General features: G+C 30.2%; 63 protein-coding genes and 1 pseudogene (1 of these 64 running past the window's edge). 39 read left to right on the forward strand and 25 right to left on the reverse strand.

The genetic code is table 11. From position 1 onward, the window contains the following. Positions 1 to 78 precede the first annotated feature (78 nt). The 7 genes from OCU55_RS04275 to OCU55_RS04305 all read left to right on the forward strand — a co-directional run bounded on the left by OCU55_RS04275 (position 79) and on the right by OCU55_RS04305 (position 5,709). The gene (locus OCU55_RS04275) at positions 79 to 258 is read left to right on the forward strand and encodes a DUF4177 domain-containing protein (RefSeq protein WP_261851062.1); all 180 of its coding nucleotides are present in this window, start codon (positions 79 to 81) and stop codon (positions 256 to 258) included. 42 nt (positions 259 to 300) lie between these two features. Next, positions 301 to 471: a hypothetical protein gene (locus OCU55_RS04280; protein WP_261851063.1), complete on the forward strand. Its 171-nt coding sequence runs from the start codon at positions 301 to 303 to the stop codon at positions 469 to 471. A gap of 80 nt (positions 472 to 551) precedes the next feature. Beyond that, a complete protein-coding gene (locus tag OCU55_RS04285) occupies positions 552 to 1,559 on the forward strand; it encodes a sulfide/dihydroorotate dehydrogenase-like FAD/NAD-binding protein (protein WP_261851064.1) in 1,008 nt (335 codons plus the stop codon). Next, entirely contained in the window at positions 1,556 to 2,833 is a 1,278-nt protein-coding gene (locus OCU55_RS04290; protein WP_261851065.1) for an FAD-dependent oxidoreductase, read from the forward strand. The genes OCU55_RS04285 and OCU55_RS04290 overlap by 4 nt, the downstream gene beginning before the upstream one ends. A 517-nt stretch (positions 2,834 to 3,350) precedes the next feature. Then, complete coding sequence (locus OCU55_RS04295; RefSeq protein WP_261851066.1) at positions 3,351 to 3,758, forward strand: hypothetical protein; 408 nt, start codon at positions 3,351 to 3,353, stop codon at positions 3,756 to 3,758. An 852-nt stretch (positions 3,759 to 4,610) separates the two neighbouring features. Continuing rightward, positions 4,611 to 5,144 carry a hypothetical protein gene (locus OCU55_RS04300; RefSeq protein ID WP_261851067.1) on the forward strand — a complete coding sequence of 178 codons (534 nt, stop codon included), beginning with the start codon at positions 4,611 to 4,613 and terminating at the stop codon, positions 5,142 to 5,144. Positions 5,145 to 5,199: 55 nt separating this feature from the next. Further along, positions 5,200 to 5,709, forward strand: a complete 510-nt coding sequence (locus OCU55_RS04305) for a hypothetical protein (protein WP_261851068.1) — start codon at positions 5,200 to 5,202, stop codon at positions 5,707 to 5,709. A 109-nt stretch (positions 5,710 to 5,818) separates the two neighbouring features. Here OCU55_RS04305 and OCU55_RS04310 read toward each other — a convergent pair whose 3' ends face one another. Further along, positions 5,819 to 6,040: a helix-turn-helix domain-containing protein gene (locus tag OCU55_RS04310; RefSeq protein ID WP_261851069.1), complete on the reverse strand. Its 222-nt coding sequence runs from the start codon at positions 6,038 to 6,040 to the stop codon at positions 5,819 to 5,821. Positions 6,041 to 6,373: 333 nt separating this feature from the next. Here OCU55_RS04310 and OCU55_RS04315 point away from each other — a divergent pair, with 333 nt between their 5' ends. Together OCU55_RS04315 and OCU55_RS04320 are read left to right on the forward strand one after the other, a co-directional pair. Then, the gene (locus OCU55_RS04315; protein ID WP_261851070.1) at positions 6,374 to 6,646 is read left to right on the forward strand and encodes a hypothetical protein; all 273 of its coding nucleotides are present in this window, start codon (positions 6,374 to 6,376) and stop codon (positions 6,644 to 6,646) included. Between the two features lie 294 nt (positions 6,647 to 6,940). Continuing rightward, positions 6,941 to 7,129 (forward strand): hypothetical protein, encoded by a 189-nt coding sequence (locus OCU55_RS04320; protein WP_261851071.1) that lies wholly within the window; start codon positions 6,941 to 6,943, stop codon positions 7,127 to 7,129. Between the two features lie 313 nt (positions 7,130 to 7,442). Here the strand turns inward: OCU55_RS04320 and OCU55_RS04325 are convergent, their stop codons facing one another. Next, positions 7,443 to 7,910 (reverse strand): helix-turn-helix domain-containing protein, encoded by a 468-nt coding sequence (locus tag OCU55_RS04325; RefSeq protein ID WP_261851072.1) that lies wholly within the window; start codon positions 7,908 to 7,910, stop codon positions 7,443 to 7,445. 129 nt (positions 7,911 to 8,039) lie between these two features. Between OCU55_RS04325 and OCU55_RS04330 the strand changes: the two genes are divergently transcribed. From OCU55_RS04330 to OCU55_RS04345, 4 genes are all read left to right on the forward strand, one after another. Beyond that, positions 8,040 to 8,228: a helix-turn-helix transcriptional regulator gene (locus OCU55_RS04330; RefSeq protein WP_261851073.1), complete on the forward strand. Its 189-nt coding sequence runs from the start codon at positions 8,040 to 8,042 to the stop codon at positions 8,226 to 8,228. Between the two features lie 243 nt (positions 8,229 to 8,471). Continuing rightward, a complete protein-coding gene (locus tag OCU55_RS04335) occupies positions 8,472 to 9,221 on the forward strand; it encodes an ORF6C domain-containing protein (RefSeq protein ID WP_261851074.1) in 750 nt (249 codons plus the stop codon). A 502-nt stretch (positions 9,222 to 9,723) separates the two neighbouring features. Continuing rightward, positions 9,724 to 10,851 (forward strand): DnaD domain protein, encoded by a 1,128-nt coding sequence (locus OCU55_RS04340; protein WP_261851075.1) that lies wholly within the window; start codon positions 9,724 to 9,726, stop codon positions 10,849 to 10,851. Continuing rightward, positions 10,844 to 11,050, forward strand: coding sequence for a hypothetical protein (locus OCU55_RS04345; protein ID WP_261851076.1), 207 nt, complete (start codon positions 10,844 to 10,846; stop codon positions 11,048 to 11,050). Before OCU55_RS04340 ends, OCU55_RS04345 begins: the two co-directional genes overlap by 8 nt. 156 nt (positions 11,051 to 11,206) lie before the next feature. On the opposite strand, the gene OCU55_RS04350 is transcribed toward OCU55_RS04345, so the two are convergent. The 4 genes from OCU55_RS04350 to OCU55_RS04365 all read right to left on the reverse strand — a co-directional run bounded on the left by OCU55_RS04350 (position 11,207) and on the right by OCU55_RS04365 (position 12,574). Then, entirely contained in the window at positions 11,207 to 11,422 is a 216-nt protein-coding gene (locus OCU55_RS04350) for a DUF2922 domain-containing protein (RefSeq protein WP_261851077.1), read from the reverse strand. Positions 11,423 to 11,468: 46 nt separating this feature from the next. Then, on the reverse strand, positions 11,469 to 11,693 hold the full coding sequence (locus OCU55_RS04355) for a DUF1659 domain-containing protein (RefSeq protein ID WP_261851078.1): 225 nt from the start codon (positions 11,691 to 11,693) through the stop codon (positions 11,469 to 11,471). A 147-nt stretch (positions 11,694 to 11,840) separates the two neighbouring features. After that, positions 11,841 to 12,029 carry a YvrJ family protein gene (locus OCU55_RS04360; RefSeq protein ID WP_261851079.1) on the reverse strand — a complete coding sequence of 63 codons (189 nt, stop codon included), beginning with the start codon at positions 12,027 to 12,029 and terminating at the stop codon, positions 11,841 to 11,843. Between the two features lie 47 nt (positions 12,030 to 12,076). Next, entirely contained in the window at positions 12,077 to 12,574 is a 498-nt protein-coding gene (locus OCU55_RS04365) for a hypothetical protein (RefSeq protein WP_261851080.1), read from the reverse strand. A 549-nt stretch (positions 12,575 to 13,123) separates the two neighbouring features. Between OCU55_RS04365 and OCU55_RS04370 the strand changes: the two genes are divergently transcribed. The 3 genes from OCU55_RS04370 to OCU55_RS04380 all read left to right on the forward strand — a co-directional run bounded on the left by OCU55_RS04370 (position 13,124) and on the right by OCU55_RS04380 (position 14,048). After that, a complete protein-coding gene (locus OCU55_RS04370) occupies positions 13,124 to 13,369 on the forward strand; it encodes a hypothetical protein (protein ID WP_261851081.1) in 246 nt (81 codons plus the stop codon). Between the two features lie 93 nt (positions 13,370 to 13,462). Beyond that, positions 13,463 to 13,684 (forward strand): DUF1659 domain-containing protein, encoded by a 222-nt coding sequence (locus OCU55_RS04375; protein WP_261851082.1) that lies wholly within the window; start codon positions 13,463 to 13,465, stop codon positions 13,682 to 13,684. 142 nt (positions 13,685 to 13,826) lie between these two features. Then, complete coding sequence (locus OCU55_RS04380) at positions 13,827 to 14,048, forward strand: DUF2922 domain-containing protein (protein WP_261851083.1); 222 nt, start codon at positions 13,827 to 13,829, stop codon at positions 14,046 to 14,048. A 233-nt stretch (positions 14,049 to 14,281) separates the two neighbouring features. On the opposite strand, the gene OCU55_RS04385 is transcribed toward OCU55_RS04380, so the two are convergent. From OCU55_RS04385 to OCU55_RS04395, 3 genes are all read right to left on the reverse strand, one after another. Continuing rightward, positions 14,282 to 14,887 carry a C39 family peptidase gene (locus OCU55_RS04385; protein WP_261851084.1) on the reverse strand — a complete coding sequence of 202 codons (606 nt, stop codon included), beginning with the start codon at positions 14,885 to 14,887 and terminating at the stop codon, positions 14,282 to 14,284. A gap of 305 nt (positions 14,888 to 15,192) precedes the next feature. Next, on the reverse strand, positions 15,193 to 15,612 hold the full coding sequence (locus tag OCU55_RS04390; protein WP_261851085.1) for a hypothetical protein: 420 nt from the start codon (positions 15,610 to 15,612) through the stop codon (positions 15,193 to 15,195). A gap of 678 nt (positions 15,613 to 16,290) precedes the next feature. Beyond that, positions 16,291 to 17,274, reverse strand: coding sequence for an aldo/keto reductase (locus tag OCU55_RS04395; protein WP_261851086.1), 984 nt, complete (start codon positions 17,272 to 17,274; stop codon positions 16,291 to 16,293). Between the two features lie 152 nt (positions 17,275 to 17,426). Here OCU55_RS04395 and OCU55_RS04400 point away from each other — a divergent pair, with 152 nt between their 5' ends. Further along, the gene (locus OCU55_RS04400) at positions 17,427 to 18,014 is read left to right on the forward strand and encodes a TetR/AcrR family transcriptional regulator (protein WP_261851087.1); all 588 of its coding nucleotides are present in this window, start codon (positions 17,427 to 17,429) and stop codon (positions 18,012 to 18,014) included. 693 nt (positions 18,015 to 18,707) lie between these two features. Continuing rightward, a complete protein-coding gene (locus OCU55_RS04405; RefSeq protein WP_261851088.1) occupies positions 18,708 to 19,163 on the forward strand; it encodes a hypothetical protein in 456 nt (151 codons plus the stop codon). 177 nt (positions 19,164 to 19,340) lie between these two features. Here the strand turns inward: OCU55_RS04405 and OCU55_RS24025 are convergent. Beyond that, a pseudogene (locus tag OCU55_RS24025) lies at positions 19,341 to 19,658 on the reverse strand (transposase); the annotation flags it as partial. A gap of 278 nt (positions 19,659 to 19,936) precedes the next feature. Between OCU55_RS24025 and OCU55_RS04415 the strand changes: the two are divergent. The 4 genes from OCU55_RS04415 to OCU55_RS04430 all read left to right on the forward strand — a co-directional run bounded on the left by OCU55_RS04415 (position 19,937) and on the right by OCU55_RS04430 (position 26,959). Continuing rightward, positions 19,937 to 20,944, forward strand: coding sequence for a hypothetical protein (locus OCU55_RS04415; RefSeq protein WP_261851089.1), 1,008 nt, complete (start codon positions 19,937 to 19,939; stop codon positions 20,942 to 20,944). Then, complete coding sequence (locus tag OCU55_RS04420; protein WP_261851090.1) at positions 20,941 to 22,395, forward strand: AAA family ATPase; 1,455 nt, start codon at positions 20,941 to 20,943, stop codon at positions 22,393 to 22,395. The genes OCU55_RS04415 and OCU55_RS04420 overlap by 4 nt, the downstream gene beginning before the upstream one ends. Continuing rightward, entirely contained in the window at positions 22,388 to 24,079 is a 1,692-nt protein-coding gene (locus tag OCU55_RS04425; protein WP_261851091.1) for a DUF262 domain-containing protein, read from the forward strand. The genes OCU55_RS04420 and OCU55_RS04425 overlap by 8 nt, the downstream gene beginning before the upstream one ends. Positions 24,080 to 24,274: 195 nt before the next feature. Next, the gene (locus OCU55_RS04430; protein WP_261851092.1) at positions 24,275 to 26,959 is read left to right on the forward strand and encodes a DUF4116 domain-containing protein; all 2,685 of its coding nucleotides are present in this window, start codon (positions 24,275 to 24,277) and stop codon (positions 26,957 to 26,959) included. Between the two features lie 411 nt (positions 26,960 to 27,370). On the opposite strand, the gene OCU55_RS04435 is transcribed toward OCU55_RS04430, so the two are convergent. Further along, positions 27,371 to 27,643: a hypothetical protein gene (locus OCU55_RS04435; protein WP_261851093.1), complete on the reverse strand. Its 273-nt coding sequence runs from the start codon at positions 27,641 to 27,643 to the stop codon at positions 27,371 to 27,373. Positions 27,644 to 27,839: 196 nt separating this feature from the next. Continuing rightward, positions 27,840 to 28,007, reverse strand: a complete 168-nt coding sequence (locus tag OCU55_RS04440) for a hypothetical protein (RefSeq protein WP_261851094.1) — start codon at positions 28,005 to 28,007, stop codon at positions 27,840 to 27,842. 336 nt (positions 28,008 to 28,343) lie between these two features. On the opposite strand from OCU55_RS04440, the gene OCU55_RS04445 reads away from it, so the two are divergent. Beyond that, positions 28,344 to 31,397, forward strand: coding sequence for a metallophosphoesterase (locus OCU55_RS04445; RefSeq protein ID WP_261851095.1), 3,054 nt, complete (start codon positions 28,344 to 28,346; stop codon positions 31,395 to 31,397). A gap of 342 nt (positions 31,398 to 31,739) precedes the next feature. Further along, positions 31,740 to 32,978 (forward strand): competence protein CoiA, encoded by a 1,239-nt coding sequence (locus OCU55_RS04450; RefSeq protein ID WP_261851096.1) that lies wholly within the window; start codon positions 31,740 to 31,742, stop codon positions 32,976 to 32,978. Between the two features lie 144 nt (positions 32,979 to 33,122). On the opposite strand, the gene OCU55_RS04455 is transcribed toward OCU55_RS04450, so the two are convergent. Then, positions 33,123 to 33,713, reverse strand: a complete 591-nt coding sequence (locus OCU55_RS04455; RefSeq protein ID WP_261851097.1) for a sigma-70 family RNA polymerase sigma factor — start codon at positions 33,711 to 33,713, stop codon at positions 33,123 to 33,125. 68 nt (positions 33,714 to 33,781) lie between these two features. Between OCU55_RS04455 and OCU55_RS04460 the strand changes: the two genes are divergently transcribed. Continuing rightward, a complete protein-coding gene (locus tag OCU55_RS04460) occupies positions 33,782 to 34,483 on the forward strand; it encodes an N-acetylmuramoyl-L-alanine amidase (protein ID WP_261851098.1) in 702 nt (233 codons plus the stop codon). A gap of 344 nt (positions 34,484 to 34,827) precedes the next feature. Here the strand turns inward: OCU55_RS04460 and OCU55_RS04465 are convergent, their stop codons facing one another. Next, on the reverse strand, positions 34,828 to 35,229 hold the full coding sequence (locus OCU55_RS04465; RefSeq protein WP_261851099.1) for an NUDIX hydrolase: 402 nt from the start codon (positions 35,227 to 35,229) through the stop codon (positions 34,828 to 34,830). A gap of 29 nt (positions 35,230 to 35,258) precedes the next feature. Further along, the gene (gene yqeK, locus OCU55_RS04470) at positions 35,259 to 35,870 is read right to left on the reverse strand and encodes a bis(5'-nucleosyl)-tetraphosphatase (symmetrical) YqeK (protein WP_261851100.1); all 612 of its coding nucleotides are present in this window, start codon (positions 35,868 to 35,870) and stop codon (positions 35,259 to 35,261) included. 317 nt (positions 35,871 to 36,187) lie between these two features. On the opposite strand from yqeK, the gene OCU55_RS04475 reads away from it, so the two are divergent. Continuing rightward, positions 36,188 to 36,715, forward strand: a complete 528-nt coding sequence (locus OCU55_RS04475) for a GNAT family N-acetyltransferase (RefSeq protein ID WP_261851101.1) — start codon at positions 36,188 to 36,190, stop codon at positions 36,713 to 36,715. A gap of 94 nt (positions 36,716 to 36,809) precedes the next feature. Here the strand turns inward: OCU55_RS04475 and OCU55_RS04480 are convergent, their stop codons facing one another. Then, entirely contained in the window at positions 36,810 to 37,367 is a 558-nt protein-coding gene (locus OCU55_RS04480) for a helix-turn-helix domain-containing protein (RefSeq protein ID WP_261851102.1), read from the reverse strand. A 1,200-nt stretch (positions 37,368 to 38,567) separates the two neighbouring features. Between OCU55_RS04480 and OCU55_RS04485 the strand changes: the two genes are divergently transcribed. The 9 genes from OCU55_RS04485 to OCU55_RS04525 all read left to right on the forward strand — a co-directional run bounded on the left by OCU55_RS04485 (position 38,568) and on the right by OCU55_RS04525 (position 45,970). Continuing rightward, positions 38,568 to 38,786, forward strand: a complete 219-nt coding sequence (locus OCU55_RS04485) for a hypothetical protein (protein ID WP_261851103.1) — start codon at positions 38,568 to 38,570, stop codon at positions 38,784 to 38,786. A 394-nt stretch (positions 38,787 to 39,180) separates the two neighbouring features. After that, the gene (locus OCU55_RS04490) at positions 39,181 to 39,453 is read left to right on the forward strand and encodes a hypothetical protein (RefSeq protein ID WP_261851104.1); all 273 of its coding nucleotides are present in this window, start codon (positions 39,181 to 39,183) and stop codon (positions 39,451 to 39,453) included. Then, a complete protein-coding gene (locus tag OCU55_RS04495; RefSeq protein ID WP_261851105.1) occupies positions 39,443 to 40,156 on the forward strand; it encodes an ABC transporter ATP-binding protein in 714 nt (237 codons plus the stop codon). Before OCU55_RS04490 ends, OCU55_RS04495 begins: the two co-directional genes overlap by 11 nt. Then, positions 40,146 to 41,636 (forward strand): hypothetical protein, encoded by a 1,491-nt coding sequence (locus OCU55_RS04500; protein WP_261851106.1) that lies wholly within the window; start codon positions 40,146 to 40,148, stop codon positions 41,634 to 41,636. Before OCU55_RS04495 ends, OCU55_RS04500 begins: the two co-directional genes overlap by 11 nt. A gap of 196 nt (positions 41,637 to 41,832) precedes the next feature. Then, positions 41,833 to 42,567, forward strand: coding sequence for a hypothetical protein (locus OCU55_RS04505; protein WP_261851107.1), 735 nt, complete (start codon positions 41,833 to 41,835; stop codon positions 42,565 to 42,567). A gap of 85 nt (positions 42,568 to 42,652) precedes the next feature. Further along, positions 42,653 to 42,946, forward strand: a complete 294-nt coding sequence (locus tag OCU55_RS04510; protein ID WP_261851108.1) for a hypothetical protein — start codon at positions 42,653 to 42,655, stop codon at positions 42,944 to 42,946. A 37-nt stretch (positions 42,947 to 42,983) separates the two neighbouring features. Further along, positions 42,984 to 44,126, forward strand: a complete 1,143-nt coding sequence (locus OCU55_RS04515) for a cysteine desulfurase family protein (protein ID WP_261851109.1) — start codon at positions 42,984 to 42,986, stop codon at positions 44,124 to 44,126. A 57-nt stretch (positions 44,127 to 44,183) separates the two neighbouring features. Further along, positions 44,184 to 44,777 carry a DsbA family protein gene (locus OCU55_RS04520; protein WP_261851110.1) on the forward strand — a complete coding sequence of 198 codons (594 nt, stop codon included), beginning with the start codon at positions 44,184 to 44,186 and terminating at the stop codon, positions 44,775 to 44,777. Positions 44,778 to 44,809: 32 nt separating this feature from the next. Further along, positions 44,810 to 45,970, forward strand: a complete 1,161-nt coding sequence (locus OCU55_RS04525) for a hypothetical protein (RefSeq protein ID WP_261851111.1) — start codon at positions 44,810 to 44,812, stop codon at positions 45,968 to 45,970. Positions 45,971 to 46,710: 740 nt separating this feature from the next. Here OCU55_RS04525 and OCU55_RS04530 read toward each other — a convergent pair. Both OCU55_RS04530 and OCU55_RS04535 read right to left on the reverse strand, forming a co-directional pair. Then, a complete protein-coding gene (locus tag OCU55_RS04530; RefSeq protein ID WP_261851112.1) occupies positions 46,711 to 47,214 on the reverse strand; it encodes a hypothetical protein in 504 nt (167 codons plus the stop codon). 238 nt (positions 47,215 to 47,452) lie between these two features. After that, positions 47,453 to 47,854: a DUF6608 family protein gene (locus OCU55_RS04535; protein WP_261851113.1), complete on the reverse strand. Its 402-nt coding sequence runs from the start codon at positions 47,852 to 47,854 to the stop codon at positions 47,453 to 47,455. 251 nt (positions 47,855 to 48,105) lie between these two features. Between OCU55_RS04535 and OCU55_RS04540 the strand changes: the two genes are divergently transcribed. Beyond that, the gene (locus OCU55_RS04540) at positions 48,106 to 49,401 is read left to right on the forward strand and encodes a sensor histidine kinase (RefSeq protein WP_261851114.1); all 1,296 of its coding nucleotides are present in this window, start codon (positions 48,106 to 48,108) and stop codon (positions 49,399 to 49,401) included. 12 nt (positions 49,402 to 49,413) lie between these two features. Then, a complete protein-coding gene (locus OCU55_RS04545; RefSeq protein WP_261851115.1) occupies positions 49,414 to 50,145 on the forward strand; it encodes a LytR/AlgR family response regulator transcription factor in 732 nt (243 codons plus the stop codon). A 79-nt stretch (positions 50,146 to 50,224) separates the two neighbouring features. Here the strand turns inward: OCU55_RS04545 and OCU55_RS04550 are convergent, their stop codons facing one another. The 3 genes from OCU55_RS04550 to OCU55_RS04560 form a co-directional block, all read right to left on the reverse strand. After that, entirely contained in the window at positions 50,225 to 50,851 is a 627-nt protein-coding gene (locus OCU55_RS04550) for a type 1 glutamine amidotransferase family protein (RefSeq protein WP_261851116.1), read from the reverse strand. A gap of 100 nt (positions 50,852 to 50,951) precedes the next feature. Next, the gene (locus tag OCU55_RS04555; protein ID WP_261851117.1) at positions 50,952 to 51,914 is read right to left on the reverse strand and encodes a helix-turn-helix transcriptional regulator; all 963 of its coding nucleotides are present in this window, start codon (positions 51,912 to 51,914) and stop codon (positions 50,952 to 50,954) included. A 142-nt stretch (positions 51,915 to 52,056) separates the two neighbouring features. Continuing rightward, positions 52,057 to 52,179: a hypothetical protein gene (locus tag OCU55_RS04560; protein WP_261851118.1), complete on the reverse strand. Its 123-nt coding sequence runs from the start codon at positions 52,177 to 52,179 to the stop codon at positions 52,057 to 52,059. Positions 52,180 to 52,247: 68 nt separating this feature from the next. Between OCU55_RS04560 and OCU55_RS04565 the strand changes: the two genes are divergently transcribed. Beyond that, the gene (locus tag OCU55_RS04565) at positions 52,248 to 52,637 is read left to right on the forward strand and encodes a hypothetical protein (protein WP_261851119.1); all 390 of its coding nucleotides are present in this window, start codon (positions 52,248 to 52,250) and stop codon (positions 52,635 to 52,637) included. A 181-nt stretch (positions 52,638 to 52,818) separates the two neighbouring features. Here the strand turns inward: OCU55_RS04565 and OCU55_RS04570 are convergent, their stop codons facing one another. The 3 genes from OCU55_RS04570 to OCU55_RS04580 all read right to left on the reverse strand — a co-directional run bounded on the left by OCU55_RS04570 (position 52,819) and on the right by OCU55_RS04580 (position 55,886). Continuing rightward, on the reverse strand, positions 52,819 to 53,337 hold the full coding sequence (locus OCU55_RS04570) for a CBO0543 family protein (protein ID WP_261851120.1): 519 nt from the start codon (positions 53,335 to 53,337) through the stop codon (positions 52,819 to 52,821). A 444-nt stretch (positions 53,338 to 53,781) separates the two neighbouring features. Continuing rightward, positions 53,782 to 55,173, reverse strand: coding sequence for a HAMP domain-containing sensor histidine kinase (locus OCU55_RS04575; RefSeq protein ID WP_261851121.1), 1,392 nt, complete (start codon positions 55,171 to 55,173; stop codon positions 53,782 to 53,784). After that, positions 55,173 to 55,886, reverse strand: coding sequence for a response regulator transcription factor (locus OCU55_RS04580; RefSeq protein WP_261851122.1), 714 nt, complete (start codon positions 55,884 to 55,886; stop codon positions 55,173 to 55,175). Before OCU55_RS04580 ends, OCU55_RS04575 begins: the two co-directional genes overlap by 1 nt. A gap of 709 nt (positions 55,887 to 56,595) precedes the next feature. On the opposite strand from OCU55_RS04580, the gene OCU55_RS04585 reads away from it, so the two are divergent. Continuing rightward, positions 56,596 to 56,838 (forward strand): SHOCT domain-containing protein, encoded by a 243-nt coding sequence (locus OCU55_RS04585; protein WP_261851123.1) that lies wholly within the window; start codon positions 56,596 to 56,598, stop codon positions 56,836 to 56,838. 413 nt (positions 56,839 to 57,251) lie between these two features. Here the strand turns inward: OCU55_RS04585 and OCU55_RS04590 are convergent, their stop codons facing one another. Beyond that, positions 57,252 to 57,671 carry the 3' portion of a class I SAM-dependent methyltransferase gene (locus OCU55_RS04590; protein ID WP_261851124.1) on the reverse strand. It continues 258 nt past the right edge of the window, so 420 of the gene's 678 nt are visible here — the last part of the coding sequence; the start codon falls outside the window, past its right edge — the gene reads right to left on this strand; it ends in the stop codon at positions 57,252 to 57,254.

Consider the following 57,671-nt stretch of genomic DNA (forward strand, 5'->3'; position numbering starts at 1 on the left):
TGAAGATAATGCGGATGATAAGTAGATTTTATAAGGTGAAAATATAAGGTGAAAATATAAGTAAAAGGGAGAGGTTTTATGTATAGGTATACATATGTAGAGGCAAAAACCGAAGGGCTGTTTGGAGATGCCAATCATAAAGAATTAATTAATGAATACAGTTCAAAGGGATGGAGATTTGTAACTGCAATACCTACAAAATTTGATGGTCATGGATTAGTGAAAAGGTTTGACCTAGTTTTTGAGAAGGAAGAATAGTTGGCTTTAAAAGATAATATTTAGGGAATTGAGGGGAGTTTTATGGCATTAATTATTATGTCTATAATAAGTGGAGCTATAGCCTTTTTTATTGGAGGGGCGATATTTAATGGAGAGCCAGTAATGACTTGCATTTTTACATTTGTATTTTTCATGGCACCTGGTTTATATACTTTAGAGAGAATTTATCTAAAGTTGGATGAGAAAGAATAGTGTCATAGGAAAGTTGTTGAGCATATAAGTACCAATAAAATTACTGTCTTACAGAAAAAAGGTGTTATAAAGGTTCGCTTTTGCGGGCCTTTTACTATATAGAAAATTATTCTAAAATAAGTCGCTCTTTTATAACAGAACCATGCCCTTGTCATTTAGCAGAAGCGGGTGAATGTATACTGTGCTCTCAGCTACATGGAAAGTGTTTTTGTGATTGCCTCAACTGGAAGGGTGTTTGCATATATCAGGAATTTAACAACAATGGAAAAGCAGCTAAGAAAGGGAGAGAGACTTTTAGATGTAAGGTAAAAGAAGTAGAGCATCTAGAAGGCGATGTATTACTTATTAGGTTCATTGCCCCACACAAGCTTGCCTTAGATTTAGTTCATCCTGGTAGTTATGTTTTTATTAGAACAGATGAAAATTTCTATTTTGATGTTCCGATATCTATTATGGAGTCAGATATAGAAAGTGATGTAGTATCTATAATGATTGAAATAAGGGGAATTAAAACAAAAAAACTACTTGATATAAAGATAGATGATGAAATGGTCATAAGGGGGCCATATTGGAATGGAGTTTTTGGCCTAAAGTCTATAAATGAGTTAAAGGATAACAAAGCTCTTGTTATTGCAAGAGGAATAGGTATGGCACCATCGATACCAGTAATAAGAAAACTTTCAAACAACAAAAATACTTTGAAAGTAGTGATAGACAAGTCTCCCTATAAAGATGTGTATGTGAATGAATATCTAAAACAATATTCTGAAGGCTATGAAGAGATTAATACCATTGATAAAGGTAAACTTACAGATGAAATCAAAAAGCTTATTCTAAATGAAATTGCAAATGGTGTTACTCTTATTCATGTAGCTGGTGCAGATATTCTAAGCTTTAAGGTTATTGAGTTCTTAAACAGCATTGATAAGAGAGATGTTAAGGTGTCATGCTGCAACAATGCAAAAATGTGTTGTGGTGAAGGGGTTTGCGGTAGTTGTACTGCTAGATTCCAGGGACACAGAGTTAAGAGATTATGTAAGGTACAGACAGATCCAAGGAATATTTTTGAGGGGAGAAGATTTATATGAAGATAGTAGTAATAGGTGGAGGTTGGGCAGGTTGTGCAGCTGCGATTACTGCTAAAAAGGCTGGAGCAGAAGTTCATATTTTTGAAAAAACAGATCTTCTACTTGGACTAGGCAATGTTGGCGGAATCATGAGAAACAACGGAAGGTATACTGCCTCTGAAGAACTTATAGCTTTAGGAGCAGGAGATTTGATCCATATAACAGATAGAGTAAGCAGACACAGGAATATTGATTTCCCGGGACATAAACATGCAAGTCTCTATGATGTAAACAAAATAGAAGGGGAAGTCTTAAATTATCTAAAAGAACTTGATATCAATGTTCATACAGTTGCAAGAGTAACTGATATAAGTATGGAAGGCAAAAAGATAACAGGAATTTACTTAGCTGATGGAAGCTATGTTGAAGGGGATGTATTTATAGAAACCACAGGGTCTACTGGGCCAATGGGCAACTGTTTAAGATATGGTAATGGATGCTCTATGTGTATCCTAAGATGTCCAGCCTTTGGACCAAGAATCAGTATAAGTGAAAGAGCAGGAGTTTCTGATATTCAAGGTGAAAGAAACGGCGATGAGCTTGGAGCTTTCAGTGGTTCTTGTAAGTTAGCTAAAGAAAGTTTGTCAAAAGAAATAGTAGAGCAGCTTGATGAAACAGGTGTTGTAATATTACAAGTACCAGAAGAAGATATAAACTACGGAAAGTTAGAAGCAAAGGTTTGTCAGCAATACGCTCTAAAAGAATTTGCAGAAAATATAATCCTATTAGATACAGGACATGCAAAACTAATGACATCTTACTATCCATTAGAGAAACTAAGAAAGATAAAAGGACTTGAAGGTGCAAAATACGTTGATCCATATGCAGGAAGTAAAGGAAACTCAATAAGATATCTATCAGTGGCACCAAGAACAGATGACATGAAGGTTATAGGAGTAGATAACTTATTCTGCGCTGGAGAGAAAGCTGGACTTTTTGTCGGTCATACCGAGGCCATAAGTACTGGATCACTTGCAGGACACAATGCAGTAAGATTTGCACTAGGAATGCCAGCCTTAGTACTTCCACGTGCAGTAGCTATAGGTGATATGATAAGCTATGCTAACGAAAAATCAGTGACAAGAGAAGGAAGAAAAGGCAGATTCACTTTTGCAGGATCAGACTACTTTAAGAGAATGCAGGCAGAAGGCCTTTACACTATAGACAAAGAAGAAATAGCAAGAAGAATTGAGAAGTTAAATCTTACAGATGTATTTGGAATGAAGCTTGTGTAATTTATATATTCCACTTAAACAGATGTATCACTTCAATCCAAAAAACATTTTCAAAACTCCTCTGGGTTCTGAGAGAAGGCTTTGAAAATATAAATTGAATAATGAAGTGGTACATTTATAAAGAAAGATAAAAAAGATAAAAATATGAAATACAGTAGAAAGGACGAAATAAGTTAGAGACATATTGATTAGTATCTTGATTACCATAGCAGATTTTTAAAAGTTAAAATGAGATTCGAAAAAATCCTACAAATAAAATGATGTATGAAGGAGCTTAGCTGGGGTGTTTACGGCTGGGCTCTTTATTTTTGGCAATTACATTAAAATGCTTTCAAAGTTGAATTTTGATCTACTTATACGAGGAATGGCATCTCAATAAGAGGTGCTTTTTACTTTAAGTTCAGATAGTTGATAAACGAAGTAATAAACACAATTTGTAAAATGAAAGAAAAACTTAAGAAAAATGATAACTAAAATGAAAGAATTAACCATTACACTTATATATGGAAACTATATTATGAAAATGGATGGTGGGGTAATGAAAAGTATAGGTTTATATTTAGTAGTAATTGTTTTATTTTTTTCAATCGTTGGTGGAGTTTTTGTGCTTGCAAGAACTCCCTGGTACAGTAATCAATCAGGAGGAATGGGGATAAGCAGTGGGGACACCGTAGTAAAACATGAGTTTAAGCTAACTAAAAATAAATCCAATATTACATTTATGGTAAAAGGTGAGCTATCTCAAGGAAAGGTTAATGTTAGACTTTTAGATTCAAAAAATGGAGTTGTTTTTGATGAGGAGATAACTGACACTAATAGAAAAGAATTTAAAGCCGCACTTAAAGGTGTTAAAGGAACTTGGAAGATGGAGGTTGTAAATAAAGGGGCTGAAGGAAATATAAGTTATTCGATGGACGAGAGGTAACTATGTATATAAAATAATTAGAGGAGACTTGAAAGAGTTGTTAGACTTTCAAGTTTTTTTATTTGGCTATGAAGATTACGAGATTATTTAGGAGTATATAGTAGTTCCTATAGATTTAATGTGCACTAGATTTAAATAATTAGTGTTAAATTTTACTTAATATGTAATATATAAGGGGAATTATAGAATGTTATTCCTTCATATGGTTTTGTTGTAAAATTATAATATAATATGTACAAATTTTAAAGGGGGGAAAATAGATGAAGAAAAGTAAAATTTGTTGTTAACGCAAAAAAATTAGAATAATAGGATTTTCGAGTAACTCTTCTGGTGATATATCCCTTGATAGTGTCTACATAGATAATGTTAAAGTTGGTAGTCTTGCTGATTACTATACTTATGGCAAACAAAATTGTCTAGCGTTCGAATATACTTTTAGTACTTCAGGAGTTCATTATGTTAAGATATCTAATCCGTCAGGAATAATAAGTACATCATTTGATGCAATCGATATTAATTCAAGTGGACAATTACTAGATATAAATACTTTACCATCAAGAATGAACATTGAGCTAGATAAATTATTTTGCCACACAAGATGGTGTTATTTATAGAGATATTTAATTGAGAACTAGTAATATGTGTAACAATTTTACAAATGTAGTGATGAATTAGAAATTAGTTTAGCTAATATTATTTTAAAATATACTAAATATAGCATTAATAGTATAAGAATATATTAAATAAGCAGGGAGTAACTTAAATTAAACAGATAGTATACAATATTACATTTATGGATTATAATGTAATAGGAGTATATAAATCTGTAAAAGTTTACAAGCTGGAGGAGGAATGCTTAAAACAGATCATGCTAAAGCATTTGGTACAGATGAAATTGCTCATGATTATAATAGTGTAATACTTGCAAGTAATGGATTTGGGAAGTTAGGGTATATAGTTGAATCTCCTTTCACTTCAGATGGAGATATGAGGTCTACAATATTAAATTACTTAAATGGAAGTACAAGTTATGGATTTTATATAGATTGTCATGGAAGTCCACATGATCTAACTGATAACAAGACTTGGACAATAAATACTTATGACATAAGTGGAAATTTCCATTTGGTGTTTCTTGATGCTTGCGAAACAGCTGCGAATACAGATTGGGCTAACGCATTTAATTGCAATCGACCAAGTAGAGCGTTTCTTGGATGGAAATATACAGTTGGAGCTGATGCTGCTTATGAGTTCAGTCAACATTTTTGGCCAAATGTTGGAAGTAAATCGCTTTATAATGTAGCATTAGATGCTGCGGCAGCATCATCTGGAAAGACTCCTATCATATTAATTGGAGATAAAAGTTGGTATGGAAAGGCTTATTAGTTAATAATTATAGTTGGATGCTCGATAAAATGTTATTTGTAAAGGAATGTTGACAATGAAAAAATTTTATTTATATATAATTTTATTATTACCGATTGTATTATTACTTAGTAGTTGTACGTATAAAAAAAGCACTTCATCAAATCAATCTAATAATTCAAATGCAGAACAGATAAAGATGACTAAGTTCAGTGCACCTAAAGAAATAATTTATTATAATAATGGCCAGAAAACGGTTATTAATAAGGAAGATGAAAAATTTAATGGTATGGTTAGTGCAACTGAAAAAATGATTGAGGGAATTAAAGATCAGTATGGAAGTACGTTTCCAATAGGGGATTTAAAAAACAAAGGAAAGCTACTAGAATATGATTATAGTGAAAAACAAGTGCTAGAATACACTACTTCGAAGGGAACTAAGAGAACTATTACTTATACAAAACTTTATTTTGATGTAAATAAAGGGGATAGTATAAGCAATTTAATGGCGTTTGAAGGAGAAGGATATGGACCAGTTGGTCCTTTAGGATCAAATGATGAATTATTAAAGCTATTAAATAAGTAATCAACAAAGAATAAATAATAAAACTTATATAGAGATTTGTATAATACCTTTAAAGCAAATAGTTAATATAAAATAAAAAAGTCCCGGGATGGGACTTTTTTATTTTATCTCAGAATGTCAAATCTTTAATATCATCAAGATCAGTTAAATCCTTTCCAGTATTGTCTTCTATAAATTCGATAAGTTCTTTTCTGGGTATTTTCATACTTCCGAGTTTTAAACCTTTTAATAATCCCTTTTTTAGAAGTAAATAAACTGAGTTCTTATTGATTTTCAATATAGTTGCCACTTCAGAGACAGTATAAAGTAGAGGTTCTGAACTGCTATTCATTTAAATTTAATCCTTTTCTATTTATGTAATATAGTTATTATAGAAAAAACATACAAAGAATATACAAATATATGTTATACATTAAGGAAAAATTTTACATTAAGAGAATATAACATATATACTAAAGGTAAGAAGGTGAGTATATATGGTTAAAAATAGATTGAAAGAAATACGTATGAAAGAGCTTAGCTAGAGAGTTGATGGCTAAGCTCTTTTTTGTGTGGAATTATATTAAAATGTTTTTAAAGCTGATATTTGATTTGTTTATAATTGGAATTGAATCTCAATTTTTGTAATACTAACTGGTACAGCAGTCAATCAGGGACACTCGGGATGGTTAATGGTTCTGGTGGTGCAAAACATGAGTTTAAAGTAAATAAGAATGATTCCAATATTGAGTTTAAAGTAAAAGGAGAATTATCACAGGGAAAGGTAAATGTTAGGCTTTTAAACTCAGATAATGTAGTAGTTTTTGAGAAAGAGATAACTGACTCTAATAGAAAAGAAATTGTATCAGCATTTAAAGGTTTATCAGGAACTTGGAAGATGGAAATATTAAATATAGGTGGTGAAGGAAATATAAATTATACTATGGTAGAGAGATAAGTTGCTGTGTAAAAAAGAAGAGTACTACTTAACTACGAACTTAGAGAAAACTCTAGGTTCTTTTATTTTATGTATGTGGTTTTATAAGAAAACTAAGAAATATATGATCTTTGAAAATCCAATATGTAAAATAGATGCCTTTAGCCATACCAATAAATACGATATCTAAATTTTCATTTTGCAACATGTATATGTAGCTCAAGTTTTTATTAAATAAATTTTCGTTTAATGCTATAATAATGTTAATACAAGATAATAATTTAACTAAAGATAAAAATAATGAGGTAAATACATATGAAAATCTATTATGAGAGAGAAAGATCTCTTCATGAAAGAGCTAATATGATTAGTTCAGCGGAAGAAAAAGGGAAAAAAGATAAAGCAATAGAAATAGCTACAAACATGATAAACATGAAAATTCCAGTGAATCAAATAATTTTAGCAACAGGACTAACTGAGGAAGAAGTTAACAGAATAAAGTAATTTGATTTTTATATAGGATAGACTTTGGGTGAATGTTTTCTAGAAAACAGTTAACTTGAAGCTATCTTATTTTTTTATAAAAGTACAATGAAAACCTGAATTTGAAATAATGACTAGTTGTAAAATGGAATTGAGAAAATAAATAATATGAGTCCAGCTAGAATTGTTGGCTGGACTCATGTTAATTTAAGAATTGTGCTATTTGTTTTTAATGAAAGCATATATTCACATCCTTTTAACTGTTTTTAGACTAATTGGCGTTAATCTAAATTTGATAAAAATATTAAAAGACTGTATGTTCCTTAAGGAAAGGTTATAGACGAAGCTCATTTATATCTTTTCTACTCTTGAATTTCTTGTTTATCTTTTTAGCTTGGCTAACGCCATAGTTTAGTGCATCTACAATACTTTCTAGTGCTTCTTTTGATATTGGCTCACCAGAAAGAGTAAGGTCATCATCTTCCATCAAAATATATTTAATTTTATTAAGTAATGTTTCAACGTCTTTTTCATCATGTTGAATCACTAAAGAATCTTCTGAATCATTGAGTTCATAATAGCCAGCTAGAGTCATCACAAAGTCATAGGGAACATCGTAAGCTTTGCTTATAAGCTTCAATGTTTCAGGAGTTGGCTTAACTGGAAGACCATTTCTTGGATCGACTCCTTTTTCAAGCGTACTTAAATATGAATGACTTATGCCGATAAGTTTAGCAGCATCTCTAAGGCTAAGGTTAAGCTCGCTTCTTCTAAGTTTTAGCATTCCATTTAAATTTCCCATAAAATAAACACCTCAATATAATTGTAAGGCTAAGATTATGAAATTGGAAGTTATTTTCAAAAAAATGTTCTACGTGCTTGACAGACATGTAATATTAGATTTACAATAAGTGGAAAGGAAGTGTAATACATGAAGAACAGAATAAAAATATTAAGAAAAGAAAGTAATATTACACAGGATGAGCTTGCCCAAAAGTTAGGCATAGCAAGACCAACATTATCAAATATAGAAAGAGGGGTGAACATTCCTAAAGGTGAATTGATTTTAAAGATAGCCAGCTATTTTGAAAAGCCTGTAGAGCAGATTTTTTTTGATTAATGTGTAATACATGGTTGACAAAAATAGATATTTTATTAAATCAGCTGATTATGGTAAATATTCATGATGCATGTAGGGTAAAGCAGCAGAACATAAGATAAGTAAAAGGGGATATTTCTAGAAGCATATAAGAAGAGTAAAAAGGTGTACAAGCCTTTACAAAAAACGCCATATCATAAAAAGTAAATACTTCTGCAATATATGATATGCAGTTAATTTAAAAAATATGATAGGAGGAGGGTTATGGACTTACAAGTTATTGAAAATAATGGACAAAGAGTGCTGACAACTCAGCAATTAGCAGATAGTTATGAAACCAGTAGTAAAAGAATATCGGAAAATTATAACTGCAATAAAGATAGGTATATTGAAGGAAAGCATTATTACTATCTTCAAGGAGAAGAGCTTAATAGATTTTTGCAGTACGGAAATTACGGAGTGCAAAATTCTAGCAAGGTGAGAGGCCTTTATCTTTGGACAGAAAAAGGAGCACTGCTTCATGCAAAGAGTTTAAATACGGATAAAGCCTGGCAAGTATATGACTATCTAATAGACTATTACTTTAATGTAAAAAAACAAATAGCTGTAAACGCAGATGATGAATTTAAAGCAATATCCTTGATACATTCAGAGTTTGGTGAGCTTATCAATGCAACTTTAAGTATAAAGGACAGAGTTGATAGCTTAGAACAGAATATGACAATTGATTATGGACAGCAGCTTGTGTTGCAAGAGATTGCTAAGTCTACAGCTTTACGGGTTTTAGGAGGAAAGGACAGCTATGCATATAAACAAAAGAATATAAAGAATAGCTTATTTTCAGCGATTTGGAAAGATTATAAGCAATATTTTGAGATAAACTCCTACAGGAATACCCCTGCAAAAGAATTTGAAAAAGCAAAGGAATACTTAAGCCAATGGAAAGCTCAAGGAAGGCTTCTAAGAGACATTGATATGGCCAAGGGTAGTTGCTTGATTAAGGAGATACTATGAAAAGGAAATGGAAGAAATAAAAATACCCTTTTGGCGAGGGTATCTTATTCTTCAGAAGTTTATATTTGAGATAATGATTTGAACAAGTATGCGTAGAAATCTTCAATACTTAATTCAAATAAAAGAATAAGAATTGAAGAAATATATCGCCTGCCAGAATTTCTTCACGTATGTTCAGAAAAGGCAGATGCGCAAAAAAATTCACTGAAGAAAGGCACTTCAGCAAATTTTTTTAAAATAAGGATTTTGATAAGAGCTCTGGCAAGCTCTTATCCTTACTATATCACATTTAATTATGGTATAGATAGACCAGTTATAGAAGCTTTATTTTCACTGATTTTATTCTGAAGTAGTTTATCAATATATAAGAGGTGTTTTATGAATATAAGGGTGCTTCAAGCATATTTAAAAAGCTGTAAGCTGATGAATATTGACCCAACCATTATAGGACTTAAAAGTTATAAAAAGTTAAGATATTAGAATTTTTGAGAGGTGTATTTATATGTCATATAGATTAATTTATGAAGAATTTTGGACAGATCCAAGGACAATGGAGGAAATGTCTCCTGAAGATAAGTTTTTTTACCTATATCTTTTAACAAATCCTTCAACTACAAGTATAGGAATTTATGTTATAACAAAAAAGAAAATGGCCTTTGAGCTTGGATATAGTATTGAAACTGTAGAAAGTCTCATGGAACGGTTTATTAACCATCATAAGGTTATAAGATATAATAAGTCCACTAGAGAGCTAGCCATTAAAAATTGGGGAAAATACAATCTGTCTAGAGGAGGTAAGCCTGTAATAGATTGTATAACAAAAGAATTGAAGCAAGTTAAGGACAAGTCTCTTATAGCCTATATTGCTGAGAATATACAAAATAAACCAATGAAAGATTTATTTTTAAACTTTTGCGACGTGTCTACGAATCGTGAAGAGGGTAATGATGGAGTCGTTATACGTAAGGCCTCCAATACAGAGAGAGATACAGATACAAAAAACTATACAAATACACCTACAGATACAGAGAAAGAGAAGTATACAGAAGATAATATCGGAGCATTAAAGTATAACAATCAAATCCAAAACACAGAAAACCTAAGTACAGAGATATGCCAAAGTAGCAATCAAAGTACCGTTAATAATCAATCTTCTGAAGCTGAAAGAAACAATACTATAGCACAAAATACAGTATTATCTAAGGCTAGGGATAACCAAATTGAATCAAATCCATATTTCAAAGGGAATCCTCAGTCTCTTGAGGCACAGCCTGATGAAGTACTTAACCTATCTAAGTATTTTGAAGTAGCAACAGGGGTTCAGTGTACAGCTCATTTAGCTACACTAAAAATGTCCATATCTCAACATGGCTCTGAATATGTAAAGCTAGCAATGGATAAGGCTATAGAACTAGGAAAGCCTAACATGAGTTATATTAATGGCATCTTAAAAAACTGGTCGAAGGAAGGATACCCTAAGGAATCGGAAAATAATAAAAGTGCTAAAGGATATGGCAGTAGTGGAAAACTAAGATTTACTGATTATGAACAGAGGATTTATGACTATGATGATTTGGAGCAGAAATTGCTTTATGGAATTGGTAAAGAAGGAGGAGAGGATAATGACTAGGTTTGAGGAGTATCAGCTCTTATATTACCAAAAGGAATTAGAGAATAAGCAGAAAATGATTGAAGAATTGGTCTTTGAAAATATGATGCTGACTAGGGCTAATGTGAAGCTTGGTATGGAGAATAGTAGGTTAAGAGCTAAGGTGTGTTCTAGAGATTTTAGTAGGAATGGAATCGTCTGTATATCTGAATTATTGTGATATACAAATAGGTAAGGGGGATTTAATAATTTTATTTTTTTCTGCGGTCATTCCCTCCTTTGAATCAGAATCAATATTGAGAAAAGAACCTCTATCTAAACTGTTAGCAAGATTGAGGTTCTTTTAGGTTAACTATGCAGTCTGTGAAACTTCTAATTAAAGATCAAACTTAGTAGTCTGTCTCTGAGTAATTTGAGCTCCATACTTTGAAACTAAAGAAGCACCTTTATTTTCAAATACATCCTTAGCTATGATGGTGTCCATAAGACTATTTACTTCATCTTTGGTTACACCAGCTTTAGCACCTGATATGGTTAGGTTTGACTTGTCCCCAGCAGAATTGACGAAGGTTAAGGTTAAAGTATATTCCATGATTTTTCTCCTTTCTTTCTATTAGATTTGGTGGTTAAAAGTTCTACTATGCATTTACTATTTTTGATGCTTCGTTTAGGTAGTAGTCTCTGGTGTCAGCACTTAAAACATTTTTGATTGCATCAGCTACAGCGTATACATTTTCAGGTGCTGCTGATTTCTTAACTCCTGAGAAACTCTTCTTTCTGTAGATCTTTGCACCTAACTTATCTGTGCCACTTTCAACTTCTATTGCAAATGAAGTTGAGTCTAAAACTTTGTTTACTGCCATAATGTTTTCCTCCTTTTAAAGTTTAGTTGTAAAGCCAAAAGCTTTAAGTTTTTGCCTTTCACTTAATATATATGCCTTAGTGAAAAATTTTTGGGAAATTATAATATTTTTTTTCTTTAGAGTGGTTATATTTTTTAAATTAGGTTTTTAAGCGCTTTTATTTTCATCTGAATAATCGATAACCACCCCGAGTTTAGTTGAGATTATAGTATTGAGTTTATTGATTGAAGCTGTTAATCCAATAATTTGTTTCTCAAGCCTTATAAGTAGGTATGCACTTATAGCAACTGGAAATCCCGTGTTGGCAATTACGTTTACTAAATCAGTAACCTCCATATTTAAATCACCACCTTTCATAAGGTATATATGCCGCTAAGTAAAAATTAAAGGAAATTACCACCTTCTTTGAAAATATAGTCATGATATTTTCTTACGGCTGCATCAATTACAGTGCTGAGATAAGCGTTAGGATCAGGATGGGCTGCTTTAATTTCATTTAGAAGTCTTGCAGTAGATACTCTAAACTTAAAACTACGAGTTATTGTGAAAGCTTCTCCATCAATAGGAGGGGTTATGCCATAAGGCTGAGACTTAAGAGTTCTATTATCGATAAGAGAGTTTTTACGATTAGACTTTGGGGTAATGTTTTTATCCTGGTTGTTATTTGTGATATTAAGCTCAATTTTATTATTTGATTTGTCCTCACTTATCGAAGAAGGCTCTTCATTAATTAGTGAAGTAGAAGCTTCTTCACAAAAACTAAAGGTAGCAACAGGAGTACCTACTATCTCAGTCTCTATAAAGCCATTCATGTCCATCTCTTCTTCATAAGCCAAATCATCCTTATCTATAGTGAAAGCTTTTGATTTTCTTTTAGCCATTTGTATGTCCTCCAAATTTCTTTCTATATGATGTACCACTTCATAATAATATTGTTGAATTATATTTTATTTGTATCTGTTCTATAAATACTTGAAACTATAGATAAACCTGTTCTAAGTAAAATATATATTTGATAATCCTATTACTATTAATAGTTAACAGAAATATCGCTTAGTTTCATTAGATAGGACTGGATTATCTATTCCGCTGAACTGATAAACTACTTCAGTCATTAAACTCCTAGAATAAATTCTAATATGAAGTAGTTTATCTATAATCTATCTATAAATTCTTATATGCCTTAGCTGTATAAATTTAAGGGGGAAAATTAGCTTAAAATAGTGAATAAATAGCGCAAGCCCGCATGGATACTATATATTTATATAATTTTTTAATTTTATAAATAATTAATTTTATATTTATATAAACAAATAATTTTTTGATTAAATAATTATATAAATAAACCCTAAAAATCAGGCTTATAGGCATATATCTTAATTTGAAGGATAAAAAATGTTCAGTTAATTGTGAAAGAGAGGGATGATTTTATGGTTAATAATTCTTTATTAATTAATTCAGAAGAGGGGCAGAGCCTTGATAAGCTACAAATAGCATTAGCAATAAAAAATTCAACCTACGGGCAGGAGCTAAGCTGCTCACTGCTAGAGAATGAGGTGATAAAAGATTGTGAAGGCTGTTCCCTTAAGTATATCTGCCAAAAACTTAATGAACTTGTTGAAGACTACACTGCAAAGACAACTAAGGTCATAAGCAGCTTTAGCTTTGAAGAATAAGTTGGACAAGCTGACTAAAGCCTTGCTAGGAAAAAATAAAGCTACTTTATATAAGGTTTTGAGTATAAAGGCTATGAGAGGAGGTGAATAGCTATGGCAACAGCAATATTAAGCGGCAATGCAATGATACTAAAATACAAAACAGGAACTAATGATAAGGGAGACGACACCTTTGGCAGTCAAAGATTTTCCAATGTAAGTCTTGACTTAACTGACGATGATTTGCATGCAGTAGGAAAAGCTTTAGAAGGTTTAATTAACTCTGACTTAGTTTATATAAGAAAGCAGCAGGACTATTTAGTTGAAGATATATAGGAGGCTGTGAAAAAAGCTATTCTATAGGTTTCACTACACCGTCGTGGAGCGCCAAGAGAGACCTGCGAAAAAGAATAGCTATATTTTTCACATCACCATATAAACAAAGAACATCAAATTATAAGGAAAGGAGTGAAGATAAGTGGTAACAAAATACTTAGTTCTTGCCTTTAAGAATGAGAGTGGAGACAAAATCAATCTATCTCTAAAAGGAATTAAGGATAATTTAACTGCAGAAGAAATATCAAAGGCTATGGATGTTATAATAAGCAAAAATGCCTTCTTTAGTTCTGGCGGAAAGCTTATACAGAAGTCTGGAGCTCAGATTATAACTAAGAATGTTGATGATTATAAGGTAGGGTAGAAGGGGGAAAAGTAACCTGAGAATGAACTGTTCTTTGTCAAGTAGATGAGGTGGTTCAGATCAGGTTGCTTATTTTTATGTATGGGGAATGTTTTTCTTGTAATGTGACGTAAAAAACACCGCGAAACTCAATTATGAATAATGCAGTGTTTTAAGTAATTATCCGATTTTCATTTATGTGACGTTAGATAAGAATATTGTGTACTAATTAAGCAATATTAACCCTTATTTTTTTACTTATTTTTCTCGCGCTTACATACCACTATATATGTGTTTTTATAAAATGGAACCCATGTTCTCCAAATCGTTTGAAAATCATTTATTGATATTTTGCGGTTATAGTTTCTTTTGTTACAATTAATTGTGAACTTCAAAGAATCTGCTAAATATATATATTCTTCATCATAGCCTACAACAGGAACGTAATGTAAATACCTTTTATCCGGAAACACCTTTACAAGAGTAATTATTGGTGTCCCATTACTTATTTGCTTTTTCAATGTATTTATATTTCCTTTGAAAAATGACGCATTATAGTTATTTCTTTTAAAATATTTAATTATTCCTTTAGGGCTTATAGTCCCATCAAGTAATTTTTTAGGATAATTTTTATAAAGTTCATTTCCATCTGCTTCTATTCCAAAATGTCTTAAAACAAATGCACTAGAAAATGCTGCACATTCATTATTATTCTGAATACATATCCTGTTTAATGATTCAATAAAAAACGATTTTGGAATCTTACTTATATCAATTAAATCTTCTTGCGGAAATAAATAATAATATGAAATTATCACAATCAAAATAATAACTATATCAAATAAAAAAAATCGCAACATATGCTGTATCTCCTCTCATAAAAAGTATACTCAACTTTTAATTAGTATAAAGAAGAAAACTATTTCCATTATTGATACCTCCGTTTGATACTACAAAATATATTCTATGGTTATTCATTAGTTACACAATATATTACTAGCTTGACTTAATTACTTGTAATCACACTATATTTATCTAAATTATTCCATGACTATAAAGCTACTTGAAGGTTTTAATATTATTCTCTACACTGGGTTATTCAGTTATCAAAGAGCATTGTTAGCATAGTAAATTTCGCAAATTACGTACTAATTATCAACATATCTTAATTAAAATATGTTCCGTTCCATGATTTTAAATCTAGTGTCTCATCTTCATTAAGCAACGGCAAATCTTTATCTCTTATAATAGAGCTTCTAACCCATGAATCATTCTTCTTTATAATTACAATAGCTATTTTTTCTTCCAATATCTCTCTTATATGATCAATTGCTATTTTAAAATCCTCTTCATCTGTTTCTGAATAACCAAAGTGCGTATGATACCAATCAAATCCAACTGTTATTTCTTCATCACAGGTTGATATCCACAAAACGTTGTCCTTATTTGAAGGGGAGGGTATTTCTATTATTAAGTAAGCCTCATTAAGTCCAGAATATTCTCTAATCTGTTGGTATTGTTCAAATTCAGGGAATGCTGAATATAGCATTTTAGAGAAAATCATTGAATATTCATCTAGTTGCATTTTTTATCTCATAAAATTAAATTATTATAGATAAATATGATAGTGCATAATATAAGCAAGCTAATGAAAGAGCAAGTAAAAATACCATGTAAATTATCTGTTTTTTAAATCTGTAGTGGATGGCTACGGAGGTTTTGAATTTTTTATCTCCCTAGGACTATTGGTGAAACATTTCACTATAGTTAGGGGGTGGTATTGGATATGTTTGATACTTTTTAAAGTGTATATCAGTTATTTATGTAACTAAATTAATTCTTAAAAATAATCTTTTTATACATCATTTAAAAATTAGGATTAAATTTCTTGGTCTTGATATAGAAGTTAAAAGTAAAGAAAAAAGTGCCCCATCCTCACAAGATTAGCACTTTTTCTTAATTAATTTCAATTAATTTAATCCAATAGCCCTAAAACAAAATAAATGTTCTAAGACTTAGCTTAGTGTTGACGCACTAAGCTTTTCTTATTTATATTATATCAAATTTTCATGAAAAATAAACCTCTATATTTTTTTATTTTAAAATTTCGATAAGACTCATTTACTCTTTGTGTAATATCATGCTGGTATTCTACGTAAGCCACTTGGTAGAATGAGAAAGCAACAGCAACCTGATAGGGAACTGCATTATGTTAAGGAGAGTAATGGGTTCAGCTCAGGTTGTTTTTTAAATATGCTTTTTCTTAGCGAACCATTATTCCATTCTTGAATGATAATCCATTAGGCTCAGCACCACCGGCTATGGCATTTTCAGGTATAGCAGCTTCAATTCGATCTACCTCGGTTTTACTAAGAGTAATCCCCATAGCTTTTATTCCATCCTGAATTTGGGACACCTTTTTAGCACCAACTAGTGGCACAATGTCCTCACCTTTTGCTAAGACCCAAGCAACAGCCAGCTGGGACAAAGTAATTTGCTTTTCTTTGGCTATGTCATTTAAGGCTTCAACTAGAAAAAGATTTTTTTCTAAGTTTTCTTTGGAGAACAGAGGAAGTCTCGCATTTGGACCCTCTACTTTACGGTCTTTTGACCAATTGCCGCCAAGTAAGCCATAGGCTAATGAACCAAAAGCTACAACGCCAATTCCAAGTTCTCTAGCTGTAGGCAAAATTTCTTTTTCTATGCTACGATTGAAAAGAGAATATTCCGATTCTACAAAGCTAATTGGATGAACTGAATGAGCCCTTCTTAAAGTATCGGCATCGACTTCTGTAAGTCCTATATGCCTTACATATCCTGCCTTTACTAATTCTGAAATGGCTCCTATTGTCTCTTCAACAGGTATTGCCTGGTCAATTCTTCCTGGCTGATAAAGATCTATATAATCCACCTTTAACCTTTTAAGTGAATAGGTAATATAGTTCTTTATGGTTAGAGGTCTTACATCTAAACCATAATAATTTCCTTTAGGATCACTTAACCCGCCAAACTTTACAGATATAAAAGCCTTGTCTCGCTTGTATCCGCTAAGTGCTTCTCCAATCAGCATTTCGTTATAACCGCTACTATAGAAATCTCCAGTGTTAATAAGCTGTATTCCAGAATCTAGGGCAGCATGAATAGTAGCTATGCTTTCAGCTTTATCTGGATACCCTGTAGTATTTGTCATACGCATACATCCAAGCCCAAGTCTTGCTATGTCGATGCCGTTTCTTGTGTAATTCATAATAAAACCCTCCATTTTGTTTTAATTTTTTAGCCTTTATAAAAAGCACTGTATCAAGAATTAGTACATATGTACTAATATATTGACATATTAGCACGACTGTACTAACATGTCAATAAAAGAACAGTAGTTAAAATTGAGAGGTACATACCATGAATGAAGACAAAAAAAATGAAATTCTGGAAATTAGCAGACAATTATTTAATGAGCAGGGGTATAATAATGTTTCTATGAGAAATATTGCAGATGCCCTTAATATAAGCGTTGGAAATCTTACATATCATTATAAAAAAAAGGAAGACTTGGTTGAGGCAGTGATACTTGAACAAAACAAAAGTTTTAGTATACAAAAGACACCAACCACATTGATTGAATTAAATGAATTTTTTATTCAGGGGATACAGCATCAAAAAGATAACTCATACTATTATCGTCACTATGATCAGTTAGCAAAATTAAGCCCAAAAGTTTATCAAATACAAGTGTCAAATATAAATAAACGGCGTGAGGCTCTACAGAATTGTATTACTACTTTGCAAAAAAACGGATATATTGTAGAGGAAGAAATTCCAGGACAAATGAATGGAATAATTGAAGTGTTAAATTTGATTAAAATATACTGGAATCCTTCCAGTGATTTGTTCGGTGGAGTAGATATCATGACTTGCTTTTGGAGCATAATCTATCCCATACTCACAGAAAAAGGTAAAATAGTATATCGTGAAGAATTACAGGAGTAGATAACTAAAACTTATAGTACCTAAAAGGGTTGTTTTTTTAATATAGGTATATGTTTTTCTTGGATTGTTACATAAAAAGACCGCAGGATTCAGTTGAATAATGCGGTCTTTCCATTTTATTCTTGTGTATATATTCTACATAATTATGGTATGTATAATTCAAAAGTGATATTTTGAAATCTGTAGTGGATGGCTACGGAGGTTTTGAACGTTTGCCTCTTGGCATTCCTCATACTGTATTATGTCTCCCTAGGACTATTGGTGAACTATTTCACTATAGTTAGGGGGTGGTATTGGATATGTTTGATACTTTTATAAAGTGTATATCAGTTATTTATGTAATTAAATTAATTCTAAATAAAGAAGTAGAGTGGGATCAATAATACATGAATGTATTAACTGTTACAATCATTAACTGGACAATGATTGACACTTCCTTGGAAATATGGATATAATAGCAATGTTTGCATAACTTGTCCATATTGCTGATGTAAAAATATTAAATGTGGCTTTGGCTAAGATGATGATAATGGTATTGTGACTTATGGATTAAGTTATATAGATGTACCACTTCATATTGAAATTTATTATTTTTAAATTCTCTCACCAGAACCCGTGAGAGTTTTAAAAATAGACTTCGGATTGAAGTGGTACATCTTTAAGACTATACAAAAAAACAGGAGGATGATGTAAATGAAAATGAAGAAACTGGGGATAATTAGTCTTTGCGTGGCTCTGCTATTAACAGTATTTACTGGGTGTAGCTCAAGCTCCAAATCTACAAGCACTAGCACTGCTAGTACTACCACTAAAAAGGCAATACCTGATTTGAAGGGTGATTGGAAACAAGAAAATAGCAAGTCTGATGACAGCTATCAAACTGCAATAATAAGCGGTGATACTATTGAAATTTACTGGGTAAGTGATAAAGGCGACACAAAATCACTTTATTGGGCTGGTTCTTTTGAAACTCCAACAACTGCTGACGAACCTTATTCATGGACTTCGAAAAATGATCATAATAAAACTAAGAGTTCTTTGCTAGCTTCCAATGATGATACTAAAAAAATTACATACCAAAACGGCGAATTAAGCTATGAGGCTTCCGCTATGGGCACAACTACAAAGGTTAAACTGAAGAAGCAATAATAAAATGATGATAAAAGGTGAGGGTACTTTCGTATATAACCTCACCAAATAGGCATAATGATACAGTTAAAATCCAACTTATTCAAATTAAATTGCGCATTTTATGAGAATATTAGAATTATGAAAACACCTGCTATTTTAAAATAGAAGGTGTTTTGTTTTTTACCATAAGTTTCATATTTGATGGATTATGTATCTTTGAATTTTGATATTTAGATATATCGCTTTAATGGCTTTTTTAAGGCCATTTAGCTTATTTATAGAAGCTATAAGTATATATTTAACGTCTCTATTTTTCAATTCATTAAGTACAAGAAGCCAGTATTTAGACGACTCAGCTAAACCTATCCAAATCCCTAAAATATCTTTTTTTCTGCCAAGTTAACACCTATGGTAGCGTAGGTTGCTTTCAACACTACTGCATTGTCTTTTCTTAGCTTTAAAATGAATTTCATCCATAAATATTCTTGGATAATCAGCTTCTAAAGTTCTACTTTACTAGTCTCTAATCATAAGTGTGCCCTGCTAGATCTTAATCTGGCAGGGCATTTCTGTACTGTTGGTTGAGTAGAAGAATTGTCGATTGTAGCACAAGTTTTTATATTAAAATCCTATGGAGGATTAAGAATTATAACGTCGAATATTATAAGTAAACTATGTGAAAAGTTGGATATGAAGATAACATTTGGATTTAAAGTGAATAAACTTTAGTGTTGATATATGAATAAACTTGAAAGTTATTAATTGTATTATGGAGGAAGGAGTGAGAGTTTGTGTCAAAAAGTAGGCGAGCAAATGCTGTGATATTTGGTTTTGATTTTCAGGTAAATGCAGCAATCGCACTAATGCTTGAAAATATTGAGGACTTAAAATCATTGCGGCTAGAGGGCAATTATGAAGATATAGAACTGGAATTAGAAAATGGACAATATATATTAGCACAGGCAAAATCAGTGGAAAAAAGCAGTTCAGATTTTAGAAACGTTCGAAAAAATCTTGAAAAATCACTTGTTTCTTTATCGGAAGGTAGCCAAAAGGTTAACGCAAAACAGCTGATATTAATTACTAATTCTCCTAATCCTTTAAATGAAGATGTTTCTAAGAGTATATTTTTAGGAACTGCACACCGTGACTTTTCGTCATTACCTACGTCTTCACAAAAATTAATAGAGGGTTACATGAATGGAATCAGTCAACCACTGGATTTAGATAAATTCATGATTCAAGTGTTGCCATTCGAAACTGATAATGATATAGAGCGGTATAAAATGGTTAAGCAAGCAGTGGATGATTTCATTGGCGATTTAAATTTAAATATTCATGGATTTGGAAAGAAACTTCTAAATATTTGGCACGAAGAAGTTTTCAAAAATGGTACAAAGAGGAATTCGTCTATTAAATTGAAGAAAGAAGATGTAGTTTGGCCGATAATAATTATTGCTACTGATGTTGAACGTTGCGACGACTCTTTTAGAGAGATATTTGATTGTAGTGCTTATGATGAAATTGTCCACCAGTATAAGGATACAATAGAATCTTGTTGCCAACGCTGTGAATTTTTTATTAAAGTTCTCTGTGACTATAACGAATACCAAACCACTAAGAAACCTGCTGAGAAGTGTATGGACTTTGCTATAAATAAATGGCCTGACTATCTTCCTGAATTTGAACTTGATACTATTGATGAAGAAACTAAGAAGGGATTAATTCAAATTATTCTTTACAATATTGTACGTAATCGAATTACAATTGATAAAATCAAAAATGGGGTGAAACTGTGATTTTTAAATCTATTCGACTCAAAGAGGGATTTATTGAACGTAAAATTTTATTTGCGGAGGGGGTAAACTTAATTCACAGTATAAAAAACAGTCGTGGAAAAACTACCCTTATGCGCTTTATGTTGTATGCTCTTGGATATAACATTCCGAATACCAAGAAAATTAAGTTTAATAACTGTGAAGTAGAGTTAGTAATTGACTGTGAAACAAAGGGAGAAATATCTTTGATACGCTGCAGTGATATTGCTGTCGAAGTAATTATTGAATCTGAAAAGCAAACCTTTGTGCTCCCGGAACAGCAAAATGAACTGCATAAAATTATTTTCGGAACAGAGGATGTTGATATTCTAAGAAATTTGCTTGGAGTTTTTTATGTTGATCAAGAAAAAGGTTGGACGATGCTTAATCGTGGGGTTGTAATTGGAAGTATTCATTTTAATATTGAAGAATTAATTCGTGGGCTTTCAGGGAGAGATTGTTCAGAATTAATTAAAAAGGAAGCACGTCTATCAAGAGAATTGACAAAATACCGACAGATGTTTAGCATTGCACAGTATAAGGAAACGTTAGAGGACGGGGAACTTGTCACGGATAGTTATGAAGAAGAATCGGATATAACCATTAATCAGATTATTTTGCAACAAAAAAGGTTGAAAGCTGAACTGCGTAGAATTGATAGTACCTTGTCTAATAATAAGCACTTTAAACAGTTTGTTGCTGATATGAAGTTGCTTGTTCAGTCACCTGACGGAGTGACATTTCCAGTAACGGAAAATAATATTGTTGGACTAAATGATGCAATTGATTTGTTGATTGCAAAGAGAAAAATAGTTTCAGTGGAGCTTGCTACTATCAATAGTCAACTTGAGCATATTGAAAAAGAAAAGGATAGTGAATATGAGCAGTTGGCATTTTATAAATCTGCTAGTCTGTTGGAAGTCTTTGATAAAAGAATTGCAAAAATGCCAATGAATCCTATTGCAATTAAGCAGGAAATGAATCGATTAGAGAAGGAACTTAAATCTATTAGAAGTGATATCAGTAAGATGACCAAAGTTAACAATAGTGTTGTTTCATCTATTTCTAAAGATATAGTTAAATATGCGACAGAACTTGGTTTAGGTGATAAGGATTCTATACCTGTAAATTACCTTTTTACATCTAATCTTAAAGAACTTTCAGGTGCAGTTCTACACAAAACTGCTTTTGTGTTCAGACTTGCATACATAATTGCAATTGAAGATGTTCTTAAAATCAAATTACCGATTATCCTTGATTCACCGAGCGGAAAAGAAGTAGATAAAGCAAATGTTAAACTAATGATGGAAATTTTAAAAAGAGATTTAGTTGATCACCAGATTATTATTGCTTCAATCTTTAATTATGATTTTGAACAAGTAAATACTATAGAAATTAAAGAACATTTGATTGAGGAGTGCGAGAATGAGTAAATTAATAGATAATAGTATAACTATATATGAGGCATTGCAATATATTAAAAACGGCAAGTTTGTTATGCCTGCATTTCAAAGACAGTATGTTTGGGGCATGGAGCAAATAGAAAAGTTGTGGGACTCCATCCTGCTTGACTACCCAATTGCTACATTCCTGTTTTGGCATGTGGATGATGACAATGTGACTTGGGATACATATTTCTGCAATTTCCTATCTGAGGTAACCTTCGATAGCAGAAAACAGGCAGATAGCGTAAGCTATGAGTTGACCAACATTGATGTAAAGATTACTGATACTGCGGTATTGGACGGGCAGCAGAGATTGACTTCGCTATTTCTATCCATGCTAGGTGGGGCTTATATTCGCCAAAAACATGCAAGGAAGCAAAATGGCGGTAGATTGGTCACAAAATTGCTTATTGAATTAAATAAGAATAAGCTGACTGTTGATGAGGAAGAGTACAATAGCAAGAAATATGATATCAAATTCAGTGAAAAGATTGGAAAACTGAGTCCTACACAGTTTGAAATTAAAAACATCATAGATATGAAATTTCAGGATGAAGCAACAAGACCACAAGCTATTGAGGCTGCAATAGTTAATGTTCCAGCAGATAGCAAAGAGTATGCCAGGGAAATTCTGAATAAGCTGTACAATAAAATATTTGTGGAAAAGCTTATTAGATTTACGGAAATACAGGATATGAAGCAAGATGATGCTCTGGAAATGTTTGTGAGATTTAATAGTGGAGGTAAAGCACTCCGTAAGTCTGAAATAACGATGTCTATTCTTGAGGCTTACTGGCCAAGTGCTAAGACTGAGTTTGGAAAACTGCTTTCTGATTCCTATGCTGGATTTGGCTCAGATTTTATTATACGTTCTGCTCTTATGCTTTATGGTGACGTTGTAAAATCTAATATTAGTAAACAGATAGCAGAGGAACTTAAGAACAACTGGAGTGAATTCAAAAAAGCATTTAAAAATCTGGAAGTTGTGCTGAAAGGAATGAAGATTGAAGTAAGCCGTTTTTCAAGTAGTTGGAATGTTCTATTGCCGATAACCTATTTTATTTATTATAACCCAGAATACGAAAACAACTTGGGAGCAATCCGTTCATATCTTATTAGAGCAGTTCTGTTTACATATTTTCAATCTGGCACAACTGGAAAGTTACAGCAGATGAAGAGCAACATTAACAGTAATGATCAGGAAATCACTGTAGATATGCTTGAGCAGATGAATGAACTAAGAGTAACGGATGGTAAAATAGAAGATATTCTAAATGTGGAAAAAGGTAGCAGAGTTGCAGGAGAGGCATTGTATTATCTAAGTCTTGACTGGATAAATAAGAATTTCAAGTATGAGCAGGACCACCTCCATCCATTTGATAGATTTGATGGCAGTAAACCAATATCTGTTTCTATGGAAGATTGGAGAATGTGGAGAAGCAATCGTAACAGGCTACCAAATTTACAACTACTTGAAGGTAGATGTAACGGTAGTAAAAATAATATGCGACTTGTGGATTACTATAATGATATGAATGATGATCAGAAAGCGAAGTTCTACAAAGAAGCAATTATCCCTGATGGTGTTTCTTTGGAAATAGAGCATTTTGATGAATTTTATGAAAAGAGAAAAGTTGTTTTGACAGAGAAAATTCGAAAACTGTTGGGCTAATGATGACTTGTAAGTCAGAATTTGAGGATATTCATGCTATAACGGTAATGGAAAAAGTATAAGCATAACTACTTTAAAAGATAGATTCTCATAAGAGCGAAAAGGTAGATGTTTATATTATTGATGGTTACAAATTCTTGTTCTACGCAATAGTTTTATTAATCCAAAATATAAAATGATTGGAGGTAACTCTGGATGAAAGTTACTTTGGAAGAACTGAGAGAAGATGGCCTTTTGTTAAAACAGGTACCTAAAAAGGAACAAACAGTAAAAATGTGTAAAGAGGCTATCAGTCAAAACCCAAAAGCACTGCAATATGCATCTGAAAAATACATTGATACTAAAACTTGTTTGGATGCGGTTAAGAAGGATGGAAATGTATTTCGACATGTTCCAAATAAGTTTGTTACCAAAAAAATGTGTTTATTGGCAGTTCAGACTGATGCGGGTTTACTTAGTAACGTCCCAGTTAATTGGAGAACGAGAGAAATATGTACACTTGCAGTAATGAAGAAAGCATGGACTTTGGAGTATACTCCAGAAGAGATAAGATATGAGATATTGAATGAAGAAACTCATGAGGAACTTCTTGAGAGTATAGTTGAATCTAACATAAGTTGGCTAAAATATATGCCGATTTGCCAAAAAAGTATAGATATTTGCTTGGCGTGCATTAAGGAAGACTTTTCTACTACTCAGTATTTGCCTATAGGAATAAAACAGTGTAGTGAGATTCTAGATTATCAGAAATCCCAAGGAAAAATTAGTATAATTAGTAAACTGTACAGTTCTGAAAAAGGTTTGTTTATTGTAAAAGTAAAGGTGGTTTATGATAGAAGATCATCTATTGGGGATGATAGAGCACTAATTGATGATACGTATACTATTATGTTGGAGTTCCAGAACTTTGATGAATTTTACAGTTTTGTGGATGGTAATCTATATGATGCTGAGTTATGGGGATATAAATTTGAAGGTATAGACCTAAAGAAATACAATATTAAGGGAGCAGTGATTCATCAAGACGTTTTGGTAGAGCAAGGGCTATTTGACGGTACATATTTCGAAGGATTGAAGAAACGTATGGAGTGCTTGGATTTAACTGAGGTAGAGAAAAATGAAATCTGTATTATGGCAGGATTCAATTATCCTAAACCAATTGATGATGATGGACATGAAATATTAGATAATAATCATATTCCATTTTTCTATGTAAGTGATATTCATCTGTGTCATAGGGTTTTGCAAATGTTTGAGCTAAGAGCGACAAAGGAAGAAGTCAAATCATATGTTAAATTCTTGGCACGAGAAATGATAGCATCTGTTGGAACTGTTCCTCATGATAGTTATCTTTTAATTGCTGGGGATACTGCTTCAGAATTTGAGCTTGTAAAAATATTTTATGAGGAACTTATATGTTTTTGGGATCCTCAAAAAATTGTAGTAATACACGGTAATCATGAACTTTGGGACCCGTGGGATGAGATGGAAAATAACATCGACATTTATCGTAAATACTTTAAAGAATTAGGAATTATATTCCTGCAAAACGACTTCCTTTTGGTTGAGAGCCGACAGCAGCAATTAATACTTAGCGAAGATGAAATACTTGAACTTAGCGAAGAGAAATTAAGGGAACTGGCACAGAAGTGCTCCATAGCAGTACTTGGAGGCATTGGATTTAGTGCCTTAAATGATAAATATAATGCTGTAAATATGCGTTATGGAAAATCTTTTGAGGAATCAAAATCTGCAGAAATGGCACTGAAAAGAGATATCTTTGAAACTCGTAGATTTGATAACATATATCGGAAGTTGGTACAAACTCTTCCGAATAATAAGGTTATCGTTCTTACACATATGCAAAAATGGGACTGGAATGCAGATTCACATAATCCGAATTGGATTTACGTAAACGGACATGACCACCGTAATTACTTTGATAAAAGCAGTGAAAAGGAGGTTTATGCTGATAATCAAATAGGCTATAAAACAGAAACTATAGGGTTGAAATATTTCTATATTGATAATCAATATGACATTTTTTTATATTTAGATGATGGTATTCATGAAATAACGAAGAATCAGTATTCAGAGTTTAATAAAGGCAAAATGGTGCAGATGTCATTTAGAAGAGAAGATGGACAGATTTACATGATAAAGAAGAACGGAAAGTATATATTCTTTATCTACTGTTTGTATTCTAAGCAGTCGAAATGTAAATATCTTTATCTTTTGACTGGAGGTAAATTGATTAAGTTGCAACGGAATAGTCTGGAGGATTTAAAATATTATTATGATACTCTTGATATCTATATTAAAAATGTTAACCAGCTATTAGAGCGATACACAGGTGGGCAGAAGAAAATTTCCGAGTTTGTAAAAGGACTTGGAGGATCTGGAAAGATTCATGGATGCATAGTAGATGTAGATAAACCGAGAAACTTTGAATTATATTCATATTGCCACTTGTTTGTTAATCCAATAGATGGAAAGATAACGCCTTACTTTGCTCATGATGTGACATCCAGAATTGTTTATAAGGACTTTAAGGCATTACTGAAATCACACAAGTCTTGTAAATTGTTGCAAGATAATTTCAAAAGACTTGAAAAGGAAAAGAACTTAAATATGCCTGCACTACAGTACTCGAGCACGTTGGAGGACTGGGGAGATGAAAGTTCCATGTATGATGAAGGGGGCTACTTATATAAGATTTCAAGAATAATTAAAAGCTTGCAGTATGTTGCTGAAAAAAGCATTGTTCGCATATGGAAAGAGGAATTTATAAATTATGATTTTATTAATCATATCAAGGAGGCAAACAGAATTGAGGATATGATTGACGATACACTCATTATAGAAGTTGATGGGGAGTAGATTGTTGATATGTTATCACAAACTGTTTTAGCATAAGCTATTGTAACCGCAAGGACAAAGTCATTTTTTAGAGTTAAATATACTATAATTTATATAAAATAATCATTATTTATGGCCTTTTAGGCCTACGGAATTATCTTGCAAAATTAATTTCCGTAGGCTTTGGGTTTGTGTCACTAAGTTCCGATCATTGCCCTAAATTTTTGATGTCTTATTTTTTTAAAAGTGAAAGTTTTAGATGTACTTCATTTACTTGGATATGTTTTAATGAGAGTTTCAATAATAGTGAGTTATCTAATAATATTTGAACCAGTTTAAATGGTGTATTGCCATTAAAATAGATCTTGTTGTACTATCAATGTGATTCATCATTAAGGTTATATCCTCTTGAGTCTGTTTTTTGAATAATATTCATTTAAGTATTACATAACTTATGTATTCATGATTCTTTTCTAAGTGCGGCTTCTGATAAGAAGCCGTAGGATTGCAGTAGAATATCTTAGTTCTTTGATTTGATTCAGCATCTAATTCTAAATCCTCAGTTTTTTTAAATTTTGAGCTGTTATCTATTAAAATAACATGAAAGCATCTCTTAAATACTTCATCCCCTAATAGTACATATAGCTTAGCTATAACTTCAGTTATAACTACCTGATTGCATCTTTCAATAATGAAAACTGACATTAATGAGGAATTTCTAAAAATAAGCGTTAGAAGAACTTTGCCACTTCGTGCACCGCGGACGGTATCCATAGCTACTATAGGAATATTAGTATTATCTTCAATAAATTCAACAAATTCTTTAGAAAGTTTTAATATTTCTCTATACTTTGAATCTGCAACTTTAGCTTTATAGTAGATTTTTCAGCAGCACACGGAGTTACTGTACTAAAACTATTACAAACATATTAGTAACGGTTAAGCTTGGAATATTCATTTCAGGTCCGATAAGAATTAATAAATATACATTCCTTATATTACCTACCACAGCTAGTATCACACAACTTTGTCTTAGTACAACTTGTTCAATGTTGGCATGGTTGCACATAGTTTTCTGTTCTCTTACTTACTCTAAGAAATCTATTTCTTCTAATTCGCTTAGAGATAGTAGTTGCATTTTACTTAATTTTTTCAGCAATTTTTTTAAATATATAATTTGAATCTAACCCATATTTAATTATAAGGAGATATTTAATTAAAAGGTGTTTTCCTTTGCATAACTCTTTGCTTAATATAACTAATTATTGAATTTATAGTTTAATATGTAAAATATATTGTGTAGTAACTATAATTTTATTATATTAGAAGAATATAGAAAATATATAAGTAATAGTATAAAATACAATATATAATAGAAACAATATATACACGAAGGAGAATGAAAATGAGAAAATTTACTTTATTACATTTATCAGATTTACACATTGATAATGCTGATGATCCTAATTTTGCGATTGCTAGAGAGTATTTAAAGAACGATTTAATAAAAATAATTAAAGAAAAAAGAAAGCAGATAGATGCAGTTGTGATTAGTGGAGACATAATAAATAAAGGGAAGTTACAATCATATGATTTAGCTAAAAATATGATTAGAGAAATAATTGATATAGCAGAGTTATCAGCTGATAAGGTACTAATTGTCCCAGGAAATCATGATATTGCTAGAGATAATATGGTGAAGGTATTATATGAAAATCTAAGCGAAGAAGATTTAAATGATATAAATTTTATTAATGATAAGTGGCAATACTTTAAGTTAAGATTTAAACCTTATTTACAATTCGTTAACGAAGTACTTAATAGAGAATTTATACAAGAAGACAATCCTTTTGAAATAAGAGACATTAAGCTTAATGATGTAAAAGTCAGATTTATATTATTAAATACTTCATGGTTATCATTTGGAAGTGATGATTTTGGGAAGCTTTTAATAGGAAGATGGCAGTTAGAGAATTTAACTGAAAAAATTAGAAAACTAGACAAATCGGATTTTTGTATTGCAGTGACACACCATCCGTTAGAATGGCTAACACCAGATCAAAAAGAGCTTGTAGATAATTATCTTAGAGATGAAATGAAGCTTGGAGTTAATGCTATTCTTCATGGACATATACATAATGGTAAAATAAAAATGGAGTCAAACCCAAATGGAACCCTGGTATCATTAGTGTCTGGAATAGGATATCCAGAAAAAGATGGCAGAGAAAGTGGACAACCTAAGCTTAGTAAATGTAGATATTCTCTATATACATTTGATTTGGATAATAATAAAGTAGACTGTTGTTGTAGAATATCAAATAAAGATGGTAGGTTTATGCCAGATAATGATTTATATTTTAGTGAAGCTGAAGATGGTAATTATACATTATTATTTAATAATAAACTTGGAAATACAAATAAAGAAATGTTAAAAGATAATGATAGCTTTAATGAATTTGAACTAGATACTGTTCCAGTAACAGCAGGTTGGACTGGTAGAGAAGTGGAATTAGACAAACTTTCTAATAATAGATGTTCAGTTGCAATTATTTCTGGAGTTGGTGGACAAGGCAAATCTGCATTAGCAGCTAGGTATTTGCGCGAATTTGCAAGAGGTCAAAATAAAAAGTATAAATTTGGGATATGGGTCGACTGTAGAGAATTACCTGAAACTATACATTTAAAATTAGTTCAACTACTTGAGGTTATTTCTGATGGAGAAGAGACGGCAATAAAATATAAAGATGAAAAAATAGAGGACACGATAAAAAGATTTTATAACCACTTAAAAGCAAATAATATATTAGTTGTATTTGATAACATAGATGCGTATGTAGATATAAAAAACCAAGAGATAGTGGGCGATTTATCAAAAGTTTTCAATAAATCGTTGGATAATGAACATGACAGTTTTATAATAATGACTTGCAGAATACCAATATCTGATAATAGAGCAAATTACTTGCCTATAAATTTAAATGGACTTTTAGAGGATGATGGAATTAAGTTTTTTAAAAGTCGTGATATAAGGATTACTTCAGATGAAGATATATATTATTGTAAAAAAATAATAAGAAAGACCAAGGGGCACCCGTGGTGGTTAGGATTAATTGCAGGTCAAATTAAGGTAGGAAAAACATCATTAAAGAAATGTGCGGATGAATTTAGTGAGTACTTAATAGGAGAAAATCCAAAAGTAAATGGATATTTCAATGGAATTTGGGAAGGAATGAATAGTAAAGTTGATCAAATATGCAAGGAAATGGTAAGGTGTTTGGTTGAGGCCCCTAGGCCGCTTGATGAAAATGATATTATTTTAACAATCAGTGATAAAATTAATTTTAAAGATATTAAGAAGTCTCTAGATAGATTGAAAAGTTTAGGATTGCTAGAATATCATGAGGATGCTAACTCTGACAATATGTTTTATCAAGTTCATCCATTAGTAAGAGAATTTATTCATCAAAAATATACTGTTAGTGATCAAAGGCCGTTTGTTTATAAGTTGTTATGCTTATTTTTAAATGCAAAAGTTGTGAATGTTTTATTTAATAATTTTGAAAGCTTTGAGAATGAAAATGTGGAGATTAAATATAGTAAGGGACTTTTAGATTCATTGGAGACATGTTTGAATTCAAGAAATTATGTTGAAGCTTTGGGTTTGATTTGTAACTCTTATCACCTGTTGGTAAATGGTGGGTTTCATGTTGAGTTTGTATCAATAGGCTGTAGAATATTGAAAGAGATAGATTGGGAGAAAGAAGAAGTTACTACTAATTTTAGAAGAGCTACGTTTCTTTCAAATTTGTTAGATGTTCTTTCAGTTATAGGGAATAAAAATGAACTAAATATATTTTTACAAAGATATAAGAATTTAGCTAAAAGTAGCACTATTCCGTATTCACTATACTTATCGACTTCGATGTTTATATATTGGAGGCTAGAAAATTATGATGAGGCTATTCACTATATGAATGAATATGATGAATTAAGTGAGTCATATAGCGGTTTATGGACATTTAATGATCTATCGTGTACAAAAGGATTGATCTTAAGAGATTCAGGAAAATATGAAGAGGCACTTGAAATATTTAATACTTTAAAGAAAGATTCTTCTAATTGTGGCAATATAGGAAGATGCTATCAAAGAAAAAATGAATATGATGAAGCGCTTAAATACTTTAATGAATCTTTAAAACTTTTATATAAAGAGGAAAATCTAAACTCACTAACCAATAGGGGATATGCACTTTTTTGGATAGCTGAAATTATGTTTGAGAATGGGAAATATATTGAAAGTTACTTATTATTATATAAATCAAAACAGATTTGGAGAAAATATGCTCCTGCATTATTGTCAAAACTAGATGATTTAGATGAAAAACTGTTACAATATAGAAATTTGGAAAAGGTAGATGAAAAATCTGAACAGTTTTTAAAGTCATTATTAAGAGAATAAAAATAAAGTTATAAAGTAGCTTAGGTACTTTATGACGAGTTTGTGTTATACATTTTATGGTAGTTAATGATTAAATTCAAGGTTTATAATGGAATTATGTCTATGTTTTGGACACATTAAGTAGAACTGAGTAAAATGTTGTTCAGTTAAGAAGTGATATATACAATATGAGTAAGTAAGATAAAAGATGTTTCTATTAAAGGAACATCTTTTCTATTTAATAATATTAAAAATAGATGTTAGCATTTTTAATCTATATTATGTTAAAATTATACATAAAAGGACATTTCTAAGATGGGTATTATATGAAATATGATATAGATAATGTGGGGGATTTATTTTATGCAGAAGTGTAGATATAATGGTACACCAATATATGCCTTTAATGTTAAAGGTAAAAATGAGACTATTAACTATAGTATTGAAAAGCAATGGAAAAAAGCTGGTGAGATGAACGAGCTAATATGTGATGAGTGTGAGGCTTCTGTTATCTTTAGATGTGGAAAAGTTAATATACCACATTTTGCCCATAAATCAGATTTTCAAGGTGGAAATCCCTGTAGTTATAGTGACGAAACTGAAGAACATATTGAAGGCAAGAAATTGTTATTAAATTATATGAAGCTGCTTTATCCAGATATTTATGCTGAAGTAAGATATAAATTACCTGAAAGAAAAAGAGCGGATTTGTATTTTAAATTCGAAGATGGACAAGAACTTATTATTGAATTTCAAAGGCAGAGATTGAGTGTTAGCTATTGGGACAATAAGAGAGAATTCTATAAGAAGTTAGGCTTGAATAATATTTGGTTTCTAAGTGGTAAGAAAGAAGATCTAGAGGAGTTAATTCGAGAGTATCAACTTACTTTCTGGAATAGGATGATTCTAAATGATTCAAATAATACTATATTGTATTTGGATGTTGAACAAAAACAAATTACTATAATTAAAAAAGTTACAGTAATAGATAATGACACTAATGAATTAATATATGACAAGCTTTTTAATAGGACATATGGATTAACTGATATTAAAATACTTCCTGATGGTAGTATAGAATGTGATTTTAATGCTTCTTTTAATACTGAAAGAGATAAATTTGTTCAAGAATATTTAGAGAATAAAAGACGAGAAGCTGAAGAGAGAGAACGTCTTAGAATTGAATTAGAAGAAAAAAAGAAAAAGAGGCTTGAGGAACAAGAAAGAAGACGTAAGGAAGAGATAGAAAAGTTAGAACGATTATCTCAAGTAGCAAAGCAGAATACATATACCACAGACAGAACGGATGCTTGGAGTGATATTGGATATAGTCGAAAAAGTTATAGCTCTGATACATATAAGCAAAAACCTAAGAAAAGTTATGAATATTATAGTAGAAATGATGATTATTACAAAGATAAAGTAAATAAAGCCATAAGTGGTTATAAATTTGGTATAGACAATTTAGTTAGGATCTTAACCCAATGCGGATCGTCTGAATATAGCACTATAAAGAAATTCTTTGAGGCAGAAATAAATAAAGGTAATATAAGAGCTGAAAATGTATATAGGGAAGTCCTTAGATTATCAGGATTGGATTAAAAACCTTATAACTATACTTAGAAAAAAAATAATACCTCCTTCAAAAATATCAGTAAGTTTGCCAACCACTAACATTTCAAAGGAGGTATATCCATAACCTAAAATAATATCTTTTTAAATACCAAATTGCACTACAAATACCACTCAATTTAAGAATACGCATTGCTTGTCTATCTTCAAGTCACTCTTTAACTTAGCCAGTATACTAGTTTTCATTTCAAATACCTTATAATAGGGAATCTTGCTAAAATCAGAGTACTTCTTCATAGAATAACCTTTATAGAAAATATATTTCACAAGGTCTTTTTCTTCTTCAGTTAAGGTATTAATCACAGAGTTTATCTGTGATTTTACTTGCTTTTGGTAGATAATATCCTCAACAAAATTCATATCATAGCAAGTTACACTTTCAAGGGTAGCGTCAAAGGTTACTACCTTAGATCCATCAGTTTGCTGTCTTCTTACGGATTTTCTTATAAGGCATTTAACGGAGTTTTGTATAGCGTTTGTTGCATACGCTACAAATCTATGCTTATTAGGTTCGTAAAGTTTTATACAGTTAAATAAAGCTTTATAGCACTCATTTTTTATATCTTCAAACTCATATCCGCTTACAAAGGATTTCTTACATAGGTTTAATATTAAGGGGTCAAACTCTGAAATTAAATTTTCTTTAGCTGCTTCATTATCACTCTTACAAAGTAATACTAGATTTTCAACATATTTATAATTCATAAAATATCACCTCTTAACTAAAATATATGCCGGTCGGCATATATCTAAGGAAAAGGAGGTAGATATTTATGAAAATATCAAAACTAGCAGTAGATATAGGCCACAATGTTCAGTTTGACGGGGGAGCAGTAGGCATAAGGTCAGAAAATGAGCTTAATTATGAAGTAGGAACAAAGCTTATAGAAAAATGCAGAGCTGCGGGGCTTACTGTTATTAACTGTACTCCAAGTAGTGCAACTAGTCTTTATGATTCCTTGAATCAAAGGGTTCAAGCAGCCAATAGTAACAATTCTGATTTCTTTATTTCCATTCATCATAATTTATGTACTGGAGGGCATGGATCTGAGATTTTATGTATTCCAGGTGGACGAGCTGAAGGTATAGCTAAAATTATTCTTCCTGAGATCTCAAAGTTAGGATTTACAAATAGGGGAGTTAAGGCAGGAAATGATTTGTTTGTTCTAAAGAACACTAATATGTCTGCAATACTTATAGAATGTGCTTTTTGTGATAGTCCTGTTGATATGAATAATTATAACCCAGAAACCATGGCGGAGGCAATATTTAAAGGGATTTGTAAGGCTTTTGAAATTAATGCATCGGAGCATTGTAGTCCTTCTGAGCAAACTAATTATTACACAGTAGTAAAAGGTGATACCTTGTCTTCAATTGCTAAAAGCTATGGAACCACTATAAGTAAATTGGTTCAACGGAATAATATAAAAGATGCTAATCTAATTGTGATAGGACAGAAGGTAAGAGTAAATTGATTAGAGCTTTATTAAAGATGAAACACTTCAATCCGAAATCTATATTTAAAACTCCTCTGGGTTCTGAGAGGAGAATTTGAAAATATAAGTTCAATTATGAAGTGCTTCATTTATATAGGACATAATTTTATGGCTTTTTGACCATCTTAGTATAAATTCAGCTGACATTAGGGCTCACCCATTGAAAAATAACCAAAACTGTTGCAGTAAAGGATTATTTTGAAACGGGTGAGCCCTTTCTCATTTCTAGCTATGGTGAGAACGAACTTTTGTGAGTTTGAAAAGAAGTTTGATTAAATGAAAGTTGCGGACTATACTTTATTAAACTCAATTCCTTCAGTATATTAACTATAATATCCTTTTAATATTATGCTTTCATTATCATTATAAAAGTCTTTTATTCTTTCAATATGTCTTTGTACAGTGTTGATTGGTATTTCATTAATGCTAAAATAATTAATATCATCTGCCTCATCTGACAAGGATAAATTACCACCTACTTTTTTACATAAAAAAGATAATATAATATCGTCTTCAAATGTTTTGCAGTATACACCTTGAAGTTTTATAACTTCTACATCCAATCCCACTTCTTCTCTAACCTCTCTTATAACAGCTTTCCATGGAGTTTCACCTTTTTCGACTCTCCCGCCAGGCAAATTCCATAAATCCTTATCGGTTCTATGACATAGTAAAAATCTATTATTCTCATCTAGAATTAATGCAAATGCTCCGATAGTAAACATAATATTTTCCTTTCATTACAACTGATAATCTATTTTTTACTTAGTTCTGAATAGGCATCTGCCAACCATGGATGTATAACTTTAAGTTTTGAACTATCATTCCATAGGTATTTAAAATATGTAAGAGCAGCTAATTCTAATGAAATATTCACTGTCCTTTCAATCTCATTGATATATGGAGGTAATCCATCTTGATCCCATTCTATCTTATCAGCAACAAACAAAATCTTGTCCAAAATAGAAGCGCCAGCTTTAAGTGTTGTATGGCATCCAATTGCACTAAGTATATCTGGCGATTGAATATTAAATATTTGTTGTGACATTATCACAGATATCTTTTGATGGATAATTAATGGTAACTCTTCCTCTTCAGGAAGTATATTAATTTTTAGAATTTTAGAAATCTCAATTCTTTTGTCATTTGGGTATACCCCGCCTATATCATGTAGTAAACCTGCTGTCTCAGCCAAACTTTCATCAATTCCGTATTGTCTAGCTAATATCTTTGCTTTTTTAGCAACTCTTTGAGAATGCTCTGCAATTCTAGTTCTATTATGTTTAATTAGTAATCTATTTGAATTCTCTGCTAAATCTGATGTAAAGGTCAAATCTTTTATTAGATACCCAAAAATCTCTTCCAACTTTATTATCCTTTCTAAAAAGTTTGTTTTGCGTTATTTTGCTGTTGTGGCTTAATTATTAAAAATATTATACCATTAAACTCCTTTATATGAAAATTACACCTTTTCATTTTACTATTTATAATTCATTAGAGACATAGTTTAATTAAAACTTTCTTCATAGACTGTATTTTTGATTAAAGAATCTTAGATAGCAAAAAATTGTAAGAAAAAGTTAAGAAAGATGCAGACTAAGTTGTAAGAATTATGCGATATAGTATTTATATAAGTAAATTTTGGGGTTTTAAAGTGAAATTTTAAGAGAAATGGGGAAGAAAATGAAGATAAGAGAAATTGAAAAATCTGATGCTGAAAAATATTTAAAATTGCTATTAAATTTAGACAAAGAAGATAATAAAATGGCCACTCAAGTATACAAAGCACAAGATAATATTAAGAAATTAGAAATGGAGATAAATTTTATAAACAAAACTAATTCTAAACTCTTAATAGTTGAAGATTCAAAAAAGTTTGTTGGATATCTTTCCATAGAAAGAGATATTATGAATCGAAAGATAACTGGATTTCTTCATGTAGGGCTATTAGAGAAGTATACAAATAAGGGGATAGGGACTAAATTAGTTGAAGTTGCTAGTGATTGGTGTAAGGACAATGATATTCATACTCTTTATTTGCGTGTAAGAGCAGATAATACCAAGGCAATAGCATTATTTAAAAGAATGGGGTTTATAATAGATGGAACTGTTGCTGAGGAACTTAAAGAGACAGATAGTGAGTATGATGAATTACAGATGTTAAAACCTTTAAAAGATGCTAGAGTGAACCTCAAAATAAGATCAGCATAAATCATATGAGAGGATTGTGGGGAGAGTATATGAATTATTGTGTGAAGTATAGAAATAAAATTGTGGAAAGCCTGAAGTGATTTGCTTCAGGCTTTTAATTTAGGAAGTGACCTATTTCATGAGTGTACATAATTTTTTTAGGATACTTCAAAGCAATGTTTTTGAAAGGTGAATGTTCTTTTATTCGTTTTTTGTCATAGAAAACAAAGTTTATAAGCTCTTTATCACAATCACTAATTTCATTCACAAAATCTTGAGTATTGCTATTGTAGCTTCTGATATATGTTTGATCTTCAAAATGGGGATTATCCTCTGCAAGGTGATTTACAAATATCTCATCCATTATTAAAGTCTTATTTCCTTCTGAAATTAACCGTTTAAACCTTAATTTAATCAAGTTATTTATATTATGTTTAATAGCATTTGTTGTATAAGCTACAAAACTATGATTATCACAATTGTAATAAAAAATGCACTTGAACAAAGTTTTATAGCATTCATTTTCTAAATCTTCTCTTTCGTAAAGATAAAGCATTGATGTTCTGTACAATTTTTTAATAAATGGTGTAAAACCAACCATCAACATTTCTTTGGCAGTTAAGTCACCGCTTTTAGCAGCAATAACTAAATCTTCAATTTGTTCATAATCCATAAATATAACCTCCTAAAATAGTTTTCAGTATAAGTAACAAAAGAATGTGAAGTTTGTCATTAAAACTGTTATATATAATATGAAAACATATATAACATATGAAAAGGTTAAAAAATAGATAAAGTTAACAAGAGATGTGAAGTTTAATGCTCGATTTTTGATTAACAGAAAGAAAATAAAACGATATTTTATATAACAAGAAGCAAGAATGCCTTGCAAAAGATATAGCAGATTGTGAATCAATATAGTATAGGATTAAGCATTGCGGAAGATGAGAAGATTATATTTCGGATAAAGCAACTTATCTTTTACTAGATAGAGTACAAATGATAAATAAAATAATTACATAATAATCATCTATCACCTAAAATAAAAAAACTTTCAACCAGTTAATAACTACCCTATGTAAACTTACCAGCTAGCTCGTTGTTTTTATACAAGTCCCATGTTTTATAATTATCATTAAATTCATCATTTGGGGTGGCATACCTAATAAAATTACTTTCATAATTGTAAATATCACTTCTAAGTACATAAAAAATAACTTTAGACTACTTTTATCATAAAAAAAGTAAATTGGACACTTTTTTCTATGATAATCCTACTGATATTAAAGTGGCGCCTAAATAAATACTTACAAAAAAATTCTTCTATGAAAAGTTTTATATTATCTAAGTTTTATGCTAGCCCGTATTTAATGGAAAACAAGTATATAATTTCTGTGTGAAAAATATAATTAAAAGTTAATGAATACTTCTTATACATTAGTTTAGATAATAGAATAAAAAAGCAAATAAAAATTAGGAAAAAACTATGAAAATAATAAATAAGGTTAAAAATGATTATAAATTAATATTAAAAAGATTCGTGAATAGCATTATGGGAGATTATGTTAAAAAAACTTATTAATTTATATGAGTTACATAGGCTGTTGCTACATGTACCTAGCTACGGTTTTAAGATTATAAAATGTATGTTTTTATATAATTTTAACAATAATTATATAGAAACAGTCATTTATTAAAAATAAAAAAGTGAAAATATACAATTTGATATAAAAAATGTTGATAAGCTCAAATAAGTATGATAATATACCTATAAATGGATATAATGTTAAAGTTACACATTAACGTTGTGTTCCGTTAGTTTTAAATGGACAAGCGTTAGCTTGTTTGATTAGCATATACGGGGGGTGATAATATGGTAGATTCAATAACAAACTCTATAGTAGATATGAGAAATATGGCTTTAAGTAAGTATGAAGCTTGGTTTCTAGTATTATTGGCTGTGCTTTTGGTATTAGCAGCTGTTTTAATTGTTGCAATGACAATTTGGTGTGTTACTCATGGTCATGGAACCTTCACAGGAAATTATAGCTGGAAAGATTTCTGGACTTTAAATGTAAAATGTCAATGGTAGGTTAATATGTAGATATTGGAGATAGAAATATCTCCAATATCTATATATTAAGAAAAATTTAAAATAATATAATATTTGATAAAGTTAAAAAATCAATGAAATAGAGTAACAAATATATTGTACTCAAAATTAATTATTGTGTATTTTAGCAAATATTTAGTTCGTAATTTAATGATTGATTAGAAGTTTAGTTTGTTTGCAAAATAAGATAATTTTGGTGTGTAAATTTTTAAATAGAAAAGAGTGATAATAAGTAAATTGTTGGATGATAACCATGGAACATAATTCTTAGTTTTTAAATGATCATACTAGGATATAGCAATTTATCAATAAAAAGTATTTGATCTAATGTTGATAGATACTTTATATACAAAATATAGAGGAGTGGGCGTTAATGAAATCAGTTGCAATAAAGTCGCTATTTATAGCCATAATCTTTTATCCGCTTATAGTCATTGTTATTTCAATATACAATATGTTTAATGACAAGTCTTTTTCATTTTTGGGATTTAACTTAATTCTCCAATTAACAGGAAATTCTGCTTCTGCAAGCCTGAATATAAAACCAAGTTTTGCAGTTTCTATATTAGGAGCCTTTGTTATTAGTTTCATATTATTATTTATGTATAAAACTATTAATGAAAAGGGGAAAAGAAATGCTAGTTGAAGTAAAAAATATAGATAAAACATATAGAAATAAAAAAAAGGCACTAAACCAAGTATCATTTAATTTGGATTTTGGTAAGATTGTTGGAATAATTGGGCCAAATGGATCAGGAAAAACCACATTAATTAACTGTATGCTTGGTAACTTGAAATACGATAATGGAGTAATCACATGGCATGAAAATTTAAAGAGTAATAAAAAGTTCTTTTTCATACCTGATGAAAACATTCTGCCTGAATTACTTACAGGAAAAGAGTATTTAGAATTTTTGATGAAGTTGTATGGAAAAACGACTAAAGACAAAATTGATTTGCTTCTAGATATATATGATATGCAAGAGGCGAGTACACAATTGATTGGGAGTTATTCTTATGGAATGAAAAAGAAAATACAGATTATAGGTGCATATTTATTGGAACCACAATTATTAGTTTTAGATGAACCATTCAGAGGATTAGATGTAGAAGCTATAATAACAACGAAAGAACTTTTAAGGAAGTTTATAAAACTTGATGCAACAATACTACTATCTTCTCATGATATGCTCTCATCTGAACAAGTTTGTGACCAAATAATAATGTTAAGTGAAGGGAAAAAAGTGGTGGATGGAAATCCCAAAAAGGTTATTGAGGAAAATGAAGTAAGTAATTTAGAAGAATTATTCATAAAAATAAATGGCAAGAGGGTATTGAATGATGTTTAGAGAATTTTTTATTGTTTCTAATTTTGTTAATAAACTTCTTTTTAGAAATATAAAAAAGATTTATGATAAATATAAATTTTATACTTTGGTTTTCTCATTAATTTTTATCATATTATTATTGTTGTTTTCTGTAGTTTTAAAAGATTCAGTTAGTGGCTTGTTTTCTGCTTATGTTACAGGTGGAAGTACAACAAATATATTTTCTCTGATGAAGGCAGTTGGTATAAACACTAGTATAATTATATCAATTTTTTATTTTCTATTAAAAATGCTTTCTCCAGAAGAGGATAATGTTGAAAAGATGTTATCGAATTACGGAGTATCTTATTGGATTAGAAATCTGAGTATAAATTTAAGTAAGTATACATGGATTATTATAGGATGTGATTTAATTTTATTATCACTGTATTATCCAGCAGTATTAGAATCATTGCTGACAACAGGTTTTAAGATTACTTTTCTTGTATATATAGTAATTCAAACCATTTTTTATATAATATGTCTGGACATAGTATATAATTTTTCTACTTATGTATTTTATAAAATTGGCATTAGCTATTATAGGCAAATTACAAACTATTTGTTGGTTGGTATATCAATATATATTTTTTCAAAAATCTTCGGTAATGCTAATCATATTTACTCAATTGATTTTGACTATAATATCACATATTTTTGCTCACCGATATTTTTACTTTTTTCAGCTGAATTGAGAAATGTTGTGGAAATTAATAGTATCACTTATATTTGTATGCTTTTCTCTATTTGTATAATATTTATATTGTCCAATCTAGTAAAAATTAAGGACAAGAATTGTAAAAGAGCTAGTAGGTTATCAAATAAAATCCCGTTTCTTTTAAATGAGAAAGCAATAATAACAAAAGAGATAATAGAATATTTTAGGAATAGTGATAATATATCTAGTTTTGTCTGTTCAATTTTAATATTGATTGTATTAAAGCAAGTGGTTCATTACAGTTTTGATAGTATGTATGTGGCTGAGGCAATTTTAGCAATCCCAACAGTTTCATTATTTTACTCTTTTGGGAATGAGCCAAGTATGAAATATATCTATAAGGCAGTATTAAAGGATTCTTATAAAATGCTTATTTATAAATATATTGCAGGTTTAGTTCTGGTTTTTTTACAGTGTTTTATTATATCTCTATTTTTTAGAAGCGATATGATTTTAAGTAACATTGATATCATAATATTATGTACGTTAGTATCTACTTCAGTTTTTTCTTTTTTAGGAACTGTTTTTCCTTATAGTCGAAAAAGCACTTTTGGTTCAACAGCAGTGATATGTGCTATAATTTTGTTTTTAATTCCATTAGTTATGATCTCAATATATTATGTACAACTTTATACAATATCAATAACTTTAGTAAAAATTGCATTACTAGTGGTGTGGGTTTTGTTACAATCTTTAGCTATTTGGCTACAAAATTGTAAGCTATTTAAAGAAGAAAATCTTTAGAACAAATTTGATATAAATGAAGATCCATTTGGTTTTAAGTTTTTAATATATATATCTTTATGATGTTTGATATTTTCACCGCGTTATTATGTATTGTTAGATTTCTTAAGTCAATATTTGCTTTTGTATATTAGTAACTAGAATATACTTATATATGTAAATTAAATTTGAAAATAAAATGAAGATAGGTAATTTTATGATAAAGTGTTTAAAAAAAGATAAAAGCATAATTATTTCACAATACATTATATATGATTTGGCCTTAGAAAAAGAATATAGTGTAACAGGTGATGTGAATTCAATTAAAACAATTAGCTCAATTAATCGAGAATGTATGATAAATATTGAATATGATTCAGTTTTGGAAAAAATTTTTAGAAGATTTTCGCTTAATTATGTAGAAAGATTTGAGATTAAAGGGTTTAGACTTTATGAAATATTTATTAGCGTAATGGGAAAAATGACTACTTTTTTTTCTCCTATTATAACTGTATTTACGGCAGTATTATACTTATTAAGCAATAATATCTATTTTTCTTTAATTATAGCTGCATTTTTCTTTAACTTTATTATGATATTATCCTTACATGAGTCATTACATTTATATCTGTTTAGGAAATATAAAAATAAAGAATTAGGAATTTTGGCTTGGAAAAATATGAGTATATCTGTCTATTTACCAAATCTCCCAATGAGCAATAAGAATAGAATTCTAATTTCTATTGTGCCTGCAATAACAAATTTCATAATCGGAGTACTACTATTTTTAGTTGTATTTTTTGTGAAAAATGAGATTGTTCAGTTTTGTGTTAGAGTGTTTTTTATTTTTCCATGGATATTCAACATTTTTAGTATAATACCTCTAGCATCTGATGGAAAACATTTGATTTCAGCGATTAAATCAATAAAACATAAAAACAACGATAAATAATAGATTCTGGTATTTTGGGGTGTACATTAGAAATTACCGATTCTAAATAATTTACGTTTATTAGGACAAAAGGAGCTGTAAGGAAATGAAGAAGAAAATTGAAGTTTTAAATGATAGTAAGGTAGTATTTAGTGGATATGTTTCTAATATTCCAATTAGAGAATCTGTTGTGCTAAGCAAATGTATTGAGTTATTTGATGATGATGACCCATGTATAATAAATAAAAGTTATGCTATTAAAACTATAACGTTAGATATAGAGAAACTTATTGATAAAATTTCTAATAAACAAATAGAAATATGTGACTACTATGACTCTATATTAAATTCAATTGATATTGAGAGCCTAGATGAATGCATTATTCAGAAGATAAACTAAATTTAAAGGGTTAGATGTATGTTTTGGGAGGTAAATTATGAGTGACAAGATCTATCTTGATTATGCAGCTACAACTTTTATAAGACCTGAAGTCATTACAGAAATAAATCCTTATTTAAGTGAGTTTTATGCAAATCCCTCATCTTTATACTTTGATGGAAGACAAAATAAAATTGCTATAAATAGAGCTAGAAAGAATGTTGCGGAGCTTATAAAATGTAATAAAAATGAGGTTTTTTTTACTAGCGGAGGATCTGAATCGAACAATTGGGCCTTAAAAGGGATTGCTTTCGCAAATAAATCAAAAGGAAAAAAAATTGTTACTAGTGCTATTGAGCATCACTCAATATTGACCACTTGTGATTTTTTGTCAAAAAATGGATTTGAAATAGTTTATTTACCTGTAAATAGTCAAGGAAGAGTGGATCTAAATTTTCTTGAGAACTGTGTATCTAAAGATACCTTAGTTGTCTCTATAAACTATGCAAATAATGAAATTGGTACGATTCAACCGATGAAGGAAATAGCAGAAATATGTAAAAAAAATAACGTTTACTTTCACACTGATGCTGTACAAGCTGTAGGGCATATTGATATTGATGTAAAAAATATTGGTATTGATTTACTCTCTATGTCTTCACATAAAATTTATGGTCCTAAAGGATGTGGAGCACTATTTATAAGGGATGGCGTTATATTAGACAATCTAATCCATGGAGGAAAACAAGAGAGTTTTAGAAGGGCTGGCACAGAGAATGTTACTGGTATAGTTGGATTTGGAAAGGCTGCTTTGTTATCTAATATTGAATTACAAACTGAGAAAATAAGGTTGTATGAACTTAAAGAATATTTTTTAGATAAGTTACTTAATGAAAATCCCAATATTATACTTAACAATCCAGATAAATTCAACACCTTGCCTAATAATATAAATATTTCAATTCCAGGAATTGATTCACATGAAATGCTATTAAAGCTTGAAAATAGGAATATCTATGTATCCGCAGGAAGCGCTTGTACAGCAGGGAACATCACAGGATCACATGTATTATCTGCAATCGGATTAGCAGAGGATTTAGCAAAATCAGCAATAAGAATATCATTAGGATTACTTACAACAAAAAATGAGCTTGACTATGTTGTGGAAGTTATAGGGCAAATAATAAACGAAAGTATTTGATCTATTATTTGTTCGATTTTTTTATAAAGAATAATAAAATAGGAGAAATGTGAACAAATGTCAATAAAAAATGTCAAATCAATTTTTAAAGGTGGAGTGATTGCTAGTTTACTTATTATAATTGGAATTCTAGTTTATACTAGCATAAATCAAATTTCAGGAACAGCAAAAACAAAAGATGATAGTAAAATTAAAATTTCAGATGAAGGAATGGTTTATGGAAATGTAAATGCTCCTGTAAAAATTATAGAATATACAGATTTTAGATGCGCAAGTTGTAAGAAAAACCATGAAACTAATGCAGACACTATAAAACAGTATATAGACAGAGGAGAAGTTGTATATATACTGAAGCCTACAAATGATGCTGAATATATGAAATTATCAGTAAGCGAAGAAAAAGATTTTAACAATCTCTCTAAGTTATATGGTAGCACATATAATTCTGACACATCAGAGCAAAGTAATAAAACTTTATTAGATGGACAATTATATGAAAAAAAATTAGGTGTAGTAAATAAAATTAAAAGTGAAGTAAAAGAGTTAAATCTTGAGATGATTCCAACTACATATATAAATGACACTAAGTTTGTAGGGATAATAAATAAAGATGACTTAATAAGGACAATAGATAAGGAACTTAAAAAATAAAGTGTTTTTGGTTGAGAGGTTAGGATGCTATTATGAAGAAGAAGAGAATTTTATATAGTATTTGTTTTAGTTTGATTTTAGTTTTAAGTATTTTAGTTAGCAGATCGGACAAGGTAGATGCAGTTGCAAAAACAACAACAATTACTGGTATCTACTTTTCAGTACCGCTGTGTGGAGAATGTATAGAAGATAAAAAAGTTCTTAATGAAATTTCTTCTAATTCAAGTATTCTAAAGCTGAAATATAAATTTAATTTTAAAGAATATAGTTTGAATGAAGATCAAAATTTAAAATTGCTTCAGCAATATTATGAATATTACAAAGTACCTAAAGATGAACAAAGTGTTCCTATTCTTTTTGTAGCTGATAAGTATTATAAGGGTAAAGATGAAATTAAAAATTTACTGCCTAAGTTATTATTAGATGAAAACGTAAAAGAAACACCTGTATTAGGAAAGTCTGATAGTATTAATTACTTTTCAGTAAAAGATACTTTGAGTATATTCGTGGTTGGATTGCTGAATGGTCTAAACCCATGCTCAATTTCAATGTTGTTATTTTTCTTAACGATTATAAATTCTAAAAATGCTGGTATAAAACGAATGGGGTTTGCTTTTGTAGTTGGTAAGTTTATTACATATTTACTATTAGGATCACTTCTTTATAGTAGCATAAGTAAACTTAATGTTGGATATTACAAGGTTGGGCTTAAGATAGTGTTCATTTTATTTTCAAGTTTATTGATATACCTTAATATGAAAGATTTTTTATCTATTAAAAAAAATGATTATAAACATATTAAAAATCAATTACCAAAAAAGGTTCGTTCATATAACCATAAGTTAATCAATAATTTGTTAGAAGGTAAAAATAGCTATATTCTTATACTTTTATGTTTTATAGTAGGTATTGCAGTATCAATTGGAGAATTTATGTGTACTGGACAGATATACGTAGCAACTCTAGCTTATATGGTAAGGTCAAGCACTCAATTTTCGTTAATAGCCTTTTTTCAACTAATTATATATAGTAGTGCATTCTGCATTCCACCATTAATAATTACACTACTAATAGATAGAGGAACAAGTATCTTTGATGTATCAGATATAATGAGATCTAAGCTTCATTATATTAAATTGGCTAATTCAATAGTGATAGCAATATTGTGTATTGCTGCAGTTATATTTTTCTAGATTATAATAAGGCAGGCGAATGTTCACGAACTAATAATTAAAATAGGATTAGGATTTAATGTCTTAATCCTATTTGTAGTGTGCCCGGCATGGGAAACAACTTGGAGGTGTAAGTACGCTGTGGGCTTTTTAGTGGTAGCTACTAGACAAGGGCAAGGGGGTCTATAGTGAGATAGAATATGAAGGAAGCACTAGGCAAAATCTCATCCTAAGGGACACAGACTAATTTGCAAATTATTCAAAAGTTTTAAAGTATTTAAGGTTAGGAGTAACCTTGAGGAAGTTAGAGAAAATCTGGAATTCTACACATCTAATATATAATTTTACAGCAGACTCAATATATGTTAGTTTATTATTTTTCCGCAATCGGGTTAAAAACAGTCCATAATTAGTTATAATAAATCTAGAGTAATCGTCACATAAAACCTCAGTACCTAAAACTTTAACTAGTTATATTAGTACTTTTCTGAAAGGGGAGGAATTATCATTTTCATAGCCTATGATTACAGCTCCTGTAATTCCAATTAAATCACCCAATTCTTCAGAAGTAAAATTTTATAAATTTTCTTATTCTGATGAGTAATGTACCAGTTTATTTCAATTTGTTTTCCACAAACTTAAAAACAAAATTTTTTGTAAGCTTGCAATAGTGTGAAGCGTGCATATAAAATTATGAGTAAATAGCTTCGTATAAGGTTTTTCTTAAATTTATCACATAAAATAAAAATTTTTGATGGTAGTTAGTAAGTTTCCTTTATAAACTCATTAATTAATTCATTATTTTTATACAAATCCCATGTCTTAAAATTATCGTTATATTCAACATCTTTTGCGCGATCATACCTAATTATATTACCTTCATAAGAGTAACGATCATCTCCAAGTTTAATTTCTATTAAAATTCTAAGCCCTTTAGGATTAGAATTGCTAGGAAATACTAATTTTTTTAAGGTTTTATCACTCATTGCAAAATCATCACTAATATTAAAAATATTGTCCATATATTTTTTAATCTCATAACTTGAGCTTTTCTTTAACTTATAGTCAAAGTAAAGACTTCCTTGAAAATTATAAATCTTACAACTGGATATAAATACGTTTTCTTTTTCTATTTGCTTAGTAAAATCATCAACTTCACGGGAAGTTATATACTCCCTACCTGGTGGAAGGAAGAACTTTACTACTGGATAAAGTGATAGAATGAATAAAAATATAGCGGCTAATATTAAAACCTTTAATTTCATAAAAAATCTCCTAAAATTGATGATATTATAAATATAACAATAATTACAGTAACTTACAATTTGATTATATAAATGTAGTAAGAACTTATTCATTATAATTTATGGAGATTTGACTTAATCATTGAGTTCTACGAAAAATACGAGTCATTTTTTATTGAACTTGGTAAAACCCAACCGTGTCGCTGCCATTAATAAAATAAAAAAGCAAAAGCCAGTTGGAGTAAAACTCTAACTGGCTTTATGTTTCATTGGGACTAGATGTTCTTTTTATATTTCTTAGTGTCTTAATAATAAATTGGACAATTACTACTGATAGAAAAATAAAAGTCCAGTTTAAAAAAGCATCTCTATATGCGTTTTTAGAAAGCTCACCGATAAATCCGATACACCAGACTGTCAAAAAGATACATAAAATCGAAGCTACGTACTGAACAAATAATTTTACCCATGAGTTTCTTATATTTAAATATCTAAAAATCCCATAAAAACAAACTCCGATGAAAGTGAATATAGCTCTGATTAAGATATGGCCATTTGTATCACTTGTTGCACCGGTTAATAACTGCCAGGATGAGCTAACTAGGGTTACCACAGTAAAAATAACAGTAAAAAGTAAAAAAGAATTAATTATTTTCTTCAATAATAGATTACCTCCCTTAAATATGGCTACATTATGTATAAAGTTCAAAGATTAATTTTCAATCTATGTTTCATCACGACCTTATATATAAATTGTAGTATTATTTTTGAGTATTTCCTTTATAGTGAAAAAAGAAACTATATATTATAAAAAATGTATATACTCTTAATATGTAAAGTAAAAAGTGCTACAAGTTTGATAAAAATTGACGTGTATGTAATTAATTGTTAAAATCGTAATGGGGTGATGGTGTGGTATACGTTATGATGTTAGAAGACATAATGATGATAACAATTATTCTATATACAGTTAATTACTATAAGATTTCTATAAAAACCTATATTTATATATATATCTGTAGCTATTTATTAAGTTGTCTACTGGTTACTAGGTTTCAAAGCCTTATTGTAATGGGGGTAAGTGTTATTATATTTATTTTTTTAAGTAGAAACATGAAAAAGATACATGCACTATTCATAACGCTGAGCACTCTATTAACTTGTTTTTTTGCTAACATTATTCAGTTGATAATTTGTTATGGAATTTTGAAGATTGATGTATACAGTGCTAGAAGTTCTTTTACAACCTACAGTCTTTTAATATTTCTTGGTACTATTATCAGTTTAATTATCGCAATAATACTTAGAAAAGTTTTAAAAAATAATATGGACAAACTAGCTCTATCTAAAACGAATAAAGAGTATATATTTATGGCGTTGGCTCTTTTGCTGACCATAGTTATTTTTTATGTTAATTACATTGTGTTTAATAGAGATAATGGGTCATCAAATGAAAAGATGGTACTTAATCTATTATTATATTTTTTATATTTTGGAATGCTGATATTTATATATAAGACAATGAAGGAAAGTATTACAAGAAAATTAGAAATCGAAAGTAGAGAAAATGAATTAAAAAACTTAAAAGAGTATACCGAAAATATAGAATCTTTATATTCAGAGATGAGAAAATTTAGGCATGATTATACAAATATCTTAGCATCTTTAACTGGATATATAGATAATAATAACCTTGATGGCCTTAAGGAATATTTCGAAAAAGATATACTTGGGCTAAATGAAGCTTTTGAAAAAAGAAATGATAATATAGGTATTTTAAAGAATGTAAAGATTATTGAAATAAAGGGATTAATTGCATCTAAGTTAATTAAAGCCCAAAAGTTAAATATAGAAACTAGAGTGGAAGTAGTAGACCCTATTAATAAAATTAATATCAATATAATTTCTATGTGCAGGATTCTTGGAATTTTATTGGATAATGCAATAGATGCAGCACAGGAGAGTTTTGACAAACAGATAGCAATTGCATTAATAAATAGTGGAGATTATGTGGTTTTAATAGTTTCTAACTCTGTACCGGAGAATGTAGCACCAATTCATAAAATTTTCAAAAAAGGATTTAGTACAAAAGGTGAAAATAGGGGAATAGGTCTTTCAAACCTAAAGGAAATATTAAGTGACTACAGTAAAGCAACCATTGAGACTAAAATAGTTGATGGTGTATTTACTCAAACTTTAAAAATATAGGAGATGATTTAGGTGTTAAAGGTTTTTATTTGTGAAGATAATAAGGAACAATTAATGAATTTTAAGAAAATAATTAGTGATGTACTTCTAATAGAAAACTTTGATATGGAACTAGCTTTAGCAACTTCATCTCCATATGAATTGATTGAATACATAAATGGAGGAACTATATCAGGAATTTATTTCTTAGATATTGATCTTCATTCAGATATAAATGGCATAGAACTAGCAGAAAAGATAAGAAAATTTGATCCTAGAGGATTTATAATATTTGTAACCACTCATGCTGAGATGAGCTTTTTAACTTTTACATATAAAGTTGAAGCAATGGACTTTATAATTAAAGATAATTATAAAAATATCAAGAAAAAAATTCATGATTGCATAAAGAATGCTCATGAGAAATACTCGCATAAAGCTGGTATAAATAAAGTGTTTAGCATTAAGTCTGATGATATGATTATAAATATAGATTATAATGATATTCTTTTCTTCGAAACCTCGACGTCTATTCATAAGGTAATAGTTCATTGCATGGACAGGCAGATTGAGTTTTATGGAAAGATGAAGGAATTAGAAGATAGACTAAAAGACGATAATTTTTGTAGGTGCCATACTTCATTTATAGTCAATAAATCAAAGATTGAAAAGATAGATAAAAAGAATAGGGAAGTCCATATGATTAGTGGAGAAGTATGTTTAATATCAACCAGAGGATTAAAGGGATTATTATCTAATGTTTAAATAATAGGCTATGTTTTAATATAGTATTGAAATATAGCCTATTAAAAATTATAGATTGGATTTTCCACTTTAAGCCATTTTATTGAATTGAGTTCATCAACTCAAAGAAATATTTTGACTCTTGGGTTTTATAAAGATTGTACCAGGAATCTAGGGTTTGCGGTAAGAATACATCTAGAATTTTCAGTATATGCAAAGCAAATTCAAGGGGAGCTATTCCAGAAGCAGTAATCAAACTTCCATCAGTTACTACACATTCCTGCTTATAATACTTTTCTCCATAATAGCTTGGGCAGACCATTTTAAGATACCCCAAGTCATTGCTTGTATGAGCTCGTTGATCCAATACTCCCCCCATAGCAAGTCCTATTGTAGAACCACAAATTGCCCCTACAACAATACCTTTCTCTAAATATTTTTCAGCCATTCTTATAATGGGAGCATGAATTGCTTCTGTCCATGTATTCCCACCAGGTAGAATCAAAGCAGCAGTATCTTTAACACTACACTCCTTAAGTTCAATATCTGGCAATATTTTCAGACCTCCCATTGTAGTAATAGGGGTCTTGGTAATTCCTACGGTTACTACTTTTAGCGGCATTAATCCCTTTTTGTAGTACCTTCCCGAATTGATTTCAGTGCTTAAATAACCTATTTCCCAGTCTGCCATTGTATCAAATACATAAAGATATACTGTATTCCTCATTATCTATTCCTCCACATTAATTTTATTGTTGCTATTTGTTACAGGATGGTCTCAAACTCCATCTTGATCAATTATATATTATCTTCACTGACAAATTCGGTCAGTGAAGATAATGGGCCATCAAATCTTCAAGAATTGCTCCCATAGCAGCATTAAAACTATTCGGTTCAAGCACCTTTATTGATTTACCATATTGAAGTAGGATATGAGGAACATAGGTATGGATTGAGTATTCATCCATTAAAAAGTTAGCTCTGCATTCAGTTCGTTCTATCAGATGATACCCTAAGAACCAATGTGCACAAAGGTCATTCAATGCTTCTGACTTGCCCTCAATTACTAAAGTGCAAAGTCCTACTTTGCTTTCCACATCCGATAATAAGTTTTTTGTAAAAAACTCACGTGCGGAAAAAGCTTCAGGACGCTTAAATGTATTTTTAGTACTTATAATATTTACTATTCTATCTACCCTAAAGCTACGAATTTCATTCCTAAGATGGCAAAATGCAATAGCATACCATTTATTGTTCCAGTAAAGCATCCCGTAGGGGTCAACAACCCTATGCTTGAGATGCCCTTCATAACCTGAACAGTATTCAATTTCAATAGAGCATTCATTAGCAACAGCTTGCTCGAGTTCCGTTAATATAGGTTTGACAGCTGGATCGCAAATACGACTCACTACTTCAAATCCGATTAAATGACGATTGAGAGCTTTTTCTTGTTCTTGATTCGAGAACATCTTTAACTTTGATGTTGCACTATTTAGTGCTTCCATAAAAGGATAGCCTGCTTCCATTGCAAAAATGGCAGCATGTAAAAGTGATTTTTTCTCTTCAAGGTCAAAAAACAGGGGTGTTCGGATAAAATTGTTAAGCAAACTATATCCGCCGTTATGACCAGGCTCCGAAATTATTGGCACTCCACTAACACACAATGCATCCATATAACGATAAACTGACCTTATGTTTATTTCTAACCTTTCGGATATTTGCTTTGCAGTTATTTTTGTACCTGAATTCAGCATCCATAAAATTGCTAGCATATTATCATTTTTTGGCATAATGCGCCCCACTTCCATAGATTTTTAATAGTATCATTTATAAATAAATGTAATGCACTTCATTGGACTATAGTTTGTAATTATACTTATTGTAACATAACTTACAAAGTATAACGGATGTTATACGTGCATTGGTTCTCTATCATTCAAATATAAAATCCAAACTTTTTAACTTCTTGTTCCACTTGACTTGTTGTGAATCTAAGACAAGAATTTCTTCTAAAATTGATAGTAGCTGTTCCTTCTGATTAAAGGCCAAACTCATAATTCCTCCACAATTATAGTTTACTATGTACTCATAGAAAGAAGTTAACTGGATAGGGGGATATTAAAATGAATAAAAAAGTATTGGTTATTATGATTACTGGTATATTAACTATTGGAGCAATGACTGTTGTTTATGCAAAGGGAAATGATAATACAACTAAATATGGGACTAGAGGTTCTATGATGTATCAGAATACTACAAATAGAAATGAAACTTATAACAAAATGATAGATGTAATGAAAAATAATGGATTTGAGGACGCTGCAAAGGCTATGGAAAGTAAGGATTATAATGCAATGAGTACATTCATGAATAAACTTACTGATGAAGAGTATAACAAAATGACTGATTTAATGGAGCAGAATGGCTTTAAAAATATGGGTCAGATGATGCGTTCTGTAGATAAAAATAATATGGTTAATATGCACAATTTTATGATGAGAAACAATAGATAAAGTATAAATATCTATCATAAATTTTATCAAGAGTAATTTTATAAAAACTTATAAAAAATAATACTTATAATATAATGCACATATATATTATGCTATATTAAAAAGTCCAGCAAGTTTATTTGCTGAACTTTTTTCGTAATTTAAGAAAATCCCTAATTAAATATAGAATAATGATTATACATCATTTGCTCAAGAAAATAGGCACTTTAAAAATATTCATTATAAACACAAGAAAGATTAAAGCCGTACTCCAAGATAGGACATAGTGTTTCTTGTGATGTAATATTATCATCGGGAAAATAATTATATTGTGAAGTACAGACCACCATATATTCCAATTATTATAATTCTTCTGCATACCTATTGATGTGGTAAATAACTCTATTGCTGTAAAAATTCCTATCCAAAGCAGTATATATGCAACTTGATAAATAAACTGTTTAGGAAATTTAGATAAGTACAGCAAAATAATGGGTACAAATATTGCAAAGTAAATAAATAACCCATTTATAGATGGTACTAAATAATCTACTTCAAATCTCCATAAGGGTTTATCTTTAAAGACCACATTATAAATTAAATCTCCCATGCCATAGAAAAGCAAGGTCGGATAATACATTTTCCAATTCTTCCAATCTGCTAATTTATAAGCAAGAGAAATCCATGTTATGCTCATTATTGCTCTAATTAATGTATACATAAGTTTGCTATCTCCTATATTGAAGCAATATAATGTTATTTTTCGCAGTTAGGAGTTTTTTATTCTTATATTCTATGTGATGCTTTATCAAAATGGCTTAAAAGTTTTTTATTTTTATTTTTAAACTTGCTATAATAGCGTCTTTATTAGAATCATTCATTTCTCTTTTAACCTGTGCTGAAGTGGGTACTTGTGATTGTTGATGTCTAATTTACTGTAAGTCATACTTCCTTGTGATATTCTAGAGTAAATATCTTCATACAATTATAGATGAACCACTTCGTAATAGAATTTATATTTTTAAATTCTCTCACCAGAACCCGTGAGAGTTTTAAAAATATATTTTGGATCGAAGTGGTTCATCTTTATTAAAGGTGCTGGAATAACCACTGTAGCATCTATCAAACAGAAGTTGACTGATAATATAGTAGTTAAAAAAGAAACTTAAGCTGGAAGATAGATAGTAAAAGTAGTTCCTTCATTTTCTTTACTTTGAGCAGATATTTTTCCACCATGGGCTTCTACAAAAGCTTTGGTTATGGTAAGGCCTATACCTGAGCCTCCGGTATTTGTATTACGAGATATATCACTTCTATAAAACCGTTCAAAAATATAAGGTAAATCTTTCTCAGGAATACCGATTCCAGTATCAATAACCTTGATAATTATATTTTTGTTTTCTTCTTTTAGAGTTACTGTAACTCTGCCGTTTTCTTTTAAATATCTATAAGAATTTGAAAGTAGGTTAGTTATTATTTGCTTGAACTTATCTTTATCAAGTATAGTTGTTATCTCTGGTTCAATTATTCCATTTAGTTCATAATGTTCTTTTATATAAAGAGGTTTAAAAGAGTCTATTATTTTCTCTAATTCAGTAGAGATATTTACTTTGCTTTTACTTAAATTAAGGTTTGTTTGCTCTAGTTTAGCTAAGTTGCGAAGATTATCTACAAGCTTAGTTAGCCTTTCTATTTCTTCATAAAAAGATTCAAATCTTTCTGTAGTTGGTTCCCAGATACCGTCTATAAATGCCTCAATATGAGTTTTGAGAGTTGTTAAAGGAGTCCTTAATTCGTGGGCGATATCTGAGGTCATTCTTTTTCTAAGCATTTCTTGATCATTTAAAGTTTCTGCTAGATAATTTATAGAATTAGAAAGTTCATCAATTTCCTTAGTATTAGTATTAACTAAGGATCTGACCTCAAGATTGCCAGTTCTCATGGTATTTGCAGTTTTTGTTATGTTGATAATAGGCTTTGAAATGCCTTTTGAGATTATTATGCTAATTATTAAACCAAAAATTAAAGCTATAACAGCGGATAATAATAAAGAATGATTTAAGGTGCTTATAAAGGTAACAGAACCAGAAGATAGATATGAGGTTCCGAAATAACCAATAATAATAGTGCCGACATTTTTGTTATTAATTGATAAAGGATACTTGTTTTCAGTATATTGACCTAAGTTCATTCCTGAAAAGTTCCTCATCATAGAACCCATCATCATATTTCCCATACCATTTTTTTGTTGTAAATAATCATTACCTGAAGAGTATAAAATGTTATTATTCAGATCTCTTACTTCAATATATAGTTTTTGCAGCTCTGCATATCTTTGAATTTCATCTTTATTTGTATTTGTGAAATTATTTTGTTTAGCATATAAGTCTTCAATCATTTTTATTACATCATTCTCTTTAGATTTATGTTCATCAATTAAATATTCTTTAAACTTTTTGCTTACTGTGTAATTTGATATAAAACTTGTTAAAGCAATCGAGCCTAAAATTGCTATTAGTATAGCAATAGATAATTTTTTCATTAAAGTTATTTTCATCATTTCACCTCGTTTGAGTTTGGAATGAATTTATATCCCATGCCATAAATAGTTGTGATATATTTAGGCTCTTTTGGATTATCTTCAATTTTTTGACGGATGTTTTTAATATAAGTATCTATTGTTCTATCAAAACCCTCATAATCAATCCCGAAAGCTTTATCTACTAGCTGTTCCCTTGAAAATACTTGGCCTGGATTTGTAATTAAAACTGTTAAAACTTTGAATTCGTTGGTTGTTAAACTTACAGCTTTCCCTTGCTTTTTAACCAGTAATTTTTTTATATCTACCTCTAAATCTCCATTGTTAAAGGTTAAAACATCAGCTAGCGGAATAGTGTCCTTATAAGATCTTCTTAGAAGTGCTCTAACTCTTACAACTAGCTCACGAACACTAAAAGGTTTAGTTATATAGTCATCAGCACCAATAGATATACCTTCTATTCGCTCATCCTCATCAGCTTTTGCAGTAAGCATAATAATAGGGACGCTGGAAAGAGCTCTTATTTTATGGCATACATCTTCACCAGTTATTTTTGGTAGCATTAAATCTAGAACTACAAGGTGAAAGGTATCTTTGTTAAATATATTTAAAGCTTCTTCACCGTCTGAAGCAGTAGTTACTTCATAATTTTCCTTTTCTAAATAAGCTTTTACTACATCCAATATTTTTGGCTCATCATCAACTACCAGTATTTTAAAATAATTATTCAAAATGATCACCTCTAATTTTAAGTACTTTTAATTTATTATAGTGTACACCTATTTTAAAAATAGTTTAGATTTAAAGTTATCCAGTTTTATTAGGATATAAAGATGAAATACTTCAATCTGAAACCTGTTTTTAAAACTCCAGGGGTCTGAGAGAAGAATTTGAAAATATAAGTTTAATTATGAAGTGGTTCATCTATTGGTGTACATATTACAGTTTAATTTAAATTATATTATAACAGTTTTATTAAATGATAATGGAATATATCTATATATAAAATTAATTATATAAATATAGTGTGGAGGAATTATGGAGAAATAGGAAGGTATAGATAAACTACTTCAGTCATTAAACTCCAAATAAAGATTTCGATGGTTCTACGAATCTTTATTTGGATAAGTTCTAATATGAAGTAGTTTATCTATAGATAAACCAGTTCCAAATGAAATCTATAAATCAAGTAAAATACCATTAACAGTTAAATAGAATTAATAACTAAATTTTGTAGAGTAGAACTGGGGTATCTATACTAACAAATGATGAGGAGTATTTTGGGATACCTATAAAATAGAAATTTGTGATGGCTTTTATAAAATAACGGCAGCAAAGAATTATATTCTCCATAATCTCTCCATAATTAAGTACTACAATTAAAGAAAAGTTAGAGTTTTAAGATTAAATATTAAAACAATAATAAAGGAGGAATTATATATGTTTTGTAATGGATTCGGTGGCTTTAGGGGTTATGGAGGACCTGGTTTTTTTATGATGATACCAATGCTTTTAATACTTTTAGCAGTAATCTACTTTATATTTAAAGCAGTGAGCTCAAGGAATTTAAATTTGACTACTAATAAAAATTCATCTAATGCAATGGATATTTTAAATGAGAGGTTTGCTAAAGGTGAAATAAATGAAGAAGAGTATGAATTAAAGAAGAAGTTACTTAAATAAATTAAAGCTAATATGATTTTAGAAAAAGTATTAGTGTACAAATATAAAAGATAGATTATATTAAAATTGAAATTAGACACAAAGTACTTTGTTATATTTATATAAAGTATCCAAAGGATAAAAGAGCCCAGCTAGTGATTTAAAGCTAGGCTCTTTATTTTTGTTTTAGGCTATGTTTTAAAAAACTGTTGATTATGGACTAAAAAAATTAGGCAACCATAGTGGATGCCTGTTTTGTTTTAATTCATAATATTCTTGAAATGCGACGTAAAAACACTGCAAAACTCAAGTGTGAATAATACAGTGTTTTAATTAATTATCCGGTTTTTATTTATGTGACGTAAAATTAGAAAATTGTGTATTAGGCCAATGATAGATATGCTTATTAGGTTCACTGTTATGATTTTAAAATTTTATTCTATCCTTTCGCTATATACTTTTGTAACCCTATCAATGTACAACAGACCGTTTACGCTATCACGGTCAAAGGCCGCGTTTATTGCAGCAATATGTGCATCATATCCGAGGTCGGTGGGCAGTGGATTGTCGTCCTGCGATGCGATGTAAGCAAGCCAGTTATCCAGCGTATATTCTATTGGATTTGCAAATTCCCAAGTCGTCGGCTTTGTGAAAAACGCATCGATGGTCTGTTTGTAAATATCTATCATCTCGCTGCCTGGTAAATGGTTGTAAATAGCAATCACTAATCCGCCGGGCCTGACGATGCGGCGACATTCTGCGCGGAACGCATCCAGATTGAACCAGTGCAGTGCATGGGCCACGGTGAGAATATCGACACTGTGATCTGGGAGTGTTGTGGCTTCGTCTGTGCC

Origin of the sequence: Clostridium folliculivorans, from assembly GCF_024341905.1 — a bacterium.
Classification (GTDB): Bacteria; Bacillota; Clostridia; order Clostridiales; family Clostridiaceae; genus Clostridium_AR; species Clostridium_AR folliculivorans.

Bases quoted from the DNA above. Each gene is read 5' to 3' on its own strand.
- OCU55_RS04275 (WP_261851062.1), top strand. From the start codon at position 79: ATGTATAGGTATACATATGTAGAGGCAAAAACCGAAGGGCTGTTTGGA.
- OCU55_RS04280 (WP_261851063.1), top strand. From the start codon at position 301: ATGGCATTAATTATTATGTCTATAATAAGTGGAGCTATAGCCTTTTTT.
- OCU55_RS04290 (WP_261851065.1), top strand. From the start codon at position 1,556: ATGAAGATAGTAGTAATAGGTGGAGGTTGGGCAGGTTGTGCAGCTGCG.
- OCU55_RS04295 (WP_261851066.1), top strand. From the start codon at position 3,351: ATGAAAATGGATGGTGGGGTAATGAAAAGTATAGGTTTATATTTAGTA.
- OCU55_RS04300 (WP_261851067.1), top strand. From the start codon at position 4,611: ATGCTTAAAACAGATCATGCTAAAGCATTTGGTACAGATGAAATTGCT.
- OCU55_RS04305 (WP_261851068.1), top strand. From the start codon at position 5,200: ATGAAAAAATTTTATTTATATATAATTTTATTATTACCGATTGTATTA.
- OCU55_RS04310 (WP_261851069.1), bottom strand. From the start codon at position 6,040: ATGAATAGCAGTTCAGAACCTCTACTTTATACTGTCTCTGAAGTGGCA.
- OCU55_RS04315 (WP_261851070.1), top strand. From the start codon at position 6,374: ATGGTTAATGGTTCTGGTGGTGCAAAACATGAGTTTAAAGTAAATAAG.
- OCU55_RS04320 (WP_261851071.1), top strand. From the start codon at position 6,941: ATGAAAATCTATTATGAGAGAGAAAGATCTCTTCATGAAAGAGCTAAT.
- OCU55_RS04325 (WP_261851072.1), bottom strand. From the start codon at position 7,910: ATGGGAAATTTAAATGGAATGCTAAAACTTAGAAGAAGCGAGCTTAAC.
- OCU55_RS04330 (WP_261851073.1), top strand. From the start codon at position 8,040: ATGAAGAACAGAATAAAAATATTAAGAAAAGAAAGTAATATTACACAG.
- OCU55_RS04335 (WP_261851074.1), top strand. From the start codon at position 8,472: ATGGACTTACAAGTTATTGAAAATAATGGACAAAGAGTGCTGACAACT.
- OCU55_RS04340 (WP_261851075.1), top strand. From the start codon at position 9,724: ATGTCATATAGATTAATTTATGAAGAATTTTGGACAGATCCAAGGACA.
- OCU55_RS04345 (WP_261851076.1), top strand. From the start codon at position 10,844: ATGACTAGGTTTGAGGAGTATCAGCTCTTATATTACCAAAAGGAATTA.
- OCU55_RS04350 (WP_261851077.1), bottom strand. From the start codon at position 11,422: ATGGAATATACTTTAACCTTAACCTTCGTCAATTCTGCTGGGGACAAG.
- OCU55_RS04355 (WP_261851078.1), bottom strand. From the start codon at position 11,693: ATGGCAGTAAACAAAGTTTTAGACTCAACTTCATTTGCAATAGAAGTT.
- OCU55_RS04360 (WP_261851079.1), bottom strand. From the start codon at position 12,029: ATGGAGGTTACTGATTTAGTAAACGTAATTGCCAACACGGGATTTCCA.
- OCU55_RS04365 (WP_261851080.1), bottom strand. From the start codon at position 12,574: ATGGCTAAAAGAAAATCAAAAGCTTTCACTATAGATAAGGATGATTTG.
- OCU55_RS04370 (WP_261851081.1), top strand. From the start codon at position 13,124: ATGGTTAATAATTCTTTATTAATTAATTCAGAAGAGGGGCAGAGCCTT.
- OCU55_RS04375 (WP_261851082.1), top strand. From the start codon at position 13,463: ATGGCAACAGCAATATTAAGCGGCAATGCAATGATACTAAAATACAAA.
- OCU55_RS04385 (WP_261851084.1), bottom strand. From the start codon at position 14,887: ATGTTGCGATTTTTTTTATTTGATATAGTTATTATTTTGATTGTGATA.
- OCU55_RS04390 (WP_261851085.1), bottom strand. From the start codon at position 15,612: ATGCAACTAGATGAATATTCAATGATTTTCTCTAAAATGCTATATTCA.
- OCU55_RS04395 (WP_261851086.1), bottom strand. From the start codon at position 17,274: ATGAATTACACAAGAAACGGCATCGACATAGCAAGACTTGGGCTTGGA.
- OCU55_RS04400 (WP_261851087.1), top strand. From the start codon at position 17,427: ATGAATGAAGACAAAAAAAATGAAATTCTGGAAATTAGCAGACAATTA.
- OCU55_RS04405 (WP_261851088.1), top strand. From the start codon at position 18,708: ATGAAAATGAAGAAACTGGGGATAATTAGTCTTTGCGTGGCTCTGCTA.
- OCU55_RS04425 (WP_261851091.1), top strand. From the start codon at position 22,388: ATGAGTAAATTAATAGATAATAGTATAACTATATATGAGGCATTGCAA.
- OCU55_RS04430 (WP_261851092.1), top strand. From the start codon at position 24,275: ATGAAAGTTACTTTGGAAGAACTGAGAGAAGATGGCCTTTTGTTAAAA.
- OCU55_RS04435 (WP_261851093.1), bottom strand. From the start codon at position 27,643: ATGTCAGTTTTCATTATTGAAAGATGCAATCAGGTAGTTATAACTGAA.
- OCU55_RS04440 (WP_261851094.1), bottom strand. From the start codon at position 28,007: ATGTGCAACCATGCCAACATTGAACAAGTTGTACTAAGACAAAGTTGT.
- OCU55_RS04445 (WP_261851095.1), top strand. From the start codon at position 28,344: ATGAGAAAATTTACTTTATTACATTTATCAGATTTACACATTGATAAT.
- OCU55_RS04450 (WP_261851096.1), top strand. From the start codon at position 31,740: ATGCAGAAGTGTAGATATAATGGTACACCAATATATGCCTTTAATGTT.
- OCU55_RS04455 (WP_261851097.1), bottom strand. From the start codon at position 33,713: ATGAATTATAAATATGTTGAAAATCTAGTATTACTTTGTAAGAGTGAT.
- OCU55_RS04460 (WP_261851098.1), top strand. From the start codon at position 33,782: ATGAAAATATCAAAACTAGCAGTAGATATAGGCCACAATGTTCAGTTT.
- OCU55_RS04465 (WP_261851099.1), bottom strand. From the start codon at position 35,229: ATGTTTACTATCGGAGCATTTGCATTAATTCTAGATGAGAATAATAGA.
- OCU55_RS04475 (WP_261851101.1), top strand. From the start codon at position 36,188: ATGAAGATAAGAGAAATTGAAAAATCTGATGCTGAAAAATATTTAAAA.
- OCU55_RS04480 (WP_261851102.1), bottom strand. From the start codon at position 37,367: ATGGATTATGAACAAATTGAAGATTTAGTTATTGCTGCTAAAAGCGGT.
- OCU55_RS04485 (WP_261851103.1), top strand. From the start codon at position 38,568: ATGGTAGATTCAATAACAAACTCTATAGTAGATATGAGAAATATGGCT.
- OCU55_RS04490 (WP_261851104.1), top strand. From the start codon at position 39,181: ATGAAATCAGTTGCAATAAAGTCGCTATTTATAGCCATAATCTTTTAT.
- OCU55_RS04495 (WP_261851105.1), top strand. From the start codon at position 39,443: ATGCTAGTTGAAGTAAAAAATATAGATAAAACATATAGAAATAAAAAA.
- OCU55_RS04500 (WP_261851106.1), top strand. From the start codon at position 40,146: ATGATGTTTAGAGAATTTTTTATTGTTTCTAATTTTGTTAATAAACTT.
- OCU55_RS04505 (WP_261851107.1), top strand. From the start codon at position 41,833: ATGATAAAGTGTTTAAAAAAAGATAAAAGCATAATTATTTCACAATAC.
- OCU55_RS04510 (WP_261851108.1), top strand. From the start codon at position 42,653: ATGAAGAAGAAAATTGAAGTTTTAAATGATAGTAAGGTAGTATTTAGT.
- OCU55_RS04515 (WP_261851109.1), top strand. From the start codon at position 42,984: ATGAGTGACAAGATCTATCTTGATTATGCAGCTACAACTTTTATAAGA.
- OCU55_RS04520 (WP_261851110.1), top strand. From the start codon at position 44,184: ATGTCAATAAAAAATGTCAAATCAATTTTTAAAGGTGGAGTGATTGCT.
- OCU55_RS04525 (WP_261851111.1), top strand. From the start codon at position 44,810: ATGAAGAAGAAGAGAATTTTATATAGTATTTGTTTTAGTTTGATTTTA.
- OCU55_RS04530 (WP_261851112.1), bottom strand. From the start codon at position 47,214: ATGAAATTAAAGGTTTTAATATTAGCCGCTATATTTTTATTCATTCTA.
- OCU55_RS04550 (WP_261851116.1), bottom strand. From the start codon at position 50,851: ATGAGGAATACAGTATATCTTTATGTATTTGATACAATGGCAGACTGG.
- OCU55_RS04555 (WP_261851117.1), bottom strand. From the start codon at position 51,914: ATGCCAAAAAATGATAATATGCTAGCAATTTTATGGATGCTGAATTCA.
- OCU55_RS04560 (WP_261851118.1), bottom strand. From the start codon at position 52,179: ATGAGTTTGGCCTTTAATCAGAAGGAACAGCTACTATCAATTTTAGAA.
- OCU55_RS04565 (WP_261851119.1), top strand. From the start codon at position 52,248: ATGAATAAAAAAGTATTGGTTATTATGATTACTGGTATATTAACTATT.
- OCU55_RS04570 (WP_261851120.1), bottom strand. From the start codon at position 53,337: ATGTATACATTAATTAGAGCAATAATGAGCATAACATGGATTTCTCTT.
- OCU55_RS04575 (WP_261851121.1), bottom strand. From the start codon at position 55,173: ATGAAAATAACTTTAATGAAAAAATTATCTATTGCTATACTAATAGCA.
- OCU55_RS04585 (WP_261851123.1), top strand. From the start codon at position 56,596: ATGTTTTGTAATGGATTCGGTGGCTTTAGGGGTTATGGAGGACCTGGT.